The organism is Aeromonas sp. R5-4 (assembly GCF_040908215.1).
In the GTDB taxonomy this organism is placed as follows: Bacteria; Pseudomonadota; Gammaproteobacteria; order Enterobacterales; family Aeromonadaceae; genus Aeromonas; species Aeromonas veronii.
The window spans coordinates 1-55,417 of sequence record NZ_JBFODG010000017.1 but is presented as its reverse complement, the minus strand read 5'-3'; the positions used below and the strand labels follow the sequence as shown (position 1 = coordinate 55,417).

The 55,417-nt window shown below is 58.0% G+C and carries 54 protein-coding genes and 2 pseudogenes; 28 read left to right on the top strand and 28 right to left on the bottom strand.

From position 1 onward, the window contains the following. Nucleotides 1–62: 62 nt before the first annotated feature. The 6 genes from nudF to parC all read left to right on the top strand — a co-directional run bounded on the left by nudF (nucleotide 63) and on the right by parC (nucleotide 7,124). Nucleotides 63–704 carry an ADP-ribose diphosphatase gene (gene nudF, locus AB5Y83_RS08700; RefSeq protein WP_064335385.1) on the top strand — a complete coding sequence of 214 codons (642 nt, stop codon included), beginning with the start codon at nucleotides 63–65 and terminating at the stop codon, nucleotides 702–704. Between the two features lie 108 nt (nucleotides 705–812). Continuing rightward, on the top strand, nucleotides 813–1,262 hold the full coding sequence (locus tag AB5Y83_RS08695) for a DUF1249 domain-containing protein (protein ID WP_042052480.1): 450 nt from the start codon (nucleotides 813–815) through the stop codon (nucleotides 1,260–1,262). A gap of 22 nt (nucleotides 1,263–1,284) precedes the next feature. Further along, nucleotides 1,285–2,103: a 3',5'-cyclic-AMP phosphodiesterase gene (gene cpdA / locus AB5Y83_RS08690; RefSeq protein WP_368175025.1), complete on the top strand. Its 819-nt coding sequence runs from the start codon at nucleotides 1,285–1,287 to the stop codon at nucleotides 2,101–2,103. Nucleotides 2,104–2,115: 12 nt separating this feature from the next. Beyond that, a complete protein-coding gene (locus AB5Y83_RS08685; protein WP_227274418.1) occupies nucleotides 2,116–2,703 on the top strand; it encodes a YqiA/YcfP family alpha/beta fold hydrolase in 588 nt (195 codons plus the stop codon). A gap of 132 nt (nucleotides 2,704–2,835) precedes the next feature. Continuing rightward, complete coding sequence (parE, locus tag AB5Y83_RS08680) at nucleotides 2,836–4,746, top strand: DNA topoisomerase IV subunit B (protein ID WP_368175024.1); 1,911 nt, start codon at nucleotides 2,836–2,838, stop codon at nucleotides 4,744–4,746. 83 nt (nucleotides 4,747–4,829) lie between these two features. Next, entirely contained in the window at nucleotides 4,830–7,124 is a 2,295-nt protein-coding gene (gene parC, locus AB5Y83_RS08675; protein WP_069526924.1) for a DNA topoisomerase IV subunit A, read from the top strand. Between the two features lie 91 nt (nucleotides 7,125–7,215). Here parC and AB5Y83_RS08670 read toward each other — a convergent pair whose 3' ends face one another. After that, the gene (locus AB5Y83_RS08670) at nucleotides 7,216–7,665 is read right to left on the bottom strand and encodes a hypothetical protein (protein ID WP_368175023.1); all 450 of its coding nucleotides are present in this window, start codon (nucleotides 7,663–7,665) and stop codon (nucleotides 7,216–7,218) included. A 128-nt stretch (nucleotides 7,666–7,793) separates the two neighbouring features. After that, on the bottom strand, nucleotides 7,794–8,702 hold the full coding sequence (locus AB5Y83_RS08665) for a LysR family transcriptional regulator (protein ID WP_069526923.1): 909 nt from the start codon (nucleotides 8,700–8,702) through the stop codon (nucleotides 7,794–7,796). Nucleotides 8,703–8,804: 102 nt separating this feature from the next. Between AB5Y83_RS08665 and AB5Y83_RS08660 the strand changes: the two genes are divergently transcribed. After that, complete coding sequence (locus tag AB5Y83_RS08660; protein WP_368175022.1) at nucleotides 8,805–10,046, top strand: MFS transporter; 1,242 nt, start codon at nucleotides 8,805–8,807, stop codon at nucleotides 10,044–10,046. A 197-nt stretch (nucleotides 10,047–10,243) separates the two neighbouring features. On the opposite strand, the gene AB5Y83_RS08655 is transcribed toward AB5Y83_RS08660, so the two are convergent. The 8 genes from AB5Y83_RS08655 to AB5Y83_RS08620 all read right to left on the bottom strand — a co-directional run bounded on the left by AB5Y83_RS08655 (nucleotide 10,244) and on the right by AB5Y83_RS08620 (nucleotide 17,401). Next, on the bottom strand, nucleotides 10,244–11,731 hold the full coding sequence (locus tag AB5Y83_RS08655; protein WP_368175021.1) for a peptide MFS transporter: 1,488 nt from the start codon (nucleotides 11,729–11,731) through the stop codon (nucleotides 10,244–10,246). A 634-nt stretch (nucleotides 11,732–12,365) separates the two neighbouring features. Further along, nucleotides 12,366–12,749, bottom strand: a complete 384-nt coding sequence (locus AB5Y83_RS08650) for a hypothetical protein (protein WP_368175020.1) — start codon at nucleotides 12,747–12,749, stop codon at nucleotides 12,366–12,368. Nucleotides 12,750–12,948: 199 nt separating this feature from the next. Further along, entirely contained in the window at nucleotides 12,949–13,851 is a 903-nt protein-coding gene (locus AB5Y83_RS08645; protein WP_368175019.1) for a hypothetical protein, read from the bottom strand. A gap of 11 nt (nucleotides 13,852–13,862) precedes the next feature. Next, on the bottom strand, nucleotides 13,863–14,630 hold the full coding sequence (locus AB5Y83_RS08640; protein ID WP_005335887.1) for a hypothetical protein: 768 nt from the start codon (nucleotides 14,628–14,630) through the stop codon (nucleotides 13,863–13,865). Nucleotides 14,631–14,642: 12 nt separating this feature from the next. Next, nucleotides 14,643–15,185 (bottom strand): hypothetical protein, encoded by a 543-nt coding sequence (locus AB5Y83_RS08635; protein ID WP_368175018.1) that lies wholly within the window; start codon nucleotides 15,183–15,185, stop codon nucleotides 14,643–14,645. A 23-nt stretch (nucleotides 15,186–15,208) separates the two neighbouring features. Next, entirely contained in the window at nucleotides 15,209–15,493 is a 285-nt protein-coding gene (locus AB5Y83_RS08630) for a DnaJ domain-containing protein (RefSeq protein WP_005343121.1), read from the bottom strand. Nucleotides 15,494–15,773: 280 nt separating this feature from the next. Then, entirely contained in the window at nucleotides 15,774–16,526 is a 753-nt protein-coding gene (locus AB5Y83_RS08625) for an SDR family NAD(P)-dependent oxidoreductase (RefSeq protein WP_368175017.1), read from the bottom strand. Beyond that, entirely contained in the window at nucleotides 16,523–17,401 is an 879-nt protein-coding gene (locus tag AB5Y83_RS08620) for an NAD(P)-dependent oxidoreductase (RefSeq protein WP_368175016.1), read from the bottom strand. The genes AB5Y83_RS08625 and AB5Y83_RS08620 overlap by 4 nt, the downstream gene beginning before the upstream one ends. A gap of 130 nt (nucleotides 17,402–17,531) precedes the next feature. Here AB5Y83_RS08620 and AB5Y83_RS08615 point away from each other — a divergent pair, with 130 nt between their 5' ends. Beyond that, nucleotides 17,532–18,356, top strand: a complete 825-nt coding sequence (locus AB5Y83_RS08615; RefSeq protein WP_368175015.1) for a LysR family transcriptional regulator — start codon at nucleotides 17,532–17,534, stop codon at nucleotides 18,354–18,356. A 76-nt stretch (nucleotides 18,357–18,432) separates the two neighbouring features. Here the strand turns inward: AB5Y83_RS08615 and AB5Y83_RS08610 are convergent, their stop codons facing one another. Genes AB5Y83_RS08610 through AB5Y83_RS08595 form a run of 4 tightly spaced genes read right to left on the bottom strand, consistent with a single transcriptional unit; the run spans nucleotide 18,433 to nucleotide 22,178 of the window. After that, entirely contained in the window at nucleotides 18,433–18,948 is a 516-nt protein-coding gene (locus tag AB5Y83_RS08610; protein ID WP_100652719.1) for a protein disulfide oxidoreductase, read from the bottom strand. Nucleotides 18,949–18,951: 3 nt separating this feature from the next. Next, nucleotides 18,952–19,695: a DsbA family protein gene (locus AB5Y83_RS08605; protein ID WP_005354886.1), complete on the bottom strand. Its 744-nt coding sequence runs from the start codon at nucleotides 19,693–19,695 to the stop codon at nucleotides 18,952–18,954. A gap of 9 nt (nucleotides 19,696–19,704) precedes the next feature. Further along, entirely contained in the window at nucleotides 19,705–21,747 is a 2,043-nt protein-coding gene (locus tag AB5Y83_RS08600; RefSeq protein ID WP_368175014.1) for a protein-disulfide reductase DsbD family protein, read from the bottom strand. Nucleotides 21,748–21,800: 53 nt separating this feature from the next. After that, nucleotides 21,801–22,178: a hypothetical protein gene (locus AB5Y83_RS08595; RefSeq protein WP_005335876.1), complete on the bottom strand. Its 378-nt coding sequence runs from the start codon at nucleotides 22,176–22,178 to the stop codon at nucleotides 21,801–21,803. Nucleotides 22,179–22,363: 185 nt separating this feature from the next. Here AB5Y83_RS08595 and AB5Y83_RS08590 point away from each other — a divergent pair, with 185 nt between their 5' ends. The 4 genes from AB5Y83_RS08590 to pspG all read left to right on the top strand — a co-directional run bounded on the left by AB5Y83_RS08590 (nucleotide 22,364) and on the right by pspG (nucleotide 24,441). Beyond that, on the top strand, nucleotides 22,364–23,092 hold the full coding sequence (locus AB5Y83_RS08590; protein ID WP_019446682.1) for a 1-acylglycerol-3-phosphate O-acyltransferase: 729 nt from the start codon (nucleotides 22,364–22,366) through the stop codon (nucleotides 23,090–23,092). Nucleotides 23,093–23,302: 210 nt separating this feature from the next. Then, complete coding sequence (gene pspA, locus AB5Y83_RS08585; protein ID WP_019446683.1) at nucleotides 23,303–23,965, top strand: phage shock protein PspA; 663 nt, start codon at nucleotides 23,303–23,305, stop codon at nucleotides 23,963–23,965. Nucleotides 23,966–23,967: 2 nt separating this feature from the next. Beyond that, entirely contained in the window at nucleotides 23,968–24,174 is a 207-nt protein-coding gene (locus tag AB5Y83_RS08580) for a PspC domain-containing protein (RefSeq protein ID WP_005354878.1), read from the top strand. A gap of 48 nt (nucleotides 24,175–24,222) precedes the next feature. Next, a complete protein-coding gene (gene pspG / locus AB5Y83_RS08575; protein WP_005335871.1) occupies nucleotides 24,223–24,441 on the top strand; it encodes an envelope stress response protein PspG in 219 nt (72 codons plus the stop codon). A 90-nt stretch (nucleotides 24,442–24,531) separates the two neighbouring features. On the opposite strand, the gene AB5Y83_RS08570 is transcribed toward pspG, so the two are convergent. After that, entirely contained in the window at nucleotides 24,532–24,876 is a 345-nt protein-coding gene (locus tag AB5Y83_RS08570; RefSeq protein WP_368175013.1) for a GIY-YIG nuclease family protein, read from the bottom strand. A gap of 44 nt (nucleotides 24,877–24,920) precedes the next feature. Here AB5Y83_RS08570 and AB5Y83_RS08565 point away from each other — a divergent pair, with 44 nt between their 5' ends. Beyond that, nucleotides 24,921–25,655, top strand: a complete 735-nt coding sequence (locus AB5Y83_RS08565; RefSeq protein ID WP_108541231.1) for an ABC transporter substrate-binding protein — start codon at nucleotides 24,921–24,923, stop codon at nucleotides 25,653–25,655. On the opposite strand, the gene rarD is transcribed toward AB5Y83_RS08565, so the two are convergent. Then, complete coding sequence (gene rarD, locus AB5Y83_RS08560; RefSeq protein ID WP_368175012.1) at nucleotides 25,637–26,527, bottom strand: EamA family transporter RarD; 891 nt, start codon at nucleotides 26,525–26,527, stop codon at nucleotides 25,637–25,639. The genes AB5Y83_RS08565 and rarD overlap by 19 nt on opposite strands. A 99-nt stretch (nucleotides 26,528–26,626) precedes the next feature. On the opposite strand from rarD, the gene AB5Y83_RS08555 reads away from it, so the two are divergent. After that, nucleotides 26,627–27,214 carry a uracil-DNA glycosylase family protein gene (locus tag AB5Y83_RS08555; protein WP_267518671.1) on the top strand — a complete coding sequence of 196 codons (588 nt, stop codon included), beginning with the start codon at nucleotides 26,627–26,629 and terminating at the stop codon, nucleotides 27,212–27,214. A gap of 4 nt (nucleotides 27,215–27,218) precedes the next feature. On the opposite strand, the gene AB5Y83_RS08550 is transcribed toward AB5Y83_RS08555, so the two are convergent. Next, entirely contained in the window at nucleotides 27,219–28,076 is an 858-nt protein-coding gene (locus AB5Y83_RS08550; RefSeq protein WP_104016616.1) for a DMT family transporter, read from the bottom strand. Nucleotides 28,077–28,167: 91 nt separating this feature from the next. Here AB5Y83_RS08550 and AB5Y83_RS08545 point away from each other — a divergent pair, with 91 nt between their 5' ends. After that, nucleotides 28,168–29,058 (top strand): LysR substrate-binding domain-containing protein, encoded by an 891-nt coding sequence (locus tag AB5Y83_RS08545; protein WP_033115079.1) that lies wholly within the window; start codon nucleotides 28,168–28,170, stop codon nucleotides 29,056–29,058. 7 nt (nucleotides 29,059–29,065) lie between these two features. On the opposite strand, the gene znuB is transcribed toward AB5Y83_RS08545, so the two are convergent. Together znuB and znuC are read right to left on the bottom strand one after the other, a co-directional pair. Continuing rightward, nucleotides 29,066–29,845, bottom strand: a complete 780-nt coding sequence (znuB, locus tag AB5Y83_RS08540) for a zinc ABC transporter permease subunit ZnuB (RefSeq protein WP_033115078.1) — start codon at nucleotides 29,843–29,845, stop codon at nucleotides 29,066–29,068. A 21-nt stretch (nucleotides 29,846–29,866) separates the two neighbouring features. Then, the gene (gene znuC, locus AB5Y83_RS08535) at nucleotides 29,867–30,643 is read right to left on the bottom strand and encodes a zinc ABC transporter ATP-binding protein ZnuC (protein ID WP_005363049.1); all 777 of its coding nucleotides are present in this window, start codon (nucleotides 30,641–30,643) and stop codon (nucleotides 29,867–29,869) included. Nucleotides 30,644–30,736: 93 nt separating this feature from the next. On the opposite strand from znuC, the gene znuA reads away from it, so the two are divergent. Next, the gene (gene znuA, locus AB5Y83_RS08530; RefSeq protein ID WP_368175011.1) at nucleotides 30,737–31,669 is read left to right on the top strand and encodes a zinc ABC transporter substrate-binding protein ZnuA; all 933 of its coding nucleotides are present in this window, start codon (nucleotides 30,737–30,739) and stop codon (nucleotides 31,667–31,669) included. Nucleotides 31,670–31,736: 67 nt separating this feature from the next. Next, nucleotides 31,737–32,411: a transglutaminase-like cysteine peptidase gene (locus tag AB5Y83_RS08525; protein ID WP_042052461.1), complete on the top strand. Its 675-nt coding sequence runs from the start codon at nucleotides 31,737–31,739 to the stop codon at nucleotides 32,409–32,411. Here AB5Y83_RS08525 and AB5Y83_RS08520 read toward each other — a convergent pair. Both AB5Y83_RS08520 and AB5Y83_RS08515 read right to left on the bottom strand, forming a co-directional pair. After that, a complete protein-coding gene (locus AB5Y83_RS08520) occupies nucleotides 32,406–33,347 on the bottom strand; it encodes a TAXI family TRAP transporter solute-binding subunit (protein WP_368175010.1) in 942 nt (313 codons plus the stop codon). The genes AB5Y83_RS08525 and AB5Y83_RS08520 overlap by 6 nt on opposite strands. Next, nucleotides 33,344–34,642: a LapD/MoxY N-terminal periplasmic domain-containing protein gene (locus AB5Y83_RS08515; RefSeq protein ID WP_368175009.1), complete on the bottom strand. Its 1,299-nt coding sequence runs from the start codon at nucleotides 34,640–34,642 to the stop codon at nucleotides 33,344–33,346. The genes AB5Y83_RS08520 and AB5Y83_RS08515 overlap by 4 nt, the downstream gene beginning before the upstream one ends. Nucleotides 34,643–34,902: 260 nt before the next feature. On the opposite strand from AB5Y83_RS08515, the gene mepM reads away from it, so the two are divergent. Beyond that, nucleotides 34,903–36,240 (top strand): murein DD-endopeptidase MepM, encoded by a 1,338-nt coding sequence (gene mepM / locus AB5Y83_RS08510; protein WP_005354854.1) that lies wholly within the window; start codon nucleotides 34,903–34,905, stop codon nucleotides 36,238–36,240. A gap of 71 nt (nucleotides 36,241–36,311) precedes the next feature. Here the strand turns inward: mepM and AB5Y83_RS08505 are convergent, their stop codons facing one another. After that, on the bottom strand, nucleotides 36,312–37,256 hold the full coding sequence (locus AB5Y83_RS08505; RefSeq protein WP_005363043.1) for a D-2-hydroxyacid dehydrogenase: 945 nt from the start codon (nucleotides 37,254–37,256) through the stop codon (nucleotides 36,312–36,314). 162 nt (nucleotides 37,257–37,418) lie between these two features. Between AB5Y83_RS08505 and AB5Y83_RS08500 the strand changes: the two genes are divergently transcribed. Beyond that, nucleotides 37,419–38,000, top strand: a complete 582-nt coding sequence (locus tag AB5Y83_RS08500) for a YjaG family protein (RefSeq protein WP_005335839.1) — start codon at nucleotides 37,419–37,421, stop codon at nucleotides 37,998–38,000. A 71-nt stretch (nucleotides 38,001–38,071) separates the two neighbouring features. Here AB5Y83_RS08500 and AB5Y83_RS08495 read toward each other — a convergent pair whose 3' ends face one another. Further along, the gene (locus AB5Y83_RS08495) at nucleotides 38,072–38,551 is read right to left on the bottom strand and encodes a MarR family winged helix-turn-helix transcriptional regulator (RefSeq protein WP_047434495.1); all 480 of its coding nucleotides are present in this window, start codon (nucleotides 38,549–38,551) and stop codon (nucleotides 38,072–38,074) included. A gap of 163 nt (nucleotides 38,552–38,714) precedes the next feature. Between AB5Y83_RS08495 and AB5Y83_RS08490 the strand changes: the two genes are divergently transcribed. After that, nucleotides 38,715–39,242: a hypothetical protein gene (locus tag AB5Y83_RS08490; RefSeq protein WP_069526903.1), complete on the top strand. Its 528-nt coding sequence runs from the start codon at nucleotides 38,715–38,717 to the stop codon at nucleotides 39,240–39,242. A gap of 9 nt (nucleotides 39,243–39,251) precedes the next feature. Then, a complete protein-coding gene (locus AB5Y83_RS08485) occupies nucleotides 39,252–40,850 on the top strand; it encodes a BCCT family transporter (protein ID WP_005335834.1) in 1,599 nt (532 codons plus the stop codon). A gap of 118 nt (nucleotides 40,851–40,968) precedes the next feature. Here the strand turns inward: AB5Y83_RS08485 and AB5Y83_RS08480 are convergent, their stop codons facing one another. After that, nucleotides 40,969–42,207, bottom strand: coding sequence for a multifunctional CCA addition/repair protein (locus tag AB5Y83_RS08480; protein ID WP_368175008.1), 1,239 nt, complete (start codon nucleotides 42,205–42,207; stop codon nucleotides 40,969–40,971). A 237-nt stretch (nucleotides 42,208–42,444) separates the two neighbouring features. Here AB5Y83_RS08480 and mutY point away from each other — a divergent pair, with 237 nt between their 5' ends. The 3 genes from mutY (at nucleotide 42,445) to mltC (ending at nucleotide 44,999) form a co-directional block, all read left to right on the top strand. Then, the gene (mutY, locus tag AB5Y83_RS08475) at nucleotides 42,445–43,497 is read left to right on the top strand and encodes an A/G-specific adenine glycosylase (protein WP_368175007.1); all 1,053 of its coding nucleotides are present in this window, start codon (nucleotides 42,445–42,447) and stop codon (nucleotides 43,495–43,497) included. Nucleotides 43,498–43,505: 8 nt separating this feature from the next. Then, complete coding sequence (locus AB5Y83_RS08470; protein ID WP_005335828.1) at nucleotides 43,506–43,778, top strand: oxidative damage protection protein; 273 nt, start codon at nucleotides 43,506–43,508, stop codon at nucleotides 43,776–43,778. A 117-nt stretch (nucleotides 43,779–43,895) separates the two neighbouring features. Beyond that, entirely contained in the window at nucleotides 43,896–44,999 is a 1,104-nt protein-coding gene (gene mltC / locus AB5Y83_RS08465; RefSeq protein WP_005354839.1) for a membrane-bound lytic murein transglycosylase MltC, read from the top strand. Nucleotides 45,000–45,085: 86 nt separating this feature from the next. On the opposite strand, the gene AB5Y83_RS08460 is transcribed toward mltC, so the two are convergent. Then, nucleotides 45,086–45,472, bottom strand: coding sequence for a YgiW/YdeI family stress tolerance OB fold protein (locus tag AB5Y83_RS08460; RefSeq protein ID WP_139433788.1), 387 nt, complete (start codon nucleotides 45,470–45,472; stop codon nucleotides 45,086–45,088). A 254-nt stretch (nucleotides 45,473–45,726) separates the two neighbouring features. On the opposite strand from AB5Y83_RS08460, the gene AB5Y83_RS08455 reads away from it, so the two are divergent. After that, the gene (locus AB5Y83_RS08455; protein ID WP_368175006.1) at nucleotides 45,727–46,764 is read left to right on the top strand and encodes an SGNH/GDSL hydrolase family protein; all 1,038 of its coding nucleotides are present in this window, start codon (nucleotides 45,727–45,729) and stop codon (nucleotides 46,762–46,764) included. 266 nt (nucleotides 46,765–47,030) lie between these two features. Continuing rightward, a complete protein-coding gene (gene ompA / locus AB5Y83_RS08450) occupies nucleotides 47,031–48,068 on the top strand; it encodes a porin OmpA (RefSeq protein ID WP_005363030.1) in 1,038 nt (345 codons plus the stop codon). A gap of 131 nt (nucleotides 48,069–48,199) precedes the next feature. Here the strand turns inward: ompA and AB5Y83_RS08445 are convergent, their stop codons facing one another. Continuing rightward, nucleotides 48,200–49,222, bottom strand: a complete 1,023-nt coding sequence (locus tag AB5Y83_RS08445) for a GGDEF domain-containing protein (RefSeq protein ID WP_368175005.1) — start codon at nucleotides 49,220–49,222, stop codon at nucleotides 48,200–48,202. A gap of 134 nt (nucleotides 49,223–49,356) precedes the next feature. Here AB5Y83_RS08445 and rnr point away from each other — a divergent pair, with 134 nt between their 5' ends. Both rnr and AB5Y83_RS08435 read left to right on the top strand, forming a co-directional pair. Next, on the top strand, nucleotides 49,357–51,750 hold the full coding sequence (gene rnr, locus AB5Y83_RS08440; protein WP_069554630.1) for a ribonuclease R: 2,394 nt from the start codon (nucleotides 49,357–49,359) through the stop codon (nucleotides 51,748–51,750). 290 nt (nucleotides 51,751–52,040) lie between these two features. After that, nucleotides 52,041–52,896: pseudogene (locus AB5Y83_RS08435) on the top strand (IS5 family transposase). A gap of 97 nt (nucleotides 52,897–52,993) precedes the next feature. Here AB5Y83_RS08435 and AB5Y83_RS08430 read toward each other — a convergent pair. Together AB5Y83_RS08430 and AB5Y83_RS08425 are read right to left on the bottom strand one after the other, a co-directional pair. Continuing rightward, nucleotides 52,994–54,079 carry a 6-hydroxymethylpterin diphosphokinase MptE-like protein gene (locus AB5Y83_RS08430; RefSeq protein WP_021231728.1) on the bottom strand — a complete coding sequence of 362 codons (1,086 nt, stop codon included), beginning with the start codon at nucleotides 54,077–54,079 and terminating at the stop codon, nucleotides 52,994–52,996. Nucleotides 54,080–54,272: 193 nt separating this feature from the next. Further along, nucleotides 54,273–55,310 (bottom strand): annotated as a pseudogene (locus AB5Y83_RS08425) (IS481 family transposase). Between the last annotated feature and the right edge of the window lie 107 nt (nucleotides 55,311–55,417).

Here is a 55,417-nt window from a genome sequence, read left to right as displayed (position 1 = left end):
TCATTCATGTTCCTCGGATTTTATGGTCAAACTGATACAAGTCAAGCTGACGGGAGCCCCGGATGTCGCAGCAACCCTTGCCGCAAGATCGGCATTACGCCGCCGATGATGTAAAAATCATTGAAAAATCAGCTGGATATAACGGCTTCTTCAAGGTGAATGTCTATCGTCTGCAGCATCGGTTATTTGCGGGCGGCTGGAACCAACCCATCGTGCGCGAGCTGTTCGAGCGGGGCCATGCTGCCGCGCTGCTGCCCTATGATCCGGTACGCGACCAGATCGTGCTGGTGGAGCAGTTCCGCATCGGCGCCATGGAGACCAGTCCGACCCCCTGGCTGCTGGAGCTGGTGGCCGGCATCATCGACGAAGGTGAGACCGCCGAGGCGGTGGTGCGCCGCGAAGCGGTGGAAGAGGCCGGGATCGAGGTGGCCCGCTGCGAGCATGCCATCAGCTATCTGGTGAGCCCGGGCGGCAGCACCGAGCGGATCGAGGTCTTTGTGGGCGAGGTAGATGCCAGCAAGGCGAGTGGTCTGCACGGTCTGGCGGATGAGGGCGAGGATATCCGGGTGCATGTGGTGAGCCGCGAACAGGCCTACGCCTGGCTCAAAGAGGGACGCATCGACAATGCGGCCTCGGTCATTGCCCTGCAGTGGTTGGCCCTCAACCATGGCGAGCTGCGCGCCCGCTGGCTGGCGGATCGCTGAGGTGGCGCTGACCCTGCAACAGAGCAGGCGCTATGTGCCTGATCTGATGTCCTTGCAGCGTACCTGCGAGGTCAACTACTCACGGGTGTTGATTGATGGAGCTTTGCGATGCCGTTAGTTCAATCCCGGACCAAACGTTATGTGCCGGATTTGATGTCTTTGCAGAGAACTTGCGAGGTCAACTACATGGCATTGATGAAACTGCTGCCGCCAGATGGGGAGGTGGGAGCCGAGCGCCGCTATCGGGTCGGCAACGATCTGCAGTTCCAGCTCACCATCATTGGCGAGAGTCGCTTCACCAATCAGGTGATCCTGAGCCAGCACAACCCCGAATTGCCCGAATATTTACAAGCTCAGATAGAGATTCGTTTGTATCATGATGTGCGGATGGCGGAAGTGTGTGCAGCGCAACAGATTTCCCGTTTGCAACCACGTTATGATTATCCCAATAAAAAGATGCACCAGCGGGACGAAAAGGAGCAGGTAAATCTGTTTCTGGCCGAATGGCTAAAATTTTGTCTCAGACATGGTACCAGCCCGATCAATATCTCCAGTTGAACAAATAAAAAGAAGCGTGATTTTGGAAACAGAGCTCCCCCAGGCGCAGGACGGCAGTGTGCGCCTGTTGCAAATTACCGACACCCACCTCTTCGCGAGTGCCGAAGGGCGGCTGTTGGCTGTGCGTACCGCAGAGAGTCTGGCCGCCGTGCTGGAACAGGTGCAGGCCAATGAACACCCCTACGAGGTGATTCTGGCGACCGGCGATCTGTCGCAGGATCACAGCCCGGAATCCTATCAGCGTTTCGCCTCCATGATGGCGCCCCTGGGCCGCCCCATCTACTGGCTGCCCGGCAATCACGATGACAGCCCGCTGATGACCGAATATCTCCATGCCGCCGGGATCAGCGAATCCAAGCAGCTGGTGGGTGACCACTGGCAGGTGATCCTGCTCGACACCCAGGTGCGCGGCAAACCTCACGGCATGATTGGCGATCACCAGCTGGCCGCCCTCGACCGTGCCCTGCGCCAATATCCTGATCGCCACGCTCTTATCACCCTGCACCATCAGGCGGTACCGGTGGGCTGCGCCTGGCTGGATCAGCACAATCTCAAGAATGCCGATGACCTGTTCGCCGTACTGGCCCGTCATCCGCAGCAGAAGACCATCCTGTTCGGCCACGTTCATCAGGAGTTTGACGAGGTGCAACGCGGGGGGCGGCTGATTGCCAGCCCCTCCACCTGCATTCAGTTCAAACCGCTCTCTGATGGCTTTGCGCTGGATGAATCCGGCCCGGGCTGGCGCTATCTCACCCTCTATCCGGATGGGCGGGTGGCCAGCGAGGTGTGGCGCCTGCCGGTGGGGCAGTTTGTGCCCGACCCCGACGCCACCGGTTATTGAGGAGAGCATTCCATGAAATCGGTTCTCCTTTATCTGCACGGTTTCAACTCCTCACCGGGCTCCGCCAAGGCGCAGCAGATGGCTGCCTGGGTGGCCGCCAATCGGCCCGACATCGAGGTGATCATTCCAGCCCAGCCCAATACGCCAGCGGCGGCCTGGGCGGCTATCGAGCAGACCATTGCCGATCTGCAGCGTCGTTATGGCAGCGGGTTCAAGCTCGGCGCCGTGGGCAGCTCCCTCGGCGGCTTTATGGCGACCCGGGTGAGCGAGCAGTACGGCTGCCGCGCGGCGCTGATCAATCCGGCGGTGCGCCCGCACGAGCTGCTCTGTGACTACCTTGGCCCCCAGACCAATCCCTATACGGGTGAGCAGTACGAGCTGCTGCCTGAACATATGGACGAGCTGCGGGCACTGGCGGTTCCGGTGACGGCGCCGGAGCGACTCTGGATCCTGCAACAGCAGGGGGATGAGGTGCTCGACTATCGCAAGGCGCTGGACGAATACCGCTTTGCCCGCCTCTCGCTGGAGTGCGGCGGAAACCACGCCTTTGTCGCGTTCGAGCGCTACCCAGCTCAGATCATCCGTTTCCTCGGGTTATAGTCAGGTTTGAGTCAATAAGGGCGGTCTCGCCCTGCTTGTTCTTCTCCAGATCAAGCTTTCGGTGCGGGGAGTTTGTTCTACCCCCGCCTAGCAGTTAAGATTCCCTCCAAACGTCAATTCGCAAGGCCCTCCATGTCTACTCAATACAATGCGGATGCCATTGAGGTCCTCAATGGCCTTGAACCGGTGCGTCGCCGCCCCGGCATGTATACCGACACCACCCGGCCCAACCACCTCGGCCAGGAGGTCATCGACAACAGCGTCGATGAAGCGCTGGCAGGTCACGCCCGTAATCTGGAGGTGATCCTGCATGAAGACCAGTCCCTCGAAGTGATCGACGACGGCCGCGGCATGCCGGTCGATATCCACCCGGAAGAGGGGGTCAGCGGGGTGGAGCTGATCCTCTGCAAGCTGCACGCGGGCGGCAAGTTCTCCAACAAGAACTACCAGTTCTCCGGCGGTCTGCACGGGGTGGGTATTTCGGTAGTAAACGCCCTCTCCGATCGGGTCGAGGTGACGGTGCGCCGCGACGGTCAGGTCTACGACATCGCCTTCGAGCGTGGCGAGAAGGTGCAGGAGCTGACCATCACCGGCACTTGCGGTCGTCGCAATACCGGCACCCGGGTGCGCTTCTGGCCGCAGGCGAGCTACTTCGATTCGCCCAAATTCTCGGTCACCAAGCTGGAGCACCTGCTCAAAGCCAAGGCCGTGCTCTGCCCTGGCCTCACCATCAAGTTCCTCGACAAGAACACCGGCATCAAGCTGGAGTGGTGCTACGAAGATGGCCTCAAGGATTATCTGGTCGACGCGGTCAAGCAGTACACCTGCCTGCCGGAGCAGCCCTTTATCGGCTCGTTCAGCTCCGAACAGTCGGCGGTGGACTGGGCACTCTGCTGGTTGCCGGAAGGGGGCGAATGCCTCGCCGAATCCTATGTGAACCTCATTCCCACTGCGCAGGGCGGTACTCACGTCAACGGTCTGCGTCAGGGTCTGCTCGACGCCATGCGCGAGTTCTGCGAGTTCCGCAACCTGCTGCCGCGCGGGGTCAAGCTGACCCCGGAAGATATCTGGGATCGCTGCGCCTACATCCTCTCCATCAAGATGCAGGATCCGCAGTTCGCCGGTCAGACCAAGGAGCGCCTCTCCTCCCGTCAGAGCTCGGCGTTCGTCTCCGGCGTGGTGAAGGATGCCTTCAGCCTCTATCTGAACAGCAACACCGAGCTGGCGGAGCAGATCGCCGAGCTCTGCATCTCCAGCGCTCAGCGCCGGATGCGCGCTGCCAAGACGGTGGTGCGCAAGAAGATAACGCAAGGCCCGGCGCTGCCCGGCAAGCTGACCGATTGCGGCTGCGCTGACCCCATGCAGGGGGAGCTGTTCCTGGTGGAGGGTGACTCCGCGGGTGGCAGTGCCAAGCAGGCGCGGGATCGCGAGTTTCAGGCCATCATGCCGCTGCGCGGCAAGATCCTGAACACCTGGGAGGTGGAGGCCGGTCAGGTGCTCGCCTCGCAAGAAGTGCACGATATCTCGGTCGCCATCGGGCTCGACCCCGACTCCGAGGATCTCAGTGGCCTGCGCTACGGCAAGGTATGCATCCTCGCGGATGCGGACTCGGACGGTCTGCACATCGCCACCCTGCTCTGCGCCCTCTTTGTGAAACACTTCCGCACGCTGGTGGAGAAGGGCCACGTCTATGTGGCCATGCCGCCCCTCTACCGGATCGATATCGGTAAAGAGGTCTACTACGCCCTCGACGAGGACGAGAAGAACGGCGTGTTGCAGCGGGTCGAGGCCGAGAAGAAGAAAGGCAAGGTGATGGTGACCCGATTCAAGGGTCTGGGTGAGATGAACCCGAAACAGCTGCGGGAAACCACCATGGATCCCAACACCCGCCGTCTGGTGCAGCTCACCATGGAGCCGGCAGGAGAGAGCGAAGGGGATGCGGCTGACGAGACCCTGCAGCTGATGGACATGCTGCTGGCCAAGAAGCGGGCGAGCGATCGCCGCGAATGGCTCGAAGAGAAGGGTAACCTCGCCATCATTTAAGCCGTCGGCTGGCCCGCACAGGGCCAGCAAGCATTTAGCCGGAGTCGCCCTGTGGCGGCTCCCGAACCGAAAGAGAAAATCACATGAGTGATGCTATCGAGCTCAGTCTGGACGGGGTAGAGCGCCAGCCAATGCGCACCTTTACCGAACAGGCTTACTTGAACTACTCCATGTACGTCATCATGGATCGGGCCTTGCCGCATATCGGCGACGGCCTCAAACCGGTGCAGCGGCGCATCATCTACGCCATGAGCGAGCTGGGGCTGTCGGCGCTCTCCAAGCACAAGAAGTCTGCCCGTACCGTGGGTGACGTGCTGGGTAAGTACCACCCCCACGGCGACAGCGCCTGTTATGAAGCCATGGTGCTGATGGCCCAGCCTTTCTCCTACCGCTACCCGCTGGTGGACGGTCAGGGTAACTGGGGTGCGCCGGACGATCCCAAGTCCTTCGCCGCCATGCGTTATACCGAGGCGCGGCTGTCCCGCTTCTCCGAGCTGCTGCTCTCCGAGTTGGGGCAAGGCACGGTGGAGTGGACGCCGAACTTCGACGGCACCATGAAGGAACCGGTAGTGCTGCCCGCCCGTCTGCCGCACATCCTGCTCAACGGGGTGACCGGTATCGCGGTGGGCATGGCGACCGATATCCCGCCCCACAACGCGCGGGAAGTGGCCTACGCCTGTGCCGAGCTGCTCGACAACCCCAATGCGGGTCTCGATGCATTGATGGCGCACATTCAGGGGCCGGACTACCCGACCAACGCCGAGATCATCACCCCGCGCGACGATATCCGCAAAATCTACGAGACCGGCAAGGGCTCCATCAAGCAGCGGGCGGTCTGGAGCGAGGAGGATGGCGACATCGTCATCACAGCGCTGCCTCATCAGGCCTCCGGCGCCAAGATCATGGAGCAGATCGCCGCCCAGATGGTGGCGAAAAAGCTGCCGATGGTCACCGATCTGCGCGATGAGTCTGACCACGAGAATCCGACCCGTCTGGTGATCGTGCCGCGCTCCAACCGGGTGGATGTAGAGGGGCTGATGGCCCACCTGTTCGCCACCACGGATCTGGAGAAGAACTACCGGGTCAACCTCAACATCCTCGGCCTCGACAACCGGCCGCAGGTGAAGTGCCTCAAGACCATCCTCAGCGAGTGGATCCAGTTCCGCCGCGAGACTGTGCGTCGCCGTCTGCAGTTCCGCCTCGACAAGGTGCTGGCTCGCCTGCACATCCTCGAAGGCTTGCTGATCGCCTACCTCAACATCGACGAGGTGATCGAGATCATCCGTACCGAGGATGAGCCGGGCAAGGTGATGGTGGAGCGCTTCAACATTACCGAGACCCAGGCCGAAGCGATCCTCGAGCTGAAACTGCGCCATCTGGCCAAGCTCGAAGAGTTCAAGCTGCGCGCCGAACAGAACGAGCTGGCCGAAGAGCGCGACAAGCTGGAGCTGATCCTGGGCTCCGAGCGCCGTCTCAACACCCTGCTCAAGAAAGAGCTGCTGGCCGATGCCGAGAAGTACGGCGACGATCGCCGCACCCCGCTGGTGGAGCGTGCCACCGCCGTGGCGCTGACCGAGAAAGAGCTGGTGCCGAGCGAGCCGGTCACCGTCATCCTCTCCGACAAGGGGTGGGTGCGCGCCGCCAAGGGCCACGACGTGGATGTCGAGGGGCTCTCCTACAAGGCGGGGGACAGCTATCTGGCCCACGCCTTTGGCCGCAGCAACCAGCAGGCGGTGTTCCTGTCGAGCTTTGGCCGCACCTACTCGCTGGAGGCGCACACCCTGCCCTCCGCCCGCAGTCAGGGCGAGCCGCTCACCGGCCGCTTTGCACTGGGCGCCGGTGAAGAGGTGCGTCATCTGGTGATGGGGAGCGAAGGCGAGCCGTATCTGATCGCCAGCGACGCCGGTTACGGCTTTGTCTGCACCTATGACGACCTCATCGGTAAGAACAAGAACGGCAAGGCGCTGCTTACCGTGCCGGAAGGGGGTCTGGTGATGGCACCCCAGAAGATTGGCTCGCCGGAGACCGATCTCTGCATGGCTATCTCCAACGAGGGGCGGATGCTGCTGTTCCCGATGAACACCCTGCCGGTGCTCGGCAAGGGCAAGGGCAACAAGCTCATCAGCATCCCCTCTGCTCGCGTCAAGGCGCGGGAGGAGTTTGTGGTGATGGCCGCCGTGATCCCGCAGGGTCAGTCGGTCACCCTGTTTGCCGGCAAGCGCAAGCTGACCCTCAAGCCATCTGATCTCGACTACTACCGCGGCGAGCGCGGCCGCCGCGGCGCCAAGCTGCCCCGCGGTTTGCAGCGTGTCGATCGTATCGAGATTGAACCCGCCGCCGGTGCTGAACCGGCAGCCGGGGAAAATCAGGAAGGGTAATTAATATAGAAGGGCGCGAAAGCGCCCTTCTTTATTAGAAGAAAAATCTAAGGGAAATAGATATTCTGTGGTGTGTTATATCAACAGAGGTTTATTGAATGTATAAGATTATGTTTTTAATCATGAAGTCATCAACGTCAGTTGTTCCTGTCGCATTTTTGGCTTCTATTGTAATGATGTTGCCCCCCTTGTTAAAGTATCGCTTATCAATTACAAAGTAATATGGCTTCCATTCATTTTCGGATACATTATTGGGGTCCGTGAATTTGGCGTAAAATTGGTTGTTTATATAAATGTGATTTCCATGAAGGCCATTTGTAGATGGTGATACTTGATAGGCATCAAAAGAAAGAATAATGTAATTATCTGGTCTGGGAGATAATTCGAAATCTAATTCAAGGTTTTTTCCTATGGGGGTTGGAGCATCCCATGATGCCATGTAGTTATCGCCTACATGTAATATGCTGTCTGTTAGTTCTAATCTACCAGCACTTACAGTACTTGATAGCATAATTAATGAAAGTAATAATATATTTCTCATGATTGTTCTCCATTTATCATGGTTGTCTGATGGAAAAGATAATTGGAATTATAAGTTGGGATTGGACGGGGCTCAATGGAGGATTAAATTTGTTTTCTTAAGTTGTGATGAATATCAAATTCTAACAGCTACTTATAATTCATGATATTTCGCCGTATAAAGTCAATAAATACACGCGTTTTAGCAGGAAGATATTGGCGATTTGCATAAACAGCAAACAACTGCAATGGGGCGGCGGGTAGCTCAAGTTCAATTTCAACCAAGCTGCCATCATCAATAAACTCCTGGCAAGATACCTTGGCAAGAATGGCAAAACCTACACCGGCTATTGCTGCTTTTAACGCCAGTTCGCCACTATTGACCCGGTAGTGTTCATTCACCTGGATGGTGGAAAATTCACTGTTCGTGCGAGTAAATTGCCAAGGCATCCCTTTCAGAGCGCTCACCGTTGTTATGCAGGGGAGAGTTTTGAGTTGTGATGTGTGGTTGGGAAGCCCCCACTTCTGGATCAATGAAGGGGAGCCAACAACAGTACAGGGAATGGTGGTCAAATGGCTGGCTATGTAATCGCAATCATCCATCTTGCCTCTGTGAATGATGATTGCCATGTCCAAATCCTCTCTTAATGATTCAAGTCCGGAGAGATTGGTAATGCAGCTGATCGTTATTTCAGGATGCTGGCAGGCAAAGTCGGCAATGGCAGTACCGAGCAGTTTTGGCCCAGCCTCATTGGGGATGCAGATGCGTAATGGACCTTTCAGCTGAATCTGCTGTGATGTCAATTCAGCCTCGGTTTGCTCCAGTGATTCCAGCAGTGGTTTTACTCGGGTATAGAGCAGTTGCCCTGATTGTGTGAGCTTCATATGGCGGGTTGAGCGTTCAATCAGTTGAAGGTTCAAGGCTTCTTCCAATTGAGAAATACTGCGGCTCACATTTGAGGTGGGGATTTGAAGGGTTTTAGATGCCCCGACAAAACTGCTGTTTTCAACCACTGCAATGAAAATCTTCAGCGCATTCAATTCCATGCCGGTACGCATTGATTATCCCTAATCTGATAACAATCCATGCCATTTTAACGAATAAAATTAAAATGTGATAGTGGGTATACTTTTTATCTCTAAAGATTGAGAGTAAACACTATGATGCTAGATGAAAATAATATGAGTGAAAAAACTCACGATAATCGTTCGGTTATGGATTTTAACGTTGTTTGGTTGGCCGCATTGATTCAATTGGTCAGTGCGCTTGATTTTATGATGATTATGCCGCTTGGGCCTGATTTATCTCGCGCACTAAATATAAGTCCAACCTATATAGGATATTTAGGTGGTGGGTATGCACTGGCCGCCGCACTATCATCGTTGTTATGTGCCAGATATCTCGACCGATTCGATAGAAAGCATGTCGCACTGATCACATTGTTGGGGATCTCGCTATCCACTTGGGCCTGTGCATTGGCATGGAATATGGAAAGTTTATTCTTTACCCGCTTGCTGGCCGGTGTGTTTGCTGGCCCTGCAACATCCATTGCTCTGGCGATCGTTGTGGATGCCACGCCTGTACAGCAACGTGGCCGAGCAATGGCCATCGTGATGGGGGCATTTTCGTTGTCAGCAATTGCCGGTGTGCCGTTGGGATTGGAGCTGGCAATGTTAAAAGGATGGAGTGCGCCTTTCTATGTTTTAGGTGGCTTGGGATTGTGTGTCTGCATGGCGGTATATACAAGGCTGCCTGGAATGACGGCCCACTTGGGATTGAACCAGAAGGCTTTTTCATCCATTGAAATGTTGAAGCGACCTGTGGTGTTGAATGCGTTTATGGCACTTGGGTTGGCAATTTTCAGCACCTTCCTTATTGTTCCCAACATAGCTGCTTATTTTCAATTTAACCTTGATGTCCCTCGTGGTGATATGAGTCATTACTATGTCATGGGCGGCATTTTTAGCCTGTTTTCAATGCAGCTTGGCGGATTGTTTATTGACCGTTTTGGTGCGATGAAAGTGACGATTTTGATGGGGGCATTGACGATAGCGGTTGTTTGGGATGGTTTTTTGCATGAGCCTTGGTTGCCGACCATAGTGATTTTCACGTTATTCATGGTGGTTACATCGACCCGAACGATCACCGTTGCTGCTGTTAATAGTCAAGTGGCAGCGCCTTGGGAAAGGGCGGGATTCATGTCATTACAAAATGTTTTTCAACATATATTCAGTGGCTCGGCTGCCGTCGTCTCTTCGATGATTTTAACAAATGTCGATGGTCACCTTGGCAGCATAACTCTATTGGCTTGGCTAACCATAGTGTTGACGATTATTCAGCCACTTTTTCTATATCGATTGCTCAAGCTGCTGCGTTTGGGAACCCCAAAATCGGATGTTTGAGAAACGAGACCTGTAGGGAAATGGGCTTGATTGACGAAGCCTTAACGGGGGCTCGCCAGCCAGACGCGGGTCATCCATCCAGCCAAAAGAGAGGGCCCCGCCATCCATGATGGCGGGGCCCTTTACATTAACAGCAATGCCGCTGATTCAATCGTTCGCGCTGGCAGGGGCCACTGAAATGGTTGGCCCGAACCCGATTAGACAGGAATGGCTGTCGCCGCCAGTGGCGGAGCAATTTTCGAGGCGATCAGCAGGCGCAGGCGGGGCACCAGCAGCAGCAACACCACGCCGCCCGCCAGCGAGCCCCAGCCCAGCATATTGAATACCGAGCTGTAGCCCGGGTTGGTGGCCACCGGAGAGCTGCCGATATTCTGCGGCATGGCGCCGGAGACATAGCCTGCCAGCACAGAGGCAACGCCGGTCACCATCATCCAGCAGCCCATCATCAAGCCTTGCAGGCTGGCGGGGGCCAGCTTGCCAATCATGGCGTAGCCGATGGGGGAGATCAGCAGCTCGCCAAAGCTCTGCAGCACATAGCTGATGGCGATCCACTTGAAGGCGACCAGCCCGTCGGCCCCCGCCAGATGGATACCGATCGGCAGCACCAGCATCCCCAATCCCATGCAGAACAGGGAGGCTGCAAACTGGGAGGGGATGTCGATATTCCACCCCTGTTCGCGCAGCCGCTGGAACAGCAGCGCCATCAGCGGGCCACCGATGACGATGACGAGGGTGTTGATGTTTTGGATCCACTGGGGGGCGACCCGCAGCCCGAACACGTTGAGGTTGATGTTGTGCTCGGAGAAGAGCATCAGCCCCATGGGCGCCAGCTGGTAGAGCGACCAGAAAATGAGGGAGCCAAGGGCGAGGATCAGGTAGGCCACCATGCGGCTGCGCTCGGCGGCGTCCGGGTGGCGGGCGGTCATCACGCAGAGCAGCACCAGCACCACGGCCCCCAGGATCAGCACGAAGCTGCCGCTGAAGCTGGCGTGGGTCAGCAGCAGGCGCAGCGCCGGCACCAGCATGGCCAGAATGGCGATCCCGGCCAGCATGCGGCGGTAGAAGCCGCTCCCTTTGACATGGCGCAGCGGGGTGCTGATATCCGCCAGAATTGGCCAGCAGGCGAAGGTGGCGATGATGGCGATGATGTTGCCCAGCGTCGCAAACAGGAACAGGGTGCGGTAATCCTCGGTGAGCTGGAAGTAGCCCGCCACCGTGAAGCCGATAAAGAAGCCCAGATTCATCCCGGCGTAGTTCCACAGGAAGGCGCTCTCGCGGCGGTGATCATCCGGGGCGAAGCGCTGGGTCAGCATCATGTTGAGGCAGGTGACGTTGAGGCCGCTGCCGGTAAGGAACATGGCGAGCCCCCAGTAGAGGCCGGTGATCCCCATCTCGGCGATGAAGTAGCAGCCGATCACCTGCAGCACCATCCCCATCACGAACAGGTTGCGGTTGCTGAGGTAGCGCCCGCCGAGATAACCGCCAAACAGGTGCAGGCCATAGTTGAAGGCTCCGAAGACCCCCATCATGGTGTTGGCCTGGGATTCACTGAAGCCGAGCCGCTTGGTGGCGTAGAGCACCAGGGTGGAGTAGAGCACGGCAAACCCCAGGGTCGAGAAGGTCTGGATAAAGAACAGCGCCCCGGAGCCAGGGGGAATGGTGGGGTGTTGATTCGAAGCGCTCACGGTCTGTCTCCTGTGAGAGAAGAAAGTCATAACTCGTCCTGAGAGCGTACCGGTCTGCTGCCGGCTAGCCTTGTGCGCTTCCATGCTGGTCTGAAGGCCGGTCTGTCATTTAGCGGCCAAGCGGTGCAAATAGCCATACCTGAAATTTAATCCGGCGCGATTAATTGCTTTTTATTGATCTATTCCGCCTTTTTATGCGGTTTTGACTGCTGAAAAGCTGGCGCTGGCCGGGTAGGTATCAGAGTTGCCGGGGTTGAATGGAGCCTTTTTTAGGCTGAACTGATTTGATAGTGAGATCGCCATCCCGCTTTTGGCTGCTCTTTCGCCATCGCCGCCGGCATGTTGAGTGGCAGCTTATTTATTCAGTTTCACTGTTTGAGTGAATAAATATTGAAAATGAGGACTTGCTCAGAGCCAGATGGTGTGGGGGATTTTTGAGCGTTTCATCGCAGGGGCTAATATATATTCTTGTTGTAATAACGTGATACAGATTAGTTTCGACAGATAGGTGACTTAAGATAGTCGGATAATATATCAATAAGAGCATTTTGAGGCTGGGAATCGTGATGCTATCCTTTATGAAAATATGTTTATTTTGCATTCCTTGAGTATTTCCCTCAGAGATAAAATCTGATTATGGTGAGAAAAGCTCGTAGTCCGGTGTGATAATAGAACCTTTCCGATAGGTCATATACACAATGGTTCCTTCCTCATCGACCATGGCATATGGCCATTTTCCGTTGGCTCCGTACATGGCCACATAGAGTGGGTTGAAATAATCTTGAGTCTGCCCAGCCGGGTCATACGGGAGTCGAACATGATAGATTGGATATTTACCATCGTTACATAACTCCACTTTTTTTAATATAACGCCTCGTTCCAGTAATACCTTTCTGGTCGGATGTTGCCAATTTTTCAAATCTACATTTTTACAATTATCTGCAACTTCCCTATAAAGCCGGGTATCTGACAGTAGCGGAGTATTGGCGCTGATAAGCATTAAAAGTGGCAGCAGCATAAAAATCTGACCTGTATTATGACCGGTTTATTCAGCCCTGAATCAGGGGCGCAGTATAGCTGCGAACAAGGTTTGAATGAAGCCATCTGAACTGGTTGCATCCCGATTTATTACGTCAATCGTGGGGGGCTGATGACGTAGATAGAACAACGCCCGGTAGGCCGGGCGTTGGTGCGACTGATGGGCGGTGAAAGCGGCCTTAGAAGTCGTGGTAGAGCGGCCAGCCGAGCAGCGGGTGCTTGAGACCGGCACGCATCTCGATGTTGTCGAGCTTCTCCGGCGAGGCGTTCTCTTTTTGCAGCAGCTGGTACTGGCGCACAAAGCCGAGGGTGTGCAGCAGGTTCGGCACAAAGCCCGGGCTCAGCTCCTGACGCAGGGCGGCGGCCATGTCGGCAGGCAGAGCGCTCAGCATCAGGGCGAGTTGGGCGGCGAGGTAGTCGGTGTCGTACCAGCCCTCGTCGAGCTCAATCTCCCGCGCCAGCTTGCGCTTGAGATCCTGCTTCACCTTGAGCGGGGCGGCGCCACAGCCCTTGCCACAGAGGATGCGGTAGAGCAGCGCTTCGGCCAGCTTGTCCTCCATGGTGGGGTGGTCGCTCTCGCAGGCGAAGAAGTGCTGGTCGATGAGTTCCATCAGGCGGCTCTTGTTGTGCTCGGTCAGCGCCTTCTCGTACTCCTGCCACCCTTGCCACTCCTCCACATCTGGCGGGCTCGAGATCTTGTCCAAGAGCCGCGCATCCACGTCACCGTAGAGGCTGTTGCCAGCCTGCTTGGGGCTGACGGTGATGAGCATCGACCAGCCCTTCTGGAACGGCTTGATGGGGCCTTCCGGCGCCTGCAGCAGCGCCAGCGCCTTGGCCGGATCCCGCGCCGAGAGCTCCTGCAGGCCGAGGCTCACCACGCCGATGACGTCGTGGGCGGCCTGCTCCAGCAGGTGCATCTTGTACTTGTTGTAGTACTTGTCGGCGAATTTGAGGCTCATCAGCACCGCCTTGCCCTTGATGGCGGCCAGCTGCTGCTGACTCAAGAGTTCGTTGTCGCGGCCAAAGCGCAGCACCTGGGTCAGAAAGGGGCCCTGGTTGGCATCGCGAATGACTAACTGCATGAATGGGCTCCTTAATCCAGAAAGCTGAACATGTCGTCGACGTCGCCGTACTCGTCTTCCTCGACCTTGTTCTTCTCTTTGGCCTGCATCACCAGTTCGGCGGCAAACTTGTTGATGATGCCGTCCCAAGTGGAGTGCTCGTTGCGTAGCAGCGCCTTGATGGCTTTCTCCACCTCGGGGGCCAGCTCGCGAATGAGCATCAAGAGGCTGCGCGGGTCATCCAGCGCATAGTCGTGGACATCCTCGCTCTGCTGGCGCTCGCTGTAGCGCAGGGACTCTTCGAGATCTTCCTCTTCGGCGTGCAGCACGTCGCGATAGCCTTCGTCCTCTTCATAACGATCGCCACGATAGAACTCGATAAAGGGGATGGCGAGGTAGAAGAGACCGGCCGGATCTTCGGCCACGCACTCGAGGATCTCGCGCTGCTTGGCTTCGCTATCCTGGGTGCGGATCAGGTAGTTGAGGAAGTCGAAGGTGTGTTGTTGCAGCTCGTCGGCGTTGTTCTTGATCGCCTCTTCCCAGTAGAGGGGCTGCTGGCAGACGATGTCGCGGATCCGCTCCGGGGTCATCAGCTCGGAGATGATGGAGGGGAAGGAGATATCGTGCTGGCCGTTAATCTGGGTCAGGGTAACGATATCAATGTTTTCAATCACTTCTGCCAGCTGGTCGTCAGACATGGTCTTGGCGATCAGCTCGAACTTCTCGCTGGCCTGCTTCGGCTCGATAACGGCCAGCTCTTTGATCTCGATGGCGGTAATTTCTATCAGACTGTTGCTCATGCCTTGCCCCAATTAGAAACGGACTTCGTCGTACATATCCTGATCGCCGTCGTCATCACCATAGCGGTCACTGCCGCCGTGGTAGTCGGCGTCGGCATCTTCCCCGTCTTCATCTTCTTCGTCGCGCAGATCATAGTCGTCATCGCCGCGGTGGCTGCCGCGCGGCAGCGGGTTATCGAGCAGGAACAGCACGGCGCAGGCTTCCATCAGCTGATCTTCGCTCTGGGCCCGCACCGCCTTGACCAGCGGCAGGGCGGCGTTGTTGAAGCCGACGCTCACCTTGAACTCGTCCCAGCTTGGCTGCTCGCCGCTGGCGAGCCACTTGTTCCACTGCGACTTGGCCTTGGCCGGGAACTGCACCCGGCCATAGAGGGCCAGCGGCAGATACTCGGGCATAAACTCCAGCATGCTCATATCGGCCAGCAGCAGGCTCTTCATCTGGTCGGTGAACTGTTCCAGCCCCTTGGGGTCGTCCTGATCCCGGTAGGATTCGATGTTTTCGCTGGCATCGCTTTGCAGCGACTTGAGCCGCGCCTGGTCCCATCTCTTTTGCATAGTTGCTCTTTTTGCCTGCTGTTTCAGGGGTAGAACTGATCCCACATCTCCTGCATGGCGGAGGCGGGGTCGGTCACGATGACGTTGTTGAAATCCTTGATAAAGGCGGCCCGCTGTTTCGGATCGGACAGCACTTCATAGGCCTGCTTTACCTGGTGCAGCTTGATGGCTGCCTGCTCTTTCTCTTCTTCACTGGCCCCGTGCAGCTTGTCGGGGTGGTACTGGTTCGACAGCCGACGATAGGCTTTCTTGATGTCGTTTTCGCTGGCGTTGGACTTGACGCCCAGCACCCGAAAGTAGTTGTTCATGGCAGATCCTGCATCACTGGCATCATAGGATTCACGCTGCGAGTGCCTGATGGTGGGGATTGGCAAACCAGGCACGGCAAAAACCCGTCATTTTAACGGAAACAGCCCGCCAACGCGATGAGTTGGGCGATCAATTAACGGGCGAAATGAAGAGGGGTCAGTTGAGAGCCTATTGTTGCCAGTCGATCTGGCCAGTGCAAGGGCGGCGGGGCAAAAGCGATGAAAAAACGGGCAGGAAAGGGGTGGGCGGCAGGCCGGGGTAAGACTGCCGCCACAGGGGTTACTCCTCCCAGAAGGAGGCGGAGGTGTGGTAGATCATCTTCTTGCTCATCCCGCCATCGACCACCAGATTGGCGCCGTTGATAAAGTCGTTGCGAGGATCGGCCAGAAAGAGGCAGGCGCGGGTGATGTCGTCGGGGCGACCGACCCGGCCGCTCGGATGCTGGCGGTGATCCGCCTCGGTCAGGGTGTGGTAATCCTCCGCCTGGATCCAGCCCGGACTGATGGCATTGACCGTGATGGGATGGTCGGCCAGCGAGTTGGTGAGGGACTGGGTGAGGGCGACCAGTGCCCCCTTGGAGGCGCCATAGGCATCCCAACCCGGCTCGTTCTGCTGCCAGCGGGTGGAGGCAATATTGATGATGCGGCCATAGGGCAACCCGCGGTTGGCCTGCACAAAGGCGCGGGCGCAGAGCATGGCACCGCGCACATTGACCGTCATCACCTGATCGAACTGGGCTGCGCTCAGCTCCTCGAAGCGGGTGTGGAACTTGCTGATGGCGCCATTGTTGATCAGCAGGTGGATGCCGCCATGCTGTGTGCGCACCTCGGCAAAGAGCCCCACGATAGCCTGCTCGTCCCGCAAATCGAGCGGGTGAAAGTGGATCTCGGGATGGTCGAAAGCGTGAGGAGCCAGATCGGTGGCGATCACCCGATAACCCGCCTCGGCCAGCCCGATGCAGAGCTGGCGGCCAATCCCGCCAGCGGCGCCGGTGACCAGTGCAATTGGGGTGTGGTTGGTCAACTCGTTCATTGTGCCGCTCCATTGCGCGCCCGCAGCACCTTGATGAGAGCCGAGACCTCCTGCTGACCAAATCCTTGCGCCACTCCTTCCTCAAACAGATCGGCGGCAAAGCGCGGGAAACGGCTGTCGATCCTGGCATCGCTGGCATGGCCGGCGAGGCGGCTGATGGCGGCGCTCCAGGTTTTCAGGCTGGCGTAGGGGTGATCGAAATCGCCGCTCGCCAGCGTCTTGCCCAGATGGGCCACATCACCACCCAAAATCGGTGAAAGCTCGCTGAACTGAGCGCACACCTTGGCTACCAGCAACCCTTCCGCCTCGCAGATTAGGGCGCCGTGCAGGGCACCAAGCAGACCACCGGCAAAGTAGGCGGCAACGGCACAATCTTGCGCCGCGGCGGCGCCCACCGCCTCGGCCACATGGTCGAGGGTAGGGGCGAGCAGGCGCAGCACCAGCTCGGCCTCGCTAAAGGCAGCGCTGGCTCCCGAGCAGATGATGCTGGCATCGCTGGTGCCGATCTGATCCGGGAAGCAGAGGATGGCGCCATCGAGATAACGGGCGCCGCGGGCGTGGCTCCAGTTCTCCAGCGCTCTGGCCCCCTGCGGACTGCCGGTGGAGAGCTGCACCAGCAGCTTGCCCGCCACGGCGTCGCGCGCCTCGTCCAGCAACTGCAGGCTGACGGCGTAGTTATCGACGCAGACAAGGGTGATATCACTTGCAGCGATGGCTGCGCCAACCGAGGGGGCGAGTGTTGCACCCAGCGCCTGCAGCGGGGCCGCCTTGGCGGCGCTGCGATTCCAGACGGTGACCGGATGGCCCGCCTTGAGCAATGTGGTGGCGAGGGCGGAGCCCATGGCCCCGAGGCCGATGACAGAGAGATGGCGCATGATGGCTCCTGGCTGTGTTGATAGACGACGATATAGGGAATTGAGATGCCTTGTGGCAGGTAAGCCACTATATTTGCCCAGTGTCGCCGTGAAAAATGGCTTTTATGACTGTCTGGTATAGGTGAATTCTATGGATGTGCGAACCCTGCGTGCGTTTGTGGCTGTCTTCGAGGAACGCAACATCACGGCGGCGGCCACCCGCCTCTTCATCACCCAGCCTACCCTATCCACCACCATCAAGATGCTGGAGGATGAGCTGGGGGTGACCCTGTTTATGCGGCAGGCGCGCGGGGTGGAGGGGACCGAAGCGGCGCACCGGCTCTATCCCCGCGCCAAGCGGCTGATTACTGACACCGACTCCCTCGCCCGCGAGTTTCGTGAAACCACCCCCTGTCTCGAGCTGACGGTGGGGATTGAGGCGGATCTGGGTGATGGCGTGGTGGGGGCGCTGGTGCAAGGGGCGATCGCCCACGAGGAGATCCTGCTGACCCTGGAGGAGGGCTGTTGTGGCGATGTGCGGCTGGGGTGCGAATCCCTGCGCTGTGGTGACGAGCTCTTTATCCCCCTGCTGGAGGAGGAGTTCGTGCTGGTGCTGCCGCCGGATCACCCGCTGGCGGGCAAGGGGGCGCTCACCCCGGCAGCGTTGGCGGACGAGCCCTGGGTCACCTGCCCGCGCCACGACTCCCACCTGCGGCTGATCGCCATTCTCGGCAATCAGGCGCCGCTTTATCCACGGCGGGCGGGGTCGCTGCGACTGGCAGCAACCATGGTGGCCGCCGGGGCGGGGATTGCCTGGTTGCCTCGTTCCCTCTGTCCGCCCGGCTGTACAGTCGCCGAGCTGGCGGCCTCTTCCTTCAAGCGGCGGGTGGGGCTCTGCTACGCCCCCGATGCGTTGCGCTCGGCAGCAGTGGCCGCTCTACTGGAGCAGGTGCGCGGGATGCAGCTCCCCGCCTGATGTCGGCATAAAAATGTCTGCATAAAAAAGGGCCATCCGGTGGGATGGCCCTGTTGAAGGCAATGTTGTTGCGTGGCTAGAGCGACGCCCACCAGAGCCGCAGCTGCAAGCCCCACTTTGAGCTCCAGCCGGTGGTGCTGCTCACAAGCGTCCCATCCTTGATAACGAGGAACGTCGGGGTAACCCCCACCTGCCACTTGGCAGCCAGCGCTCCCGACTCGTCGTTGTGGGTCGGGAAGGTGAGCCCCTTCTTGCTCATCCCCTTGCCTAACTGCTCGGAATTGCCGGAGCGCAGCGCCACCGTCAGCACGTTTTCCCCCTCTTGCCAGAGCTGCTGCACGGCCGGGGTGGTGAAACGGCACACACCGCACCAGCTGGCCCAGTAGTAGACCAGCAGCGGCTTGCCTTGACTTAAGGTAGCGAGATCCGTGCTGCTGCCATCCTGCAGGGTGACGGGGGCGCTCATCGCCCCCTCCGGCAGGGTTGGGCTGCGCCACAGATCCAGCAGGGTCGAGATGATCAGCGCCATCAGCAGCAGCCAGAGCGCCTCCTTGCCCCAGCGGCGCCAGCGGGGTTGAGGATTGGTGGTCATTCTTTACCCCTGCTTGGCCAGTTCGGCCTTCACCAGCTGCTCCAGCTCCTCATAGGGGATGGCGCCCGGTACCAGCTGGTTGCCAATCAGGGTCGCCGGTGTGCCCTGTACCCCGAGGATGGTGCCGATGCGCAGGCTGTTGCGCAGCTCTTCGGTCGCCTTGGCGGCCGGTTTGAGCGCGGTGTTGCCGGTGGCCGCCAGTGCCTTGTTGATGTCCGCCTCGGTCAGCATCCCCTGCTTGCTCATCAGCTTGTCGTGCAGGGTGAGGAAGCGGGCGGGATCCTGTTGCCACAGGGTCAGGCTGTATTGGGCCGCCTTGGCGGAGGTCTGCCCCTTGAATGGCAGCAGCTTGATCACCAGCCCCAGATCGTCCGGATAGGCCTTGAGCAGTTTGGTCAGCTGGGGATCGAACTGCTTGCAGTAGGGGCAGTTGTAGTCGGTGAACAGCACCAGCGTCAGCTTGGGGTTCTTGGCGCCGAGGCGCGGGCTGGTGGCGCTGTTGAACAGCACATCCTTGTTGCCCTTGATGAAGTTGCCAAGCTGCGCCTCCTGGGCTGCCGCGTTCTGCTTCTCCCAGGATTCGGCGGCCTCATCGAGGATCTTGGGGTTGGCGATCAGTGTCTCGCGGATCAGCTCCTTGATGCGCGCCTCCTGCTCCGGGGTGAAGGGGGCAGCGTGCAGGGCCGGAGCCAGCAGGGTTGCGGAAAGGGAGGCCAGCAGGGTCAGGGCGCTAAGAGTCGGTTTCATGGTTGCTCCTTAAAATCGGGTGGTGCCAGCCTGAAGCAGGCCAGCCTTGTGCAATGTGGTCAGCAGATCGTCCTTGTCGAGCAGGGGTGACAGCGTGACCCCCTGCGGCAACTCCGGGCCGTAAATCTGGTTGAAGGGGACGGCCGCCGCGCCCCGCTTACGCAGGAAGGCGGCGATGGTGTCGTTCGGTTTGCTCCAGTCGCCGCGCAGGGCCACCACATCGGGGGCAGAGAGGGCCTGTTGCACCTCATCGCGCAGCAATACGTTGTATTTGTTGGCCTTGCAGGTGACGCACCAATCGGCGGTGACATCGACGAAGACCCGCTTGTTCTGGGCCAGCGCATCTGTGATGGCTCGTTCCGAGAGCGGTTGCCAGACCACCCGGTCGACGTTGCCCGACCCCTGCGCGCTAAAGGCGCCACTCAGCAGCAAGGGGCTGCCAATCAGGGCGGTAAGGGCTATCGCCAGCGTGAAGCCGCGGATGCCGTAACGCCAGATGATGCCAATCAGCAGTGCCAGCAGCATGGCAACCATCAGCCAGCCGGTGGCATAACTGCCGAGATGGTTGTCGAGCAGGCTGGTGAGCCAGAGGCTGGAGCCCAGCATCATCAAGCCGAGCAGGATGCGCAGATGGTTCATCCAGCGCCCCGGTTTCGGCAGCCAGAGGGCGAGCCGTGGCAGGGCCGCCACCAGCAGCCAGGGCAGGCTCATGCCAATTCCGAGCGCGGTGAAGATCAGCCAGAGCTGGCCGAGTGGCGCCGCCAGCGCAAAGGCCACCGCGGTGCCGAGGAACGGTGCCGAGCAGGGGGTCGCCAGCAGAGTGGCGAAGCTCCCCTGCAGGAAGTGACCGCCGAGGCCGTTGCCGCCGCTGGTGGCGAGGCGGGTGCTGAGGGCGCTGGGCAGGCGGATCTCGAACAGCCCCAACAGGTTGGCGCAAAACAGCAGGGTGACCAGCACCATCAAGCCGATAAAACCGGCGCTCTGGAACTGGATGCCCCAGCCGACGGCCCCTTGCGTGGCGCGCAGCAGGCTGCTCATGGCGGCCAGCACCCAGAAGGAGGCGATGATCCCGGCGCTGGCGGCGAGGAACTGCTTGCGCACCGCTCCCTGTTCACGCTCCTGATGTTGCAACACAGTTCCCAGCTTGAGCGCCAGCACCGGCAGCACGCAGGGCATCAGATTGAGGATGAGGCCGCCGAGCAGCGCCGCCCCCAGCAACCAGAGGAGGGGCTGGCCCGGCGCTGGCAATACGAGCGCTTCGCCAATCGAGCCTTTGGTCTGCCACGCCTGTTCGCCACTGGTAAGCAGCAGACCGAGGGATTGGCCACGCAGATCCGGCGCATCTCCCTGCCAGCCATCGCTCACCGGCACCCGGGCGATCAGGGTGTTGCCTTCGACCTCAAGCGCCGGTTTGCCAAATTCGGCACCCTCCAGAGCGTCGATAAAGAGCGCTGGTGATTGCCAGCCTTCTGCCCGCTCGGCGCGCAGTTGCAGCTGGTTGTGCTGATAACCGAGCTCGACCCGGGTTTCGGCAGGCAATTGCTGGGGCAGGTTGCTGATGGCCTTGGCCCAGACAAAGTCGAAACCGGCCGGGGCCTGCCCATCCACCGAGAGGGTGAAGGGAAAGTCGGTCAGGATGCAGACATTGCTGCAGGTGGAGAGGCGAAGAGTTCCCTTGAGCGGTTGCCAGGTGGGGTAGTTGAGGCTCAGAGGGAAGGTCGTATCACCCTGATAACCCTGGGTGCTGAGCCCGGCTACCTCGAAGTGGCGTGGCACCGGCCAGCGCCACTGAAAGGCACCGACCGGCTCATCCCACAGGATCTGGGGGGCAATCCCCCCTTCTCCCGGACTGTGCCAGTAGGTCTTCCAGCCCGACTCCAGCTCGACATCGAGCAGGATGCGGGTCTGATCTGCCGTGCTGCGGTCGGCCTGCAGCCGCACCCGGGCGTGATCATTCTGTGGGCTGGTGAGCCAGCCCGTGTCGCTGGCCAATCCCGTGGATTGCCACAGCAGACCGCCCAGTAGCAGGGCCGCCTTGAAGAGATTCGACATCTTTTTGGTCTCGCAAAAATTGAGTGACAGCTAACGAAAGAACGCTGCCGAACTCATTCCCGCCAGACGCACAGGGTGAGGTGCAGACGCCGCTCGGGCGGCGAGATGACTCTGGGAGGGGGCAGTGGCGGTGTGTAGCGCCAAAGGGGGGCCAGCAGGGCGATCAGCACCGCCACTGCAAAGAAGAGCTGTTCGACGCAGAGCAGGGTGGCGGCGCTTAGCCACTTGCCGTTGAGCTGGCAGCTGGTGGGCTGCGGGCTGGCCGGTTTGGCATCCTCTTGATCCGTTGCCGAGCCTGGAACGGGCAGTGCCTGACAGCTGAGGGCGTGATCGAGCAGGGCAAGCCGGGCCAGCGGCTGGGCAGCACAATTGAGCACCAGCAGGCAGACCAGCAGCAGGAGATGTTTCGCTACCCGTTGTTGCAAAATCATGTTCGCCCCGTCCATCAAGATGGGGCCATCCTAACGACCAATGGCGGGTGGGGCAAGTCGGCGACGTATTGATGAGCAGGACTGTGGGTGGCGCGACGGGGAGGGTGGTCGGTTCTGTTTGGCGAACGCTTGTTCGCTAAAAGGGGGATCAGTATACTGCGCCGAGTTAAAACTCGAGGTGTTCGATGCTCAAAATTGCCCGTGTGCTGCTGCTTGGTCTGCTGCTCATTTTCTGGTTCCTGTTCGGCCTGCTGCTCTGTCTGGTTCGTCCGCGCCATCCCAACAACGTCTATGTTTTCGCCCGCATGTATCACGCGGTCTGCCCGCTGATCGGGCTGCGAGTCAAGGTGACGGTGGCCGACGAGGTCAAATCGGTCGGCCCGGCGGTCTACGTCTGTAACCACCAGAGCAACTTCGACATCTTCACCGTGACCGGTGCGGTGCAGCCCGGTGTGGTGGCGGTGGGTAAGAAGAGCCTGCTCTGGCTGCCGCTGTTCGGCCTTATCTTCTGGCTCTCCGGCAACGTGCTGATCGACCGCTCCAACCGCTCCCGTGCCATCGGCACCATAGGTCAGGTGGTGGATCGCATCAAGAACCGTGGCACCTCCATCTGGATGTTCCCGGAAGGGACCCGCTCCCAGGGACGTGGCCTGCTGCCATTCAAGGCGGGCGCTTTCCACACTGCGGTACAGGCTGAAGTGCCCGTGGTGCCCATCGTCTGCTCCAGCTACTTCGGTCAGGTCGACCTCAATCGCTGGGATAACGGCGAAGTGCTGGTGGAAGTGATGGCCCCGGTCTGCAGCAAGGAACACGGTGCCAGCGGCATTCGCGATCTCTCCGACACCTGCCGCGCCCGGATGGAGGCCAAGCTGGCCGAACTGGACAGCAAGCTGGGCCACAGCCACGCCGCCTGACGGATAGCGCAGACGAATCGACAAGGGAGCCAGAGGCTCCCTTTTTTGTTGGTAAAAATCACCACCTGGTTGGCTATTCTCACCAACAAGCCCTTCTTGAATTTCCTCAGTAAATTCCCATCTATATGTAAAACAACAATAATTTTTCTTGGCACGGCTCTTGTAATGCTATGGGAAGAGATAGCCATCCCATCAACAAGGAGCCAGACCATGAGCGTATTCAGCCGCCTGACCGACGTGATTAATGCCAACCTGCACAGCCTGCTCGACAAGAGTGAAGAGCCGGAGAAGATGCTGCGCCTGATGATCGAAGAGATGGAGCAGGTGCAGGTCGAAATGCGTACCCAGGCCGCCCGCGTGATTGCCGAACAGAAACAGCTGGAGCGTCACCAGCAGGCGTTGCAGGCGCAGATCCTGGAGTGGTCGGCCAAGGCCGAGCTCGCCATCCAGAAGGGGCGTGAGGATCTGGCCCGTGCAGCCCTCACCGAGAAGCTGGCGGAGGTCAAAAAATGTGAACAGCTGGAGCAGGACAAGGCCCGGGTGGCCGAGGTGCTGGCCCAACTTACCGCCGACAGCGAGCGACTGGCGGCCAAGCTGACCGAGGCCCGCGAGAAGCAGAAACTGCTGACCCTGCGCGAGCAGACAGCCCACAGCCGCATTCGTGCCCGCGCCCAGGTGGACAACCAGCGCATGCATGAGCTGATGGCGCGTTTTGACGGTTTTCAGGGCCGGGTCGATCAGCTGGAAGCCCAGCTGGAGGCGGCCACCCTGGGGCAGAATCCCTCGCTGGAGGCCCAGTTCCGCGAGCTGGAGCTCAATGACGAGATCGAGCGCGAGCTGGCTCGCCTCAAAGGCCAGAAGGCGGAGGTGTAATCATGAGCCCCTGGCCCAAGGATCTGGTGCATCGCAAGCTGAGCGGGGTCTGCGCCGGTATTGCCAGGCGGTTGGGGGTCTCCAGAGTCACGGTGCGGGTGGTGGCACTGCTCGCCCTGATCCTGATGCCGCCGCTGGCACTGGCCGCCTATCTGCTGGCGGTGCTGGTGATGCCGCCCCGTTATGAATTGAAGCGCTGGCTGGATTGACCGAAGGGTTGATCAGCCGGCAGACAAGGTACTGATAAGGAGCAAGTTATGCTGGAATTTTTCATATTGCTGGTGGTGCTGCTGGTCATGGCACTGACCGGTTTTACCCTGGTAGCCATGTTGCTGGTGAGCGGCCTGTTCGTGCTGCTTGGGGCACTGGGCGGCATGCTTGCTCTGATCATCAAGCTGGCCCCCTGGTTGCTGCTGGTGCTGGCGGTTTGCTGGCTGATCAGTAACCGCAGCAAGCGTTCCAATACCTACCTCTAACCCGCCTGAGGTTTTGCAAGACGTTGTGTGATGCTCCCTGATTTCCCCTTTCCGGCCACTCATCGAGTGGCCTTTTTTTGCCTGCATCCCTTAAGGCCGAGTCGTTTCGGTTAACCACTGCGCGCTCCAGCTCTGCCAGAGTGCCGGGCTGTGGATCAGCTGCTCCTTGAAGGATTTCGGCTGCTGCTTGAGGCGATATTCGATGCGCAGGGCCGCCCCCTTCTCGCCGACTTCCTGTTGCCACGCCAGCGTCAGCGGCCCCTTGCCGCGCAGGGCGCGAGCGCCCTTGCCACTCTGGTGCTGGCCCAGACGGCGCAGCGGATCCGTGCTGATCCCGGTATAGAGCAGGCCGGTGGCAGTACGCACCATATAGACAGACCAGCGGGAAGGGGCGGATGGTTGCTGTGCCGGTGTGGTGGTCGCGGGTTCTCTCATTCAAATTCTCTGTGCCAAACTCAGAGGCAGCTCAAGGAGGTGCGATGAGAGTCTGGTTTTGGTTGTGGTTACTGTTGTCGGTCCCGGCTCTGGGGGAGACGATCCGTCTCTACGATTACCATCAGCATCCGCCCTTCAACACCGGAGTGGATGCAGGGCTGAGCCGCGAGCTGGTCAAGTATCTCAATGAAAAGCTGGGGGGTGAACCCAGAATCGAGCTTTGGCTGGTCAATCGCGCCCGACTGGCGCTGGAGATGGCGGATCCCGACTTTGACGGTCTGGTGGTCTGGGTCAATCCCGCCTGGGTGGGGGACCCCCATCGCGAACGCTATCTCTGGACCTTTCCGGTGATGCGCGACACCAACGAGCTGGTCTCGAACATTGACAACCCGGTCACCTATCGCGGGCCTGACTCCCTCAAGGGGCTGGTGTTTGGTGGGGTGGAGGGCTACCGCTATCAGGGGATCGATGATGCAGCTGGCCGCGGGGAGCTGGTACGTCAGGATGCCAAGAAGGTGAAGACCAATCTTGAGCTGCTGGTGCGCGGTCGCATCGATGTGACGCTGGTGAGTGGTTCATCGCTGGGCTTTTTCATCGACTCACAGCACTATCAGGGCAAGCTGTTTATCTCACCCTTCCCCCAATCCAGCTATACCCGCCATATTCTGCTGCCCAAGTCTCGCCCCGAGCTGCATGCCACCCTCAACGACATCGCCGAGCAGATGGACAGGGATCCCCGCTGGCACAAGGTGCTGGAGTCCTATCGCGGTACTCCCTGAGGGCGGCGCTTGAGCCGGTGTAGCGGCAACAGGCTCACTAGCAGACCAGCCCAGACGAAGGCGAAACCGACCGCCTTGATGGGGTCCGGCGCCTCACCAAACCAGTAGATGGCGAGCAGGAAGGCGAGGCTGGGCTCGATATATTGCAGCAGCCCCACCGTGCTCATCCGGGTTCTCGCCACCGCATAGCAGAACAGCCCCACCGGCAGCAGAGTAGCGGGCGCACTGCCCATCAGCAGCAGCTTGTCAGCCAGATCTCCGTTCACGAATGCCCCTTCCCCGTGCCATGCCAGCGTGCCGATGATGATCAGCGCGACGGGCAGTTGCACCATGGCTTCCAGATAGAGGCTGGTGCCGGTGTCGTAGTGGATCTTCTTCTTGATAAGGCCATAGCAGGCGAAGTTGGCCCCCATGATGAGGGAGAACCAGGGGAGCTGGCCGTAGCAGAAGAGCATGTAGGCGAGACCCGCCAGTGCCAGAGCGACTGCCAGATGCTTTTGCGGGGTGAGCCGCTCTTTGAGGAAGATGACGGCGAATACGATATTGAACAGCGGGGTCATAAAGAAGGCGAGGCTGGTTGTCAGCACCTGCCCGGTAGTGAGGCACCAGGTGAACATGCACCAGCTGATGGACATCACGGGGCCCGCCAGCAGAATGAGGCCGAGCTGGCGCGGCTCGCTGCGCAGTTGTGCCCAGGGCACCTTGTGGCCAAGCAGCAAAAACAGGGCACCCAGCAGCATCACAGACCAGAGAACCCGATGGGAGATCAGCTCCCACATGTTGACCTCGGGCATGAATTGATAATAGAGCGGTAGCATCCCCCACAGGATGAAGGAGAGGGTCGCGGTGCCGGTACCTAGCCAGTTTTTCATTATTGTCCGTTTATTAAATTAAACATCCATGGCGATAGTAGGGGGCGCGCCCTGTTTCCACAAGAGGGAAAACAGGGAAATGCTGGTACTATCAACGTCATGCAGCGAATCGATAAGTTGTTTGAGCAAATCAGGGCCTGCCGTCTGTGCGAGGCTCATCTGCCGCTGGGGCCTCGTCCAGTGATCCGCGGGGCCGAGAGTGCCCGCCTGCTGATCATCGGTCAGGCGCCCGGCACCCGGGTGCATGCCAGCGGTATCCCGTGGGATGACCCCTCCGGTGACCGGCTGCGCCAGTGGCTTGGTGTCGATAAGGCCACCTTTTACGACCAATCCCGCATCGCCATCATGCCGATGGGGCTCTGCTATCCCGGCAGGGGAAAATCCGGCGATCTGCCGCCGCGCCCCGAATGTGCGCCCACCTGGCACGACAAGGTATTGATGCTGTTGCCCAATATCGAACTGACCCTGCTGATCGGCCAGTATGCACAAGCCCATTACCTGCGGGGGGCGGCCAAGGGATCGCTCACCGAAACGGTGCGCAGCTGGGCCGACTATGGCCCCGGCTGGCTGCCGTTGCCGCATCCCTCCCCACGCAATACCCTCTGGCTCAAAAAGAATCCCTGGTTCGAACAGGAGATTGTCCCCCATCTGCAGCAAAGGGTCGCCCCTTTGCTGGAACGACCCTGAGCGCTTAAAGCGCCGGTTCGGCCAGCGGTTTTGGTTTGCTGCGGGCCATGGCGATGAGCGGCAGGACGATGCAGATACAGCCCAGCAGCAGCGGCAGACCCGGCTGCTCGTCAAACAGCCATACCCCGATGGCGACGGCCATCAGCAGACCGGTATATTCCGCCGAGGCGATCTTGCTCGCTTCCGCCTTGCGATAGGCCACCACGCACAATCCCGCATAGACCATGATCAGCGCCGAGGAGCCGAAGGCGGGCCACCACATCTGCCACTGCCAGTCGCCCCCTTCCCACCAGGCCAGCGCCAGGATAAAGGGCATGCTCAGCACGTTGGTGAAAAACAGGGTCTGGGCGATGGGCTGCTTGAGCGGGATGCGCTTGATCAGCAGATTGTTGAGCGCCATCGACAGCGCTACCCCGAGCGCCGCCAGTGCGGCCCAGTTCACTTCGGTCGGGCGCAGCACGATCAGCACACCGATAAACCCGATGACTGCGGTCAGCACCTTCTGGCGCGAGATCGCCTCTCCTGCCATCCACACTGCCAGCGGCACCATCATCAGGGGCGCGGCATAGAAGAGGGCATTGGCAGTAGCGAGCGGCAAGCGGGTGAGGGCCACCACCATCAGGCAGACACCGACCGCCCAGATATGGGCCCGCAACAGGTGCCACTTGATGGCCACCGGCGGGTTGCGGCGCCATGACCAGAGCAGCCAGGGCATCAGCAGAAGGGCTGCAGAAACCTGGCGGAAAAAGACAAACTGGAAGATGGGCTGATCCGGCTCCAGTACCTTGACCAGCGCATCGGAAAAGACCGCCACCATATTGCCCAGCACCAGATAAAGGATGCCGATCCCCACTGCATTCATACCACCTCCCACTTCAGATGAGGGGAGGGTAGCGTGCCGGTTGATATCCAGTAAAATGATAAAAAATGACCACCCATGAGATATTTAGATAATGAAACTTCCTCCCCTGCGTGCGGTGCAATATTTCGAGGTGGTGGCCCGGCTACTCAGCTTCTCCCGCGCCGCCCTTGAACTGAACGTCAGCCAGAGTGCGGTCAGCCACCAGATCCGCCTGCTGGAGGATTTTCTGGGGGAGCGGTTGCTGCTGCGTCAGGGGCGGCTGCTCTCGTTGACGACACAGGGCGAGAGCTATTTCGAGGGGATTGCTGCCGGGCTCGGCCAGATTGCCCAGAGCAGCGAGCAGCTGCGCGGGGGCGGCGAGATGCGGTTGCGCCTCGCGGTCTACAGCTCGTTTGCGGTGAAGTGGTTGATCCCGCGGTTGGCCGGATTGCGCCAGCTCTATCCCGAGCTGGATTTGAGTCTGGAGATGGTGGCGGAAGATCCCGAGCTCTCCGATCGGGTGGCCGACTGTTTTATCACTGTCTCACCCCACGGGCGGGGCTACTGCCACGACCTTATCTATCAGGAGCGACTCTTTCCGGTCTGCAGCCGCCGTTTGTTGCAGCAGGTAGAGGGGGAGTGGCCGGACGCTATCTGGCAACTGCCGCTGCTCTCGGTGCAATCCATCTACAAGGCGCGGGGGGAGGATTGGCAGCGCTGGGCCAAGGCGGGTGGTCTGGTGATCCCGGACGAGGCGCGGATGCACCACTTCAGCCATGTGTTGCTGGCGATGGAGGCGGCGGCCTGGGATCAGGGGGTGGCGTTCGTGAATGACTACATGCTGCGGCCCGATGATCCCCAGCTGGTGGCCTTGCCGGTACACCAGCTGGAGACGGGGGATGCCTTCTACTTTACCTGCAAACGCTCACGGGCCCATGAGCCCGCCATCAGCCGGTTACGCCAGTGGCTGATGATGGAGACACGCCAGAGCATGCCGCTCTAGCGTGGTATCAAGCCTTCTTGAACTGGCTTAGGACAAACAGGCTGGTGGCACAGACCACCACTGACGGGCCCGCCGGGGTGTCCTGATACCAGGAGAGGGTCAGCCCGCCGAGTACGGCGAGGCAGCCGATCAGCGCGGCAAAGCCGGCCATCTGTTCCGGCGTCTGGCTGAAACGGCGGGCGGTGGCGGCGGGAATGATCAGCAGGGAGGTGATGATCAGCGCCCCGACAAACTTCATCGCCACGGCGATCACCAGCCCGATCAGCAGCATCAATACGCAGCGCAGCACATCGACCCGGATCCCCTCTACCCGTGCCAGCTCTTCCGAGATGGTCATGGAGAGCAGGGGATCCCACAACCGCCACAGGGTGAGCAGCACCAGCGCACCACCGCCGTAGATCCAGAGCAGATCCATCGGTTGTACCGAGAGCAGGTCGCCAAACAGGTAGGCCATCAGATCCACCCGCACGTTATCCATAAAACTCAAGGTAACCAGACCGAGGGACAGGGCGCTGTGGGCCAGAATGCCGAGCAGGGTATCGGTCGCCACCTGCTGGTTGCGACTCATGATCACCAGCAGCATCGCCATGGCGAGGCAGCAGACCACCACCGCCAGGGTGAGATCGACCTGCAGCAGGATGCCCAGCGCGATGCCGAACAGACAGGCATGGGAGAGGGTGTCGCCAAAATAGGCCATTTTTCGCCATACCACGAAGCTGCCGAGGGGGCCAGCCAGCAGGGCGATGCCGAGACCGGCCGCGAGGGCGTATAACAGAAAGCTGTCCACTTGAATGTCCTGTTGCTTGCGCTATTTGCTGTGAGCGTTGTTGCGAGAGGGCAGGCGGATGACGGGGGCCTGCGGTTCATGATGATGGTGTTCGCCGTCGCAGTGGTGATGGTGGGTATAGACCGCCAGCACCTCCTGCTCCGGTCGCCCGAACAGGCGGGCAAATTCGGGGTGGCGCGCCACGCTTTCCGGCTCGCCATGACAGCAGACGTGGCGATTGAGGCAGATCACCTCGTGGGTGCTGGCCATCACCAGATGCAGGTCGTGGGATACCATCAGCACGGCACAATTGAACTCGGCGGCGAGCTGACCGATGAGGGCGTAGAGCTCGATCTGGCCGGTGATATCAACCCCTTGCACCGGTTCGTCCAGCACCAGCAGCTCGGGCTTGACCAGCAGGGCGCGAGCCAGCAGCACGCGCTGCATCTCACCACCCGAGAGCTTCTGCATCCGGTTTTCCAGCAATCCCTCTGCGCCCACCCGGGTCAGTGCCTCCTCGATGGAGAGGCGGCTATTTTTGCCCAGTTGCAGGAAGCGGCGTACTGTCAGCGGCAGGGTGGGATCCAGATAGAGGCGCTGGGGCACATAGCCGACTCTCAGGTCGCGGCTGCGGGTGATCTTGCCCGAATCCGGTGTGAGCAGACCCAGTACCAGCTTGCTCAGGGTGCTCTTGCCCGCCCCGTTGGGGCCGACTAGCGTGGTGATTTTGCCTTTATTGAGGGTAAAGGAGACCTTGTCGAGCACAGAGCGTCCATCAAACGAGAGAGAGACCTCTTTCAGCTCTACCAGTTGGCTCATGACAACTCCGGGGTTTACAGCCAGTGAGAGTTATAATATAACAAAAAGCAGCTGTTATATTATCACATACTCACCCCCTGACGAGATTCACCAATGAGAATTATTGCGCTTTTCACTGCCCTGCTGGCGGTGAGTTTGCCTGTTCGTGCCATTGAGGTACTGACCACCATCAAGCCCCTTGGCTTCATTGCCGCGGCGATCACTGACGGGGTGAGCGAGCCCAAGGTATTGCTGCCGACCGGTGCCTCTCCCCACGATTTCTCCCTGCGTCCGTCCGATATTCGCAGCATCAACAGTGCCGATCTGGTGGTGTGGGTCGGCCCCGAGCTGGAAGGCTTCATGGCCAAGCCGCTGGCCAATCATCCTCATGCTCTGACCCTGACTCAGGTTGATGGGATGCCGCTGTTCAACTACGCGACTCAGGATAGTCATGACTCCCATGACCATGATGATCACGATCATGCCGTCCACGAGCACGGTGACCATGATGAAGGGCATGAGGGACATCATCATGAAGGGGTCGATCCCCATATCTGGCTTGGCCCGACGCAGGCCAAAGTGATTGCCAAGGCGATCGCAAGTGAATTGGGCAAGCTGGATCCGGCCAATCAGGCTCGTTATGACGCCAACCTCGCGGCATTTGATACCAAGGTGGATGCCAAAGACAAGGTGATTGCTGGCCAGATGAAGGCGGTGAATGAGAAGGGGTACTTTGTCTTCCACGAGGCGTATGGCTACTGGGAGCGCCACTACGGCATGAGTTCAAAGGGTCACTTTACCGTGAGCCCTGAGCGTCGCCCGGGCGCCAAGACCCTGGTGGATATCCGAAAGGCACTGGAAGAGAAGCAGGCGAGCTGCATTTATGCCGAGCCGCAATTCTCACCGGCTGTGATCGAATCGGTGGCACGCAATACCGGCGCCAAGGTGCTTTTGCTTGATGAGGTGGGTGAACAGGTACCGCTCGGCCCGGATGGTTATCCCCAATTCATGCAGCAACTGGCAGACGCATTTGCCCAATGTCGCTGATTAGCGGCTGAGTCTCTCATCCGGACGGACTATACTGACCTCCAGCATCTGACATGGAGTGTCCGGTATGAAATGGTTGTTGATCCCGGCCTGCACACTGGCGCTATGTTGCGCCAGTGTGCAGGCTTCGCGCCTTTCCGAATATATTGCCAGTCCGGACCTGCGGGCCAAGCTGCAGGAAGTGTATGGTGGCAGGGCCATCCAGCGGGCCGAGGCATTTTCTCGCTTGCTCACCCCCAGAGCGGGTACAACCGACCAGCAGAAGATCGAGCTGGTGAACAACTACTTCAACAATCTCACCTACAGCGAGGATCCCAAGCTGTGGGGGGATGAGGATTACTGGGCCAATCCGCTGGAGTTCATCGGTGCCCGGGGTGGGGATTGCGAGGATTACAGCATCTCCAAGTACTACACCCTGATGGAGCTGGGGGTGGATGAGAAGAAGCTGCGGCTGGCCTACGTCAAGGCGGTGCGTTACAACCAATTCCACATGGTGACGCTCTACTTCCCGACGCCCAAGGCTGATCCACTGGTGCTCGACAACATCAACAGCCGGATCCTGCCAGGCAGCAAGCGTACCGACCTCATTCCCGTTTACAGTTTCGATGCCAAAAGCATCTGGATCATGAAGTCACGGCGGGAAGGGACGCTGGCGGGGAGTGCCGATCGGTTGGCGCAGTGGACATCGATGAAGACCCGTTTCTCCAGCGAGCAACTGCGCTCTCCTCGTCGTCAGTTATAGCTTGCCCGCCGCCTTCAACTCATCGAAATATTTCGCTGCGCCCGGATGCTGCTCAATACTCAGCACCGGGCCGGTTTTATTGCGTGCCCGGTGAAACATATTGGCGTAGCCATAAGTTTGCTCATTGAACTTGGTTTGCTGGGTCAGCATGGCCTTGGTCAGGCGATAGACAGACTCTTCCTGCATGGTGGCATTGGTAACCAGGGTGGCGGCAATGGCAAAGGTGGGAGTTGCCTTCAGATTGCCGGGGTAGATACGAGCGGGCACCTGACTACGTTGGTAATATTTGACCCCCTTGAGTAGCTGATCACGGGTGGCCCCATCGATGGGGAGGAAACTGACTGCGCAACGTTTGGCGGTGTCGAGCACAATCCGGTTAGGGTGTCCCATCACCAGTGCAAATGCGTCGATCTGCTTGCTGCAGAGCGCATCCGGCAGGTTGGCCATGCTCTTCAGATCGAGATCCTGCTCTTTCGCTCCCAAGATGTTGAACAGGGTCAGCGCCGTCTGGCGGGTCCCCGAGCTCTTCAACCCCATGTCGATGGGGGCGAGCTTGAGCTGTTCCAGTGAAGTGATATCGCCATCGGCACGGATCACTATGGTGAAGGGCTCGGCATGGGTGGCAAACAGGGCGCGCAGCTCAGGTTGCGGCTGCGTGGCAAAAGGGCCCAAGCCCTGGCTTGCCTGATACAACCAGTCTGACTGCACCATGGCGTAGGAGGTCTCGCCACTCTTCAGCCGCTTCAGGTTTTCTATTGAACCCGATGAGCTCTGCAATGTGCACGCAAGTTGCTCATCGACCTCATGGGCCAGACGGCAAAACTCATTGGTTATCTGGTGATAAATCCCCTGCTCACCCCCGGTGGCGATAGTGACGGTTTCAGCCATCAGGCAGGGCTGCCACAGCAGGGGCACCAGTATGGAAAGCTTCTTCATGATTGCGCCTCCTTGGCATAACCATCGATACCCCAGGTCCGCAGTTTGTCGATGTCGCGACACTCTCCCGATTCTGCCAGTAGGGTATAGCCAGCAGCATGCATGGTTTGGGAGAGCAGATTCCAGTAGAGCGGCGCATCGGTCAGCTGACAGCTGATAAAAATGGGATTGAGCGGGTCAAGTTGATTGAAGGTGTCCGCATTGAGAGGAATGGCGCTGAAGGCGAGCTCACACCCCTGTTCCTGCAACGCAGCCAATGTGGACTGGCCGTGGGCGGGGAATGTGGCTACATCCCAGCGCCAATCCAGTGTTTTTCCTCGACCCTGGCTTAGCAGAGGAGCGATTTCTGACCATTGCGGGTGATTGAGCAGGGAGAGGGGCAGCAAGACCCCTTCTATATGAGAGTGCTGCCACTGTTGCAGGGCGCTCTGGATGGTTGCGAGATCGCTGTCGGCACCGAGGGGCTGGCTGGGCAAGAAGCGCTGATAGAGCGCGATCTCCCCTTGTGTGGAGACAAATTTTTGCAGTTGCCCGCCTTCCGGCAGTGGGCTCACTCCTTGCAGCGGCTGTGGAGTCGTCAGTGGCAGCTGTTTTCCCAGCTGGGTGATCTTGAGTCGTTGTTGCAGCAGATCCCGTTTGCGTTCGGAAACCAATTGGTTGATGGAAAGTGCCACTTCTTTGAGGTCTTGCAACCAGGGAGTGGGCAGGGTGCTGTTGAACTGGTGTTTGCGGATACGGATCAGCTGCAGGTTGATCTGTTCCAGGGGCTGCAGCATGCGTTTGCAGACCAGAGAGATGATCAGGGTAAATACGACGAGGCCCGCCAGCAGCGCCAGACCGGTGCGACTGATGGCATTCCACAGATGCTGATAGGCGTAGCCGCTATGCCCCTCAAGGGTCAGAGTGCCCAGCATGCGCCAGCCATCGGTCAACTCTTGCTCAATCTTGACGGGGGGCATGCCGATAACCGAGGGAAGCCAGCCGGGGACATTTTGCTGGGTAGAGTGGAAGACCTTCTGAAACAGCAACTGGCCATCAGGATCGATCAGGGTGACCGAGCTGACGAAGCCGCCATCGAACATGGCATTGACGATGGTCTCGGCCAGCACATTGTCGTCATTAAGCAGGGTTCCTTGCAGCACCAGCCCGAGAGCGGTGATGGCGGTTTCCAGGTTGGCTGACATCTGGTCGAGGATGGATTGGCGGACCGTCGTGACTTCCAGTGCAAACAGCAGCGCTGCACCGATCAGGAACAGGACGACAATTATTCTGATTAACAGTTTTGCTAACGACATATCCACTCCATGGAAAAGTTATCGCAACATTTTGGGTTTCTATTCAGTAGCGAATCCGACCCGGTTCTTAAAAATAGGAAAAAATGGTTAAAAAAGACGATCATTTCTGCCCATCCGGGCGGGTTATGCATAAAATGTGAGGTTCATGCAGATTGTGATGAACTATTTGTAACTATTTGTGTCCAACAAACAGTTTTATACGGTTTTGTCACAACTGACATCACAACTCACACTCTTTAGATCTAAATACAGGATAGCGGATGAAACGTCTCCGTCCCTTGGTAGTACAGGCTGCCAATTGGGAACCACCGGTTCCCCGCAAACACTTTTACGCCATGCTGATGCTGACGGCCATGACCCTGTCAGCAGTGGCATTATTGCCAGCTCCGGGTGACATCCTTGAGCGGCCGCTGCGTCTTGAGTTGCCCATTGATACCGCAGGTACGGCAACCAACGAAAACAACACCGACTTTAACGAAATCCCCGATCACGAACTGGTTGATCAGAGTGCGCCGGATGACGACATCCCGGTTGACACCACCCCCCAGTGGCAGGATTACAGGGTCCGCAACGGCGAAAACCTGACCGCCATTTTTAACAATCTCGGTCTCTCCACCACCACCCTCTACAAGGTGCTGGACGCGGACAACAAGAACTATCTGGCGCGCCTCAAGCCGGGCCAGAATATTGAGCTGCTGATCGATCAGGACAACATCCTGCAGCAACTCAAAATCCGCCTGAACATCAAGCAGACGCTGGTGATGGCGCGCAGCGACGATGCTTATACCGCCTCCATGATCAATGAGAAGGTTGAGTGGCAACCGCAGCGTTACAACGGCGTGATCAACGGCAGCTTCTATGTCAGTGCCCGTAATGCGGGGATTCCGGCCAACCATATCCAGAAAATTGCCAACCTGTTCCAGTGGCGAATGAATTTCGCCAAGGATCTGCAGAAGGGCGACAAGTTCAAAGTGCTGGTACGCCAGGAGACGGTGGAAGGCAAGAGCACTGGTAACAGCCAGCTGCTGGGTGTGGAAGTGACCAGCCAGGGCAAGACGGTGTCGGCCTGGCTCTCCGATGACGGCAACTATTACGACGGTCAGGGCAACAGTCTGGAGCGCGGATTCCGCCGCTACCCGACCCACAGCCGCTATCGGATCAGCTCCAACTTCAACCCGGCGCGCAAACATCCGGTAACCGGTATGGTGCGTCCTCACGAGGGCACCGACTTCGCAGTGCCGGTGGGCACGCCAGTGCTGGCGACTGGCGATGGTATCGTCCAGAAGGCAACCAGCCACCCGCTGGCGGGTACCTATATCGTCATCAAGCATGGCCGTACTCTCTCTACCCGTTATCTGCACCTGAGCAAGCTGCTGGTCAAAACCGGTCAGCGAGTGAAGATGGGCGACAAGATCGGCCTCTCCGGCAACACAGGTCGCTCGACCGGTGCTCACCTGCACTACGAGCTGCGGATCAACAACCGCCCGGTCAATGCCATGACCGCCAAGCTGCCGATGGCTGAACCGCTCAGCGGCAAGGAGCGTCGTCAGTTCCTTGCCAAGGTGAAGAGCTACCGCAAGGAGCTGGCAGCGGGTTGATTCCTGTCGTCACAGCCTGAAATGAAAGGCCCCGCCAGATTGGCGGGGCCTTTTTACATGCGCAGTGACGGTCAATAACCCTTGTCGAAGTCGATTTTGCCATCCAGTGGCTGGCCATCGATAAAGCGGATGTAGTTGCGCACAAAGATCTGGGCTACATCATCCGGGAAGCTGTAGGCGCTGTTGTGGGGGGTGACGATGAGGTTGGGTTGGCCCCACAATGGACTGTCGGCGGGCAGCGGCTCCTGCTCGAACACATCCAGCACTGCCATCGCCAGCTTGCCGGTACGCAGTGCGGTGAGCAAATCGCCCGAGTGCACGGCGCTGCCACGACCGACGTTGAACAGGATGGCGCCCGGTTTGCAGTGTTCGAAGCGGGCGGCATTGAACAGATGACGGGTATCGCGGGTGGCTGGCAGCACGCTGACAATGACATCGGCCTGCGCCAGCATCTTGTTGAGCGCAGGCAGTTGATAAACCTGATCAAACCCGGCCCGCTCCCGACCGCTGCGGCTGATACCCAGCACCTTCATGCCAAAATGTTTGCCGGTGTGGGCGATATGCTGGCCAATGCTGCCGGTCCCCAGGATCAGCATGGTGCGCCCCTTGAGACCCTGATAGGGGTGACTCTGCCACAGTCGCTGTTTCTGCTGCTCCCGATAAAGGGGGATTTGGCGCATCAGGCTGAGCAGATGACCAAAGACATACTCGCTCATCAGCGGGCCGAAGATGCCGCGCACATTGGTGAGTTGATAATCACGGCGACTGTCAGGGTCGAGCAGCACATCGACTCCCGCGTAGGTGGACTGGAACCAGCTCAGCTTGTTGGCTTTGGGCAGCAGCGGTTTGGCACGGGCCGGTTCGGCCATCAGAATATGGGCTTCGCCGATCAGCTTCTCGGCATCGCTCTGGTTATCGGCTCGCAGAATGCGCAGATGGGGGAGATTGGCGGCCTTGAGCAGCCGTTCGTAGTGAGCATTATCCTGGCTGAGCAAAAGAAGGGTACGTTGGCTCATACTCTTGTTCCTTATCAGAATTTGCGGCGCAACAAGATGCCGCTCTCGACCCATCTTACCTGACTTCATATCGCAACATAGCCGACCAGGGCGCTTTTTCGTTTTCGCCGCGCCCCTCGTGGGCTACAATCTGCCCCACATTTTGCAAAGGATCCGACTCCAGTGTTTGGTGACAAGTTTTATAAGCGACTGGCCGAGCTACAGCCTTGGCAACAGACCGTCTACACCCTGGCGCTGGCAGAGCGCATGTACCCCAACTATGCCCTGTTCTGTCAGGCCTCCGGTTTTGGCAATGCTGGCGCTTTCCGGCATGCGCTGGATCAGATGTGGGTCTACCTCACCGTCAAGGGATCCCGGGTCAATCTGGGTGCCATTCTCGAAGAGTTCGAGTCTCACATTCCGGATCCCCGCAAGTTTGAATCCTACGGTGCCTATCCCGCGCTGGATGCCTGTGTTGCGCTGGGCTGCGCCTATAACTCGGTGATCTGCCGGGTTGGCGAAGAGGCCAACGATGCCAGTCATGCGTCAGTCGGTACCGTGGCCGGTTTTATCGAACTGCTGGAAGAGCGGGATCTGACCGAAGAGGAGCTCTACGAGCACGAGTACATGGAAGCAGAGCTGGAGTTCCAGGTCGAGCTGCTCAAGCGGGTTGCCCATGAGCGCGACAGCGATCGTATTCTGGCCATCAGAGTATTCGCCTCTCAGGATGGCGTCTCCAATATCGGGATCAGCCTGGAAGAGTAATTCTCTGCGGCCCCTGATCGAAAAAAGCTCCCGTTCGGGAGCTTTTTTTATGCCTGAAATTGTTCAGCAGCTTATGCCTGCTCTTCGGTGAGGGGTCTGACGCTCAGCACCGGGGCTGCGTCGATTTCGTCTGCATTCATCATGGCGGAGATGCGTTGCAGGGAGGAGAGCAGCAGGGTCTGCTCCCAGGTTTCAAGGGATTGAAAGCGTTGGATAAAGCGCTCTTGCAGCGGGGTCGGGGCCTGAGCCAGCAGGGCACGGCCTGCATCAGTCAGTGTCGCGTGAACCTTGCGCTTGTCGGTATTGCTGCGAACGCGCTGCACCAGTTGGCGGCTCTCCAATCGGTCCATGATAGTGGTGGCGGTGGCCTGGCTCATGTTGGTGTGATCGGCCAGCTGGCGCATGGAGATCTGTCCCAGCTCGTCGATCCCTTTGAGCAGCAAGAGTTGCGGGGAGGTGAGCCCGGCTTCTTTGATCAAGCGCCTGGAGTGCATGTCGATGGCACGAATAATCTGGCGCAGGGCGACCAGCACTTCATCATGTTTTTCCATGGGGTGTGCGTCATTGGAAGGCTATGGAGAGGCGCAAAATTTTCCGCCTAATTCGTCACAAGGTCAATATGGTTTTTGATGTAATAATTTCTGCTCTAACTAATTTTGTGTTAGGTTGACGGGCATTTCACGGAATTCACCCTGACATTTGAGGAGCGAAATGATGAATGACGAGCTGGATATCAAGTCTCTGGTGGCCGAGTTACGTGTGGTCAGAGTGCGCTATGAACTGCCGGATACCTCGGCTTTTGTGCGCTATCAGCCTGCCTATGATGAAGACCCCAACAACCTCAAGGTACACCACTATGATGGTGAGTTACCCCTCTCTTGTAGTGAGACAGGTACTTTCAACCTAAAGGAGTTGGTGAATGAATTGCGCTACGCCTATGTGCTGGTGCACCTCTTTCCTGACGAAAGTGCCATGAACTTCTATCTGACCGGCCTCGATACCGGCCTGGCCCAGCTGGAGTTCATCGGTGGCTCTTACGACTTCAACCGCCTTTGGATCACCAGCGGTGTCTCCAATCTGGGTGTCCCCATGGCCATCTTCCTTGGCAAGCGTCACGCCGTGAACGGCCAGCCCTCGGTTTCGCTGGTGGATCACCGCGAACAGGCGGCGGGCAAACTGGTCTATCGCGCCATCGGCGGTGCCGGTGATCATGTGGGCGAAGACTTTTTCAACAACGACTAAGGAGGCTGGATGCGAGCAAGCAAAGGGCTATTGAAAGGCCTCAACCCCACCATGGCCATGACGGCCCTCACCGTGATCACCCTGTTTTTGCTGTTTGGCGTATTTGTTCCCGATACCGCGGCCGCCTGGTTTGTCGGTGCCAAGGATCAGATTATTGCCGGGTTCAAGTGGTACTACATTCTGGTGGTCGCCCTGTTCCTGTTCTTCGCTGTCTACCTGATGTTCAGCCGTTTTGGCAGCATCCGGCTGGGTGACGACGACCAGGTACCGGAGTTCGGCTACTTCGCCTGGTTCTCCATGCTCTTTAGCGCAGGCATGGGTATCGGTCTGGTGTTCTGGAGCATCGCCGAGCCGATGAACCATCTGCAGGGCAATCCGTTCATTACCGAAGGGATGACCCCGGAAGCGGCCCAGATCGCCATGCGCCTCACCTTTTTCCATTGGGGCCTGCACCCCTGGGCCATCTATGTGATCGTCGGCCTATCACTTGCCTTTTTCAGCTACCGGCGCAAGTTGCCGCTGGCGATCCGCTCTGTGCTTTACCCCATCCTTGGCGAGCGGATTTACGGTTTTTGGGGCCATGCGGCCGATGTGCTGGCGGTGTTCGGCACCGTGTTCGGGGTGGCGACTTCCCTTGGTCTGGGGGTCTCCCAGATGAATACCGGCCTTAACCAGATGTTTGGTATGGCGGTGTCGCAGTCCAACCAGCTCTGGCTGATTGGTGGCATCAGCCTGATCGCCACCCTGTCGGCGGTTTCCGGGGTAGGGCGAGGGGTGAAGATCCTCTCCGAGCTCAATATCTGGCTGAGTGTCTTCGTGCTCGCGCTCTTTCTGGTGCTGGGGCCGACCACCTATATCCTCAACGCTTATGTACAGAACATCGGTGATTACCTGCAGAACATCGTCAAACTGAGCTTCTGGACCAACACCGAGGCCAACGGCACCTCGGCCTGGCAGTCGAGCTGGACGGCGTTTTACTGGGGTTGGTGGATTGCCTGGGCGCCGTTTGTCGGCATGTTTATCGCCCGCATTTCCAAGGGGCGTACTATCCGCGAGTTTGTGCTCGGTGTGTTGCTGGTACCCTCGCTGCTCGGCATGTTCTGGCTCACCGTGTTTGGCGGCACGGCGATGAATCTGGAGCTGTTTGGTGGCGGCGGCGTGGTCGCTGCGGTCAATCAGGATGTGACGCTGGCGCTCTACAAGACGGTCGAGCTGCTGCACTGGGATACCTTCGGCTGGATTGCCAAAGCTGTGCTGACCCTGCTCATCTGCACCTACTTCATCACCTCCAGTGACTCGGGTACGCTGGTCATCACCACTCTGCTCTCCATCGGTGATCAGGAGCCGCCGGTACTGCACCGCGCCGTATGGGGTCTGGGGCAGGGGCTGGTTGCCGCTATCCTGCTGGTTTCCGGCGGCCTGGCAGCCTTGCAGGCGGCCAGCATCATAGCCGCGCTGCCCTTCTCGGTGATCATGTTGGCGATGTGCTATTCGCTGATGCTGGGGCTCAAGCAGGAGAGTCAGCGCCAGTTCGAGTATCGTCAGAACCTCAAGCGCCACGATGGCTCATCCCATATGAGCCTGATGGAGCGAATTGGTCCGGCATAACGGCACCAGCAGGGGCTAGCGTCCCCTCACATATCAATCTGGATGCAAAACGGCCGCCCTGGCGATGCTCTCCTTGCGGAGCTCATCATCAGGGCGGCCGTCTGTTATGGGGCCGAGGTTACTCCTCGATAAAGGTCCACTCATCCTTGATGCGGCTAATGGCATCGGTCCGCTTTTTGGCGAGCTGCTCCTTGATCTCTTCTCCCTTGTAACCGGCCGCCACTATATCTTTCACCGGCACCGCCTGGGCAGCAGCCAGCGCTTCTGCCACATAGTCCGGCTCGGCGTAGACCCGCACCTCGAAACCTGTGCGGCCGTGGAAGTCGGCGCGGCAGGCATCCAGCAGTTGGGCAAAGCGCTCGGGGCGACGCCAGGCATCAGCCTTGTCGAACACCTTGAGCAGGGTGGCGGGCTTGAGCTCAAAGGCGATATGGATGTGGGTGTGCAGATCGCTCACCAGCAGCGCCAGATCCCGGCACTCATTGGGTACCCGGAACCGCTCGCACAGAGCGCGAATAAGCGGCAGCCCTTTCTGGCCGTGACCGTGATGGCTTGGCCAGAACTCCTTGGGGGTTACTCCCTTGCCAAGGTCGTGGCAGAGGGCAGCAAAGCGGACGGTCAGCTCGGGGGAGATCCGGCACGCCTGCTCCAGCACCATCAGGGTGTGGATGCCGGTGTCGATCTCCGGGTGCCACTTGGCCGGGGCGGGGACGCCGAACAGAGCGTCGATTTCGGGGAAGAGTGCCTTAAGGGCGCCGCACTGGCGCAGCACCTCGATAAAGATCTGCGGGGTTGGCCCCAGCAGCACTTTTTCCAGCTCCTTCCAGACTCGCTCTGGCGTGAGGTGGGCCAGCTCGCCAGCGGCCGTCATCTCGCTCATCAGGGCGAGGGTCTCCGGCGCTATGGTAAAGCCCTGAGCGTGGAAGCGGGCGGCGAAGCGGGCGACCCGCAAGATGCGCAGCGGGTCTTCGGCAAAGGCAGGAGAGACGTGGCGCAGCAGCCGCTTTTCCAAATCCTCGATGCCACCGTAGGGATCGTGGAGCTGGCCCTGATCATCTTCGGCGATGGCGTTGATGGTGAGATCCCGGCGCAGCAGATCCTGCTCGAGCGTCACATCGGGGGCTGCGTGGCAGACAAAGCCGGTGTAGCCCTGACCCTGTTTGCGCTCGGTACGGGCGAGGGCATACTCCTGCTGGGTTTTGGGGTGAAGAAACACGGGAAAGTCGCGACCGACCTGGGTAAAACCCAGCGCCAGCATCTGTTCCACGGTGGCGCCGACCACCAGATGATCCCTGTCGCCCTGCGGCAATCCCAGCAGGCGATCCCGCACTGCGCCCCCAACCAGATAAGTCTGCAAACCGTCTCTCCCGTCACCAATCGTGGGGCCGAGTATATCGTCTTTGTTACCGCTTTGCTGCCTGACCACCACCTGGCCGCAGCGCCAGTCAGCGTGGCTTTGACTTGGGCGTGGCGAGGCCTTACGCTGCCGCACCAGACAGCTGGCGCTGTGCTGCGGGATGACTTTATGCCCACGCAGGCCAGATGAGCCGAAGGAACCGCAGAGTTCCCCATATATCAACGACATGAGAACAACGTGAATCAATCAACCTTCGCAAGCCGGGTTCTGGAGTGGTACGAGCTTCATGGCCGCAAAACCCTGCCCTGGCAGCAGGAGAAGACCCCTTACCGGGTCTGGGTCTCGGAGATCATGCTGCAGCAGACTCAGGTCGCGACCGTGATCCCCTACTACCAGCGTTTTATGGCGCGCTTTCCCGATGTGGTGGCGCTGGCCGATGCCCCCGTCGATGAGGTGCTGCACCACTGGACCGGGCTTGGCTACTACGCCCGGGCCCGCAACCTGCACAAGGCGGCTCAGCAGATCCGCGATCATCACCACGGTCTCTTTCCCGAGCGCTTTGACGAGGTGATGGCGCTGCCGGGCATTGGCCGCTCAACCGCCGGGGCCGTGCTGTCGCTCTCTCTGGGTCAGCCCCACGCCATCCTTGATGGCAATGTGAAGCGGGTACTCACCCGCTGGCTGGCGCTGCCGGGCTGGCCCGGCCAAAAACAGGTGGAGAACGAGCTGTGGGAGATCGCCATCCGGCTGACTCCCAAACTGGGCGTGGCGCAATACAATCAGGCGATGATGGATATCGGGGCGACGATCTGCACCCGCAGCAAGCCTGCCTGTGATCGCTGCCCGGTGCGGGCCGATTGCCAGGGGCTGTCGCAAGGCAAGCCTACCGCTTATCCCAACAGCAAGCCCAAGAAGAGCATTCCGGCTCGCGATGGCATCATGCTGCTGATCCGGCATGGTGATGAGCTGCTGCTGGAGAAGCGGCCGCCACAGGGGATCTGGGGCGGGCTTTACTGCTTCCCGCAGGTGGCTTCGCTGGCGGAGGTAGATGGTCTGTTGGCTTCCCTTGGCCTGAGCCATCACGGTTATCGTGAACTGGCCGGTTTTCGCCATACCTTCAGTCACTTCCATCTCGATATTCAGCCGCTGCTGATTGATATTGACGGGGCGCAACCGCTGCGGCTCATGGAAGCAGATAACCGACTCTGGTATAACTTACGCCATCCTGCCGAGGTGGGGCTGGCGGCCGCCACGGCCCGTCTGCTCGCCTATCCAGAGTTACAACCATAGAGGTCAACATGAGCCGTACTGTATTTTGCCAACGCCTGAAAAAAGAGGGCCCGGGTCTGGATTTCCAACTCTATCCCGGTGAGCTCGGCAAGCGGATTTTTGACAACATCAGCAAGGAAGCCTGGGCCGAGTGGCAGAAGAAGCAGGTGATGCTGATCAACGAGAAAAAGCTCAACATGATGAATCTTGAGCATCGCCAACTGCTGGAAAAAGAGATGGTCAGCTACCTGTTTGATGCAGGTGAAGTGCAGATCGAAGGTTACACCCCGCCTGCCCAGTAAGCTCTCCGGCTGTTGTACGTGTGAACAGGTGCGGTAATGGCGCCACACTGGCGTGACCGCTCCTGAAGTCGCAGCAAATGAATGATGGGCAGCTCTGCTGCCCGGTTTGAGGATCCTATGGGCCGAATTTTTTGGCTGCTGTGCACCCTGCTGTTTCTCTCTGCCTGCTCATCCTCCCCCAAGCCCAGCGGGAGTGAGGATGACGATCTGGTCAACGGCAAGGACATCCGCGGTTTTGAACACATGATCAGCGCGCTCTCCCATAACGTGAATGAGATATGGGGGCGGGAGGCGCTGTTTGCGGGCAAGTTTGACTACGTCAAATACACGGATCAGTACAAGAGCCGGGCCCACATCGACTTCTCCAGCGGTCACATCATGGTGGAGACGGTCTCGGGCATCGATCCCCGCGCTCACCTGCGTCGCGCCATCATCGAGACCCTGCTGACCCCGGACGATCCGGCGGAAGTGGATCTTTACTCCGACCGGGAAATTCTGACCGGCGGCGAGCCCTTCCTCTACGGTCAGGTGCTGGACAATCAGCGCCAGCCAATCCGCGCCTCCTGGCGCGCCGAGCGTTATGCCGATTACCTGCTCAACACGGCGATGAAGAAGCGCACTCTGGGGATTCGCACCATCTTCTTCGTCGATATTCCCATGGTGGCCAACCATGAAGATCGACGGGGCTACAAGTATGCGGGGATCATCCGGGAAGCGTCGCGCAAATACGGCGTGCCGGAGAGCCTGATCTATGCGGTGATCAAGACCGAGAGCAGCTTCAACCCCTATGCGGTGAGCCATGCCAACGCTTATGGCCTGATGCAGGTGATCCCGGCTACCGCCGGTCGTGACGTCTATGTTCGGGTCAAGGGCAAGAACGGCCAGCCGACCCGGGAGGAGCTGTTCAACCCGGCCTACAACATCGATGTTGGTACCGCCTATCTGCACCTGTTGCAGACCGTCTATCTGGCGGATATTCAGGATCCGCGCTCCCGTCGCTATGCGGTGATCTCAGCCTATAACGGTGGTGCGGGCGGGGTGCTCAATACCTTCTCCAGCGATCGCAAGGCGGCGCCGGGCCGGATCAACCGGCTCTCCCCCGAGGCGGTCTATCAGGTGTTGACCGAGCAGCATCCCAAAGAGGAGGCGCGCCGTTACCTCTACAAGGTCAATCAGGCCGAGAAGGGGTTCAAGAGAGCCTTTGCAAGTCGGGCCGGTTAAGCGGTGACGCTGGGTGAACCATGCAAAAGGGCGCTTGATATCAAGCGCCCTTTTAACGTCTGGCCAGTTCGGTCGTTGAAGTGGCCTTATTTGGCGATAAAGCCGCCCTTGGTCTGCGGGGCCGCGCCCACTTTCTCCAGGGTTTTGACTTCCACTTCGGTCTTGTTCCAGCTGTGGTCCACTTCACCACGGATACGGATCTGATCATCCGGGCCCACTTCGGTGCCACGCCACACATCCTGATCCACTTCGACCTCCACTTCACCGCTGGCGTCGCGGAACAGATAGTTCTCGCCGCCCAGGTGCTTGACCAGTTTCCCTTCCAGGGTGGCCCAGCTGTCATCGGCCAGATCTTTCAGCTGAGTAACGGAAACCTTGTTCTGCTCTTGTGGGCCGGTATAGGCCGCCATGGCGAAAGAGGATACGGACATCAGGGTCAACATTCCGATAATGGCTGCGCTTGCTTTGTTCATTTCATGCTCCTGTCGTTGGGATGGGGGCATTGTGCAGAGAGGGGCGTGAAACAAGCGTGAAAGAAATAGGCTGGTGTGATTGTCTGTTTTGTGAGCGCAAGCGATTTCATCGGTGGCGGAACATGTGTGATTTCATCTGGAACAGTAATCTGTCGCCTTCACCAGAAGTCAGTGGTAGCAGACTCTTCCCATGCCTGTAGCCACTCGAGGAGAAGTCCGCAGGTCTCACCTGCTTAATCGAAGAGCATAACAATATGAAAAAATGGCTTGTTTGTTTATTGGGGTTAATGGCATTGACCGCGCAAGCGGCAGAGGGACGCCAACCTTTTTCCCGGGTTGTGATGTTTGGTGACAGCCTCTCCGACACCGGCAAGATGTACAAGAAGATGAGGGGGTATCTCCCCTCCAGCCCACCTTACTTCAACGGGCGCTTCAGCAACGGCCCGGTGTGGCTGGAGCAGTTGGATGACGAGCGTTTTCCCGGTCTGGTCGTGGCCAACGAGGCGGAAGGCGGTGCGACCGCGGTGGCCTATAACCATCTGGGTGCCCTGAACGGCTGGCTCGGTTTCTGGTCCTGGGATCCCAAATATCAGGTGATCAATAACCTCGATTACGAGATCGACCAGTTCCTGAAAAAGGACAAGTTCCGTCCCGATGATCTGGTGGTGATCTGGGTCGGTGCCAACGACTATCTGGCCTATGGCTGGAACACCGAGCGGGATGCGGATCGGGTGATCGATACCATCCGGCTGGCATCCAACCGGTTGGTACTCAACGGCGCGCAGCAGATCCTGCTGTTCAACATTCCTGATCTGGGGCAGACCCCGTCAGCCCGCAGCATGAAGGTGGTGGAGAAGGTGCGCCATGTGGCCAGTTACCACAACCAGAAGTTGCAGAACCTCACTCGCGAGCTGGCTCCCCTCGGCATCGTGAAGCTGTTCGAAGTGGACAAGCAGTTTGACGAGATGATGCGCGATCCTCAGCAGTTTGGTCTGAGTGACACAGAACACGCCTGCTACGGTGGCGGCTATACGTGGAAGCCGTTCTCCGGCAGCGCTGCCGAGATGGCTGCGACCCCGGCTTTAAGTTTCTCCGAAAGAGTGGCTATTGCCGGTAACCCGATCCTGGCGCAGGCGGTGGTGAGCGGGCAGGCAAAAGGGCGAGCAGCGACTCTCAACTGCGATGAGCATATGTTCTGGGATCAGGTGCATCCGACCAAGACGGTGCACAAGGTACTGAGCCAGCGTGTTGCTGACTTTATCGATCAGCACTACGAGTTTGTTCGTCACTGATATCTCTTCGGGCCAGCATGTTGCTGGCCCTTTTTCTCCTATCTATCCTCATCTGTGCGTCTTTTTGCGTCACATTCAGTTCAAATAACAAACGTTTGTTGCTGTTTTTGTAACGTGGTTGCGTTAGAGTGTTTTTTGTTAATTGATATCAGTGACTTGAAAATAGGCTAACGTTGATATGCTGCGATCGCTTTTGGGTGGTTGCACCTATAAGACGAGGTGATATCAATCAACCTCCTCCTACATAAAGTTGCAGAGGCTCAAACATGAAAAAATCATTGATTACCTTGCTGGTTACCGGCTTGCTGGCGGCCAATGCCCAGGCTGCCGGTCAGGACAACACCTGGTATGGCGGTGCCAAACTGGGTTGGTCCAACTTCTACGGCATTGATGAAAGCAATGCCCTGACCCTTGGCAATGAGACCAACGATGCCTTGGGTGCAGGCGTGTTTGGCGGTTATCAGATCAACCAGAATCTGGGACTGGAGCTGGGTTACGACTATCTGGGCAATTACAAATACGATGCCACTACGGCGGCAGGCGCTTTCAGTGATGAAGTAAAAGCACAGCTGGCTCAACTGACCCTGAAACTGGGTTTCCCGGTTACCGATAATCTGGATCTGTATGGTCGTGTCGGTGGCGGTTATGGCTGGGCTGATACCAAGAGCGATGTCTACAAAGATGACAGCCGCTTTGTCATGGTCGGTGCACTGGGTGCCGAGTATGCGTTCAATCTCGACTGGGCCGCTCGCCTGGAGTACCAGTACACCACCCCGTATGGCAGCCGCGATGATACCGGTCTGAGAATGGATAATGGCCTGCTCTCACTGGCAGCGGTTTATCGCTTTGGTCAGGTTGCCCCTGTGGCGCCCGCCCCGGCTCCGGAACCTGCTCCTGCACCTGTGATGGTTGAGAAGCAGTTCACCCTGAGCTCCGATGTGCTGTTTGACTTCAACAAGGCGACCCTCAAGCCAGAGGCCAGTCAGGCACTGGATAGCCTCTATAGCCAGATTGAAGAAGCACGACCCAAGGATGGTGTAGCAACCGTAATTGGTCACACCGACCGTATCGGTTCCGATGCCTACAACCAGAAGCTCTCCGAGCAGCGTGCCCAGACCGTTGCCAACTATCTGGTTGGTAAAGGGATCCCGGCCGCCAAGATCAATGTGGAAGGGCGTGGTAAATCCTCACCGGTTACCGGCGACAGCTGCGTCAGCAAGTCCAAGCGTGAGCTGATCGTCTGCCTGGCTCCGGATCGCCGTGTTGATGTGAAAGTCGAAGGTGTTAGCGAGGTGCAGGAGTAATCCTTCACACTGAGCAGAGTTCCACTGGGGCTGGAATGAACAGCCCCTGTTGGAGCAAGAGAGACCAAAAAGCCAGTCAGTTGATCTGACTGGCTTTTTACATGGGCATTGCGGTCGGACAAGGGACTAAATCAGGAAGGGAGCGGCATCACCCGGTTGCGCCCCAGCTCCTTGGCCTTGTAGAGCAGCTTGTCGGTACGTTCGACCAGACAGTCTGCACTCTCCTGACCGTTGAACTCACCCACGCCAAACGAGGCTGTGATGTGGTCGATGCGGCGGCCCGATTTGCGATCCAGAATCGACATCCGCTCGATGGCGCGGCGCATGCTCTCCGCCATCTGTCTGGCCAACGCCAGCGAGCGATGGGGGACCAGCATAGCGAACTCCTCCCCACCCAGCCGATAGGCGGTGACCCCCTCCTTGCAGGCGTCGCGCAGCCGTTTGCTGAAGGCGCGTAGTACCTGATCGCCGAGTAGGTGCCCATATTCGTCGTTGAAGTTCTTGAAGCGGTCGATGTCGGCAAGGATCAGCGAGAAGGGCTGCTGGCTGCGGATCAGGCTCTCCAGTTCAAGGTCAAAGGCGCGCCGGTTGAGCAGGCTGGTGAGGGCATCCTCGTTGGCCAGTTTGCGGGTCTCGTTGAGCGCCGCCCGCAGCTCCTTGATCTCTTTCTCCGCATTGCTGAGCTGGTTGCGAAAGTGCATGGTCGACATGCGTACATCCCGCGACTCGCGCACCAGATCGCGCAGGATACCCATGGTGTCTTCCAGACTGAAGCCCTCGTCGTCGATACGGCTCAGCTTGTCAAAACTCTTGTCGAGCATCTCCTGAAACATGCCGGTATCCGAGATGGCGTCCTGCATGGAGTGGCCGAGCTCGTTGGCCATGGCGGCGAGGCTCAGTTTCATCGCCTCCATCTGCTTCTCGTCCTGAGCGGCCAGATACTGGTGATAGAGCCGCTCGCAGGTCGTGAGCGAGCAGGTTCCCTGCATTTTGACTGCCTGATCAATCGCCTGGTTGAGCTCGGGCATGCTGGCCGAGACATAGTTGTACCACAGGTGGTAATTGTCCGGCGTTGTGGGGATCTGGTACTTGATCATCAGGGGGACTGCCTGCTTGAGATAGGCGGCAGATTGGGCAAATGTGTCCTTACTCATGAGTTCTGTGTCTCATCATGCCAGCGAACTGAAGATAGTATGACAGAGAGATTGGCCAAAAGGCAGCCGATGGATGCCATTCGCCCCCCCCTCCGATATAATGGCACCGTTACCACCTACCCTAAGGCCTGCTTATGTCTCAAAAAGATCCTTTCCTCGAACGCGAGGCCGAAAAATACGATAACCCCATCGCCAGTCGCGAGTTGATCCTGGAACTCATCAAGGGCCATGAAAAGCCCATGTCCCGTGAAGAGTTGGCCAAGGTCCTCAAGCTGAAAGATGAAGAGCCGTTGGAAGCCTTGCGTCGTCGTCTGCGCGCCATGGAGCGTGATGGACAACTGGTATTCACTCGCAACCAATGTTATGCCCTGCCGGATCGCCTGAATCTGGTCAAAGGTTATGTAATCGGCCACAAGGATGGCTTCGGTTTTCTGCGTCCGGAAGGTGGTGGTCCGGATCTGTATCTGAACAACCGAGAGATGCAACGCCTGATGCATGGCGATTACGTGCTGGTGCAGCCGACCGAGATCGACCGCAAGGGTCGTCAGGAAGCGCGTCTGGTGCGCCTGCTCAAGTCCCGTGAGGCAGACATTGTCGGCCGTTACTTCGTCGAGAATGGCGTTGGTTTCGTGGTGCCGGATGACAGCCGTATCGGCCAGGACATCATCATCCCGGAAGGGGAAAACAAAGGGGCTCGCCAGAGCCAGGTCGTGGTTGTGCGCATTAACCAGCGCGCCACCTCCCGCATCAATGCCGTCGGCACCGTCCTGGAAGTGCTGGGCGAGAACATGGCGCCGGGCATGGAGATCGAAATTGCCCTGCGTACCCACGGTATCCCGCACACCTGGCCGGAAGAGGTGACCAAAGAGGTTGCCGGTCTCGGCGAGCAGGTGCCTGAGAAAGCCAAAGAGGGCCGCATCGACCTGCGCGCCCTGCCGCTGGTGACCATCGACGGGGAAGATGCCCGTGACTTTGATGACGCCGTCTTCTGTGAAGCCAAGCGTGGTGGCGGCTGGCGTCTGTGGGTTGCCATTGCGGATGTCTCCGCTTACGTGAAGCCCGGCACGGCGCTGGATGCCGAAGCGTATCAGCGTGGCAACTCCGTCTACTTCCCCGAGTTCGTGGTGCCCATGCTGCCGGAGGTGCTCTCCAACGGCTTGTGTTCCCTGAACCCGCAAGTAGACCGCCTCTGCATGGTGTGCGAGATGACCATCTCCGCCGCTGGTCGCATGTCCGGCTACAAGTTCTACGAAGCGGTAATGAACTCTCACGCCCGTCTGACCTACACCAAGGTTGCCGCGATCCTCGATGGCGATCCCAAGCTGCGCCAGCAGTATGACCCGCTGGTGGGCCATATTGAGGAGCTCAACAACCTCTACAAGGCGCTCAAGCATGCCCGTCACCAGCGCGGTGCGGTGGAGTTCGAGAGCGAGGAGACCCGCTTCATCTTCAACGCCCAGCGCAAGATCGACCGCATCGTGCCGCTGGTGCGTAACGACGCCCACAAGATCATCGAAGAGTGCATGATCCAGGCGAACGTGGCTGCTGCTCGTTATATCGAGAAGAACGAAGCCGCCGCCCTGTTCCGGGTCCACGACCGTCCGGGCGAAGAGCGTCTGACCGGTTTCCGCGATTTCCTGGCCGAACTGGGTCTGGAGCTCAAAGGCGGTCTCGAGCCCGAGCCGAAAGACTTTGCCGAGCTGGCAGCCAAGTTTGAAGGGCGCCCGGATGCGGAGCTGCTCTCCACCATGTTGCTGCGCTCCATGCGTCAGGCCATCTATCAGGCCGACAACATCGGTCACTTCGGTCTGGCGTTGAAGTCCTACGCGCACTTCACCTCGCCAATCCGTCGCTATCCCGACCTCATCCTGCACCGGGCGATCAAGTACCAGACTGCCAAGGAGCAGCAGGGCAATCTGCGCCACAAGTGGACCCCGAGCGGTGGTTATCACTACCAGCTGGAAGAAGTAGACCCGATGGGCGAGCACTGTTCCATGACTGAGCGCCGTGCCGACGATGCGACCCGCGACGTGGCCGACTGGCTCAAGTGCGAGTACATGCTGGATCACGTGGGTGACGAGTTTGACGGCGTTATCGCCAGCGTCACCGGCTTTGGCTTCTTCGTGCGTCTGGCGGAGATCCACATCGATGGTCTGGTGCACGTCAGCACCCTCACCAACGACTACTACCAGTTTGATCCCCTGCACATGCAGCTGATTGGCGAGAACTTCCGCCGTCGCTACCGTCTGGGCGACAAGGTGCGGGTCAAGGTGATGGGCGTGAACCTGGACGATCGCAAGATCGACTTCGTGATGGTGGAAGAGCCGCTCAAGGCCACCGGCAAGAACGCCAAAGAGATGGCGCGCAAACAGGCCGAGATCAAGAAAGAGAAGGCCAAGAGCGCCCAGCGCCACGAAAAACGTAAAGAGGGCAAGGATCACGGCAAATCCGACAAGGGTGGCCGTGCCAAACCGAGCAACAGACGACCGGGCAAAAAAGCTCGCGATAAGGTGAAGGCCAAAGGGTAAGCCCTCGGCCTATGGCTTGGGTCTGGCGACCCGGGCTGAGGTCGTAAGGGGCTGATGGCCCCCAGGTATCTGCGCCAGCGCCCGGGTTATCACTACAAAAGCCTGCGACGCTTGAGATGAAAAAAATCCGAACCCGGTTACCGGGGGTCGGATTTTTTTATGGTCAGCGAAAAGAGAGGACTCATATTCTGGGCTTAGCTCGGCCAAGATTCGTGCATATGGCTAGGCTGTGTTCTTAAAGTGATGAATATATAATCTCTTATCTTCTCAATAGCTTAAGATACTATGCAGTGTCCCGTCGTTACCAGTTGACCGATGAAAAATGGGGACTTATCGAGCCCCTTCCTCTATGTCGCCGCATAAGAGGACTCCCTACTCGTGAGCCACGCCAAGTGCTTGATGGCATTCTCTGGATACTTCACACCGGCGCACCCTGGCGAGATCTACCAGAACGTTTCGGCCCATGGCGTTCGGTCTACAACACCTTTCGACGTTGGCTGAGTACAGGTCATATCGATGCCATCCTTGCTGCGCTGCAACTGCATCTCAATCTCAATCTCAATGAAGAAGGGCTTATCGACTTTGACCTGTGGTGCATTGACGGCTCCAATGTCAGGGCATCAAAAGATGCTGCCGGAGCGCCTAAAAAAGCACTCCGGTAAATCAAGCTCTTGGTCGCTCTCGTGGTGGTTTTGGCAGCAAAATTCACTTGGTCACTGATGGTAATGGTTTACCGCTGTTTCGATGGGGCAATCAGCAGAAATCAGATATGCGATAAGTGCGTTGGTCATGGCAAGGATCCCGACTTCATCAGGCCTTTATCGCACTCGGCCAACTTATCTTGCCGCAGATAAGGCCTATAGCAGCAGGGCTCTGCGGGCTGAACTCCTGCGTAGAAAGATAAAAGTGGTTATCCCGCAACGCAGCGACCAGCAACGGCACCATAAGGGACGTCCACTGGAGTTAGACAAAGCTCGTTATCGTAGGAGAAATGTGGTCGAACGGTGCTTCGGATGGCTGAAGAAGTTTCGCCGATCCTCAACGCGGTATGAAAAGCTGACGGGAAGTTTTGCTGCTTTTATCAAGCTGGCTTTCTGCCTTCGTTACTTACGGGAACTATTGGTGGACAGAAAACCAGCATTTTGAGAACACAGCCGAGGGACATAATTCTTGCGCTATTGCCAATGTATTGGCCGCTATGAGGCGCTCAGAGAGGTGGGTGTCCTATTTCTGTAATAATTTTTTAAATAACATCCTCTAGACTTACTCTTTTAAAAACATCCAACTTTCCTCCACGAGTAGCATTAAATATTTCAATTCCTCTCACCTCTAAGTGAGACTTAAGCAACATGAATTGTTTTGTTATATTTTCAATTCTTGGTTCTGCCCATATGTCACCAGCTTTTCGATAATTTTCATGAAAATGATTTTGCTCTCCCTCACTAATCTTATATAGATTATCTTTGGTTTTTGGGGGGAACTTATAGTTATGATCAAAACCGAGAAGAAAAACTCTTTTTGCGCCAATAAATACTGCTAACTGAACCATTGCATACACAACACTTTCGCCTTTAAAAAAGCCAACAATAGGATTTTCTTCAAAGCCCACTTCATCAAAAGGCACATTGCTTTTATTTGTGTTGTAGTATGTGATATCACGATTAAAACGTGTATATCTTAAACAGTCGCCAGGGGCATAAACATTTTTCAATGAGTATTTTTTAAAATCATGCAGGTACTCAAATATATCTAGAGGATCCTCTACCAGATAATGTTCTGGTCGCCAAGTGGTCTCATCAAAACATAGAAATATTTTATTACATGCAATTGTAGTTTTCCCACGTATTAGTTCAAGATCAGAGACTTTCAGGCTAGGGCCATTACCAATTATAAAAACATCTTTATTTGCTAAGTGCTGTTCTTCCATTTTTTTCAACGAACTATTCATTGATAGCTTTCTATATATCTTACTTTTATAAAAAATATTTAAACTCGCCCTCGATAACAAGCTTGTCAATGCAGCCTTGAAATTATTTATTTTAAAGAGATTGAAACCTTCTTCTTTGCTATAAAAAACAAACTCTCCACCTAAAAAAAACACCATAGTCACTTGGCAATGACTCAACTTAGGATAAATTTCATCTTTGTAGTTTGGGCTATACAGATATACATGTGAACCTACTGGTAGGTTATCATATTTGATTATGTTCCCCCCCTCTTTAAAGTCATCAGCATAACCATCTATCTTACATCCTTGCCTTTGCAACTCTATATACAAAAATTGTGCAATGTCATTATATGGTGCGATGTATACTCTGCCTGAACTCATTGCCCCTCCTCAATAATTTATAATGCGCTTAGTTTTTTGCGCCACCATTGGTACTGTGTGAAAAAACTGTACACGGTCAGTCTTGGAAAGCGTCGCCTAATCACGCCTACGTGAACATATCAGGAATGAAAATGATGCTCTACTTGTACAGATCTAGTTATCACCTGACACCGGCCTCAAACCGGTGTCTTGTTTACGCTACTTTAGTGCGCACTTCCTTCGCTATCAATTTCAGACCCTTTTTGAACATGCTGTAAGGGGTCTGCCCCTCCATCATCCTGCCCTGATGTGGCCGCTGGGTGTTGTAGTGCTCCAGGTAGCTATCCAAGTCTGTCTGCATCTGCTCTACCGACTCATACTAGGTCGTCCTCCCCTTGATACGGAAGTGTTCATCCAGCAAGGTTCGATGCAGCCGCTCGATAAAGCCGTTGCTCTGCGGCCTGCGCACCTTGGGGGTTCGGTGCTCAATCCCCTCCAGTTACAGGAACAGCTCGTAGGGATGGTGGTCAGGGCGCCCACAGAACTCGCGCCCGTTATCCGACAGGATGGTATAGACCCGTGCCTCGTGGGTTTCAAAGAATGGCAGCACCGTTTCGTTAAGCACATGGACCGAGGTGATGGGCAGTTTGCTGGTGTAGAGCCGCCCCTAGGCGTGGCGGCTATAGCAGTCCAGCACGGTTTGCAGATACACCTTACCGACCCCTTGAGCGCGCCGACGAAGAAGGTGTCGACCGCCACCAGTTCCCCGGTGTAGTGGACCTCAATCTGACGTTCGCGAAACTCGGGGCTGAAGCGCTCTAACAGGCGAATTTGCTCGTCATTGAGCTCAATGGTCTGCTCCCGTTGGATTGTCTCAAGGCGCAACAAGCGGTCGTGTTTGGAGAGCAAGTCGTGACGTTGCCACACGCCACACACGCCGCTGGCACTGACGTTGATACCTTGCAGAGGCAGTTCTTGCGCAACCCGCAGCGGGCCGTGAGTAGGCCTGGTGAGGGAATAATCGAGGATGGCCTGCTCAATCTCGGGCGCAACCCGTTTGAGGAGCCCCTTTACAGCCGGGCAATTTGTCGAGCAATCCCTCGGCGCCATAGGTCTGGTAATTACGGCGAATTTCGTAGAACTGCTGACGGCTGTAGCCGATGAGCTTGCAGGCTTTGCTGACATTATTGAGTTCTTTGGCAAGCTCTAGCAGGCTGAGTTTGCGACGTGCTACTTTCTCGTTGGTGGTCATACGGTGACTCCGGATAACACGGTAGGGGTACCGTTTTGTTATCCGGTTTGAAGCCGTATGACCACTCCCTTTTGTGGGCAACTGTCAGGTGAATACCATCTCCATAC

Coding starts and splice junctions, on each gene's coding strand:
- AB5Y83_RS08445 (WP_368175005.1), bottom strand. CDS start 49,222: ATGAGTAAGGACACATTTGCCCAATCTGCCGCCTATCTCAAGCAGGCA.
- AB5Y83_RS08550 (WP_104016616.1), bottom strand. CDS start 28,076: ATGAATGCAGTGGGGATCGGCATCCTTTATCTGGTGCTGGGCAATATG.
- AB5Y83_RS08460 (WP_139433788.1), bottom strand. CDS start 45,472: ATGAACAAAGCAAGCGCAGCCATTATCGGAATGTTGACCCTGATGTCC.
- parE (WP_368175024.1), top strand. CDS start 2,836: ATGTCTACTCAATACAATGCGGATGCCATTGAGGTCCTCAATGGCCTT.
- znuA (WP_368175011.1), top strand. CDS start 30,737: ATGAGAATTATTGCGCTTTTCACTGCCCTGCTGGCGGTGAGTTTGCCT.
- AB5Y83_RS08515 (WP_368175009.1), bottom strand. CDS start 34,642: ATGTCGTTAGCAAAACTGTTAATCAGAATAATTGTCGTCCTGTTCCTG.
- AB5Y83_RS08485 (WP_005335834.1), top strand. CDS start 39,252: ATGCGAGCAAGCAAAGGGCTATTGAAAGGCCTCAACCCCACCATGGCC.
- AB5Y83_RS08595 (WP_005335876.1), bottom strand. CDS start 22,178: ATGATTTTGCAACAACGGGTAGCGAAACATCTCCTGCTGCTGGTCTGC.
- AB5Y83_RS08565 (WP_108541231.1), top strand. CDS start 24,921: ATGAGAGTCTGGTTTTGGTTGTGGTTACTGTTGTCGGTCCCGGCTCTG.
- AB5Y83_RS08630 (WP_005343121.1), bottom strand. CDS start 15,493: ATGAACAACTACTTTCGGGTGCTGGGCGTCAAGTCCAACGCCAGCGAA.
- AB5Y83_RS08495 (WP_047434495.1), bottom strand. CDS start 38,551: ATGGAAAAACATGATGAAGTGCTGGTCGCCCTGCGCCAGATTATTCGT.
- AB5Y83_RS08695 (WP_042052480.1), top strand. CDS start 813: ATGCCGTTAGTTCAATCCCGGACCAAACGTTATGTGCCGGATTTGATG.
- AB5Y83_RS08520 (WP_368175010.1), bottom strand. CDS start 33,347: ATGAAGAAGCTTTCCATACTGGTGCCCCTGCTGTGGCAGCCCTGCCTG.
- AB5Y83_RS08555 (WP_267518671.1), top strand. CDS start 26,627: ATGCAGCGAATCGATAAGTTGTTTGAGCAAATCAGGGCCTGCCGTCTG.
- pspG (WP_005335871.1), top strand. CDS start 24,223: ATGCTGGAATTTTTCATATTGCTGGTGGTGCTGCTGGTCATGGCACTG.
- AB5Y83_RS08490 (WP_069526903.1), top strand. CDS start 38,715: ATGAATGACGAGCTGGATATCAAGTCTCTGGTGGCCGAGTTACGTGTG.
- AB5Y83_RS08635 (WP_368175018.1), bottom strand. CDS start 15,185: ATGCAAAAGAGATGGGACCAGGCGCGGCTCAAGTCGCTGCAAAGCGAT.
- AB5Y83_RS08620 (WP_368175016.1), bottom strand. CDS start 17,401: ATGCGCCATCTCTCTGTCATCGGCCTCGGGGCCATGGGCTCCGCCCTC.
- parC (WP_069526924.1), top strand. CDS start 4,830: ATGAGTGATGCTATCGAGCTCAGTCTGGACGGGGTAGAGCGCCAGCCA.
- AB5Y83_RS08640 (WP_005335887.1), bottom strand. CDS start 14,630: ATGAGCAACAGTCTGATAGAAATTACCGCCATCGAGATCAAAGAGCTG.
- rarD (WP_368175012.1), bottom strand. CDS start 26,527: ATGAAAAACTGGCTAGGTACCGGCACCGCGACCCTCTCCTTCATCCTG.
- pspA (WP_019446683.1), top strand. CDS start 23,303: ATGAGCGTATTCAGCCGCCTGACCGACGTGATTAATGCCAACCTGCAC.
- znuC (WP_005363049.1), bottom strand. CDS start 30,643: ATGAGCCAACTGGTAGAGCTGAAAGAGGTCTCTCTCTCGTTTGATGGA.
- AB5Y83_RS08610 (WP_100652719.1), bottom strand. CDS start 18,948: ATGACCACCAATCCTCAACCCCGCTGGCGCCGCTGGGGCAAGGAGGCG.
- AB5Y83_RS08470 (WP_005335828.1), top strand. CDS start 43,506: ATGAGCCGTACTGTATTTTGCCAACGCCTGAAAAAAGAGGGCCCGGGT.
- AB5Y83_RS08455 (WP_368175006.1), top strand. CDS start 45,727: ATGAAAAAATGGCTTGTTTGTTTATTGGGGTTAATGGCATTGACCGCG.
- AB5Y83_RS08505 (WP_005363043.1), bottom strand. CDS start 37,256: ATGAGCCAACGTACCCTTCTTTTGCTCAGCCAGGATAATGCTCACTAC.
- AB5Y83_RS08670 (WP_368175023.1), bottom strand. CDS start 7,665: ATGAGAAATATATTATTACTTTCATTAATTATGCTATCAAGTACTGTA.
- nudF (WP_064335385.1), top strand. CDS start 63: ATGTCGCAGCAACCCTTGCCGCAAGATCGGCATTACGCCGCCGATGAT.
- AB5Y83_RS08615 (WP_368175015.1), top strand. CDS start 17,532: ATGGATGTGCGAACCCTGCGTGCGTTTGTGGCTGTCTTCGAGGAACGC.
- AB5Y83_RS08600 (WP_368175014.1), bottom strand. CDS start 21,747: ATGTCGAATCTCTTCAAGGCGGCCCTGCTACTGGGCGGTCTGCTGTGG.
- AB5Y83_RS08430 (WP_021231728.1), bottom strand. CDS start 54,079: ATGAGTTCAGGCAGAGTATACATCGCACCATATAATGACATTGCACAA.
- AB5Y83_RS08650 (WP_368175020.1), bottom strand. CDS start 12,749: ATGCTGCTGCCACTTTTAATGCTTATCAGCGCCAATACTCCGCTACTG.
- AB5Y83_RS08590 (WP_019446682.1), top strand. CDS start 22,364: ATGCTCAAAATTGCCCGTGTGCTGCTGCTTGGTCTGCTGCTCATTTTC.
- AB5Y83_RS08665 (WP_069526923.1), bottom strand. CDS start 8,702: ATGCGTACCGGCATGGAATTGAATGCGCTGAAGATTTTCATTGCAGTG.
- AB5Y83_RS08570 (WP_368175013.1), bottom strand. CDS start 24,876: ATGAGAGAACCCGCGACCACCACACCGGCACAGCAACCATCCGCCCCT.
- AB5Y83_RS08580 (WP_005354878.1), top strand. CDS start 23,968: ATGAGCCCCTGGCCCAAGGATCTGGTGCATCGCAAGCTGAGCGGGGTC.
- AB5Y83_RS08625 (WP_368175017.1), bottom strand. CDS start 16,526: ATGAACGAGTTGACCAACCACACCCCAATTGCACTGGTCACCGGCGCC.
- AB5Y83_RS08525 (WP_042052461.1), top strand. CDS start 31,737: ATGAAATGGTTGTTGATCCCGGCCTGCACACTGGCGCTATGTTGCGCC.
- mepM (WP_005354854.1), top strand. CDS start 34,903: ATGAAACGTCTCCGTCCCTTGGTAGTACAGGCTGCCAATTGGGAACCA.
- AB5Y83_RS08605 (WP_005354886.1), bottom strand. CDS start 19,695: ATGAAACCGACTCTTAGCGCCCTGACCCTGCTGGCCTCCCTTTCCGCA.
- mltC (WP_005354839.1), top strand. CDS start 43,896: ATGGGCCGAATTTTTTGGCTGCTGTGCACCCTGCTGTTTCTCTCTGCC.
- AB5Y83_RS08645 (WP_368175019.1), bottom strand. CDS start 13,851: ATGCAGTTAGTCATTCGCGATGCCAACCAGGGCCCCTTTCTGACCCAG.
- AB5Y83_RS08685 (WP_227274418.1), top strand. CDS start 2,116: ATGAAATCGGTTCTCCTTTATCTGCACGGTTTCAACTCCTCACCGGGC.
- AB5Y83_RS08545 (WP_033115079.1), top strand. CDS start 28,168: ATGAAACTTCCTCCCCTGCGTGCGGTGCAATATTTCGAGGTGGTGGCC.
- AB5Y83_RS08660 (WP_368175022.1), top strand. CDS start 8,805: ATGATGCTAGATGAAAATAATATGAGTGAAAAAACTCACGATAATCGT.
- ompA (WP_005363030.1), top strand. CDS start 47,031: ATGAAAAAATCATTGATTACCTTGCTGGTTACCGGCTTGCTGGCGGCC.
- rnr (WP_069554630.1), top strand. CDS start 49,357: ATGTCTCAAAAAGATCCTTTCCTCGAACGCGAGGCCGAAAAATACGAT.